This is a genomic window from Polaromonas sp., from assembly GCF_029945925.1.
Lineage (GTDB): Bacteria > Pseudomonadota > Gammaproteobacteria > Burkholderiales > Burkholderiaceae_C > Polaromonas.
On the sequence record NZ_JAQSDN010000054.1, the window covers coordinates 71,485 to 119,037 of the forward strand.

A 47,553-nucleotide genomic window follows, 5' to 3' on the forward strand; every position below is an offset into this window, starting at 1 on the left:
TCGGACTTGTATCGTCGCGGCGCGTGTTTTGCCTTCGAGGAAAGGTAAGGCGAGTTCTGGCAAATCTTCTTCAAGTGTTTCGCCGTTCTCGGCGGCAAGGCGTGCGTATTCGCAGGCCGATTCTGCTGCCATTGCATCCCAGTTGGAGTGAAATTCCGCCCAAACTGCTCGGTCAAGTGCCGAAGCGCCAGACAGACCGCGCAGGCCGCGAGCTGCGATAACTGGATCGAGGCTTGATAAATTGGTGAGCTTCATGGCCACAGAGCCAGGTGAGCGCCCAAGCCAGCGAGCCAACTGCCGCACACGGGCGTTACGCGCGTCGAGCTTTCCAAACGGCATTTGTGTGTATAGATGCAGCGTTGGCAAAAGGTGTTGGCGGGTCCAATCTACATTTGGAGCACGGGACATATGACTTCTCCGAGGTTGCGTACAGCAAGTATCGGAGATTTTGTACAGAGCTTTTTAGTTTTACCAAACTCATGCGCAATGCGCCAACCGTCCTAGCAGCCCTAACGACTTGTTGTCGTAGAGCAAGATGCCTTCAATGGCATCGAATTCTCCGATCGCAAAAGACGCGTCGGGGACGAATCTTCTTGCATCTTGTCGATTGACGATGGGGTCGCTTACCGAGCTAGCTTCGGTTGATCTATGTTGGGTGACGTGTGTTTGTCGGGCCCTCTGTTAAAAGTCGCCGAAGGGTCCCTATGCGGCGCGCAAGGCCTAAAGACGTTAATGAGCTTGGCCGATGTTTAATGCGGAATTCCACTGGAGCCCAATCGTGCGGGTTTTCGGTTAGTAGATAGCAGACACGATTCACAAAATGGATGCCGGGTGCAATCCATTGATCCGGTCCCTCGCAGCCATCTAAGACTGTCCAGACAAAATTTCGTGGGTGGTTTTGGACAATCTGAAAATCTTCGCCAAAGGTTTCGAGGCCATGGGCACCCCAATCTCGAAGTGAGCTGAAGGGTGCCGGAACGGACGGAAATACTCGTAAAAGACATCTTCGTGAAACACGATGGGCGTCTTCATTGGCGCTCCCAATGGGGCGATAGTGTTTCGTCCCAAGTTTTGACGGCCATTACTTTTGAAATAAAGTCCCGAACTGAGTCAAACACTGGAGCGCCTATTTCTTCGTCTGTTGCCGGTCGTAGCTCGTAAAACGTATGCCACACATGGTCATCAGCTGACGGGCCATTGCTGAACTTCCACAACTCGGCGTAAAGCGGAGGAATTCCCAGTTGTTCTGCGATAAAAAATTCGCCAGACTCAAGGCAAACCCGAAGACTTTCGATCTCCGCGCTTGAAGCAAGGCCTCGAAGCAAGAGACTTCCCCATGCTTTGTAATTGGAGGCATCGCGATAACAGTAATTGAATACGCTGAATTCGATCAACAGTCGCTCCTATACGGAACTAGAACCCAAAATATTTCCGCCTCGATGGCGCAGTGAGACTGTGTGATGAGCATAGTTACCCGAGACGACTTTGTGACCCAGGGCATTGCCTGGGGCGACACAACCGACATGCGACAGCAAAATGATGCGCCGGCGCGCACATTCGCCGCCTGATCTGGCGCTCGCTTGCATACGCTTTTCCGCATCGCTAAACTTTTCGCTTACCTTAAAAAAGGAGCCGCCATGCCCAGCCCTTCCGACCTTCCCACCAGCGTCCTCTCCCACATCTCCATAGGCACCAACGACTACCCGCGCGCCCGCGCGTTTTACGACGCGGTGCTGGGCACGCTGCAGATCAAGCAGGTCATGACGCATGGCGAGTCGGTGGCTTATGGCCGGGCTTTTCCGGAGTTCTGGGTCGGGCGGCCGCTCGATGGCGGGCGGGCTGCGCCGGGCAATGGCACACACATCAGCTTTCTGGCCAACTCGCCAGCGGAGGTGGATGCCTTTCATGCGCAGGCGCTGGCGCTGGGCGCGCTGTGCGACGGGCCGCCCGGCTTGCGGCCGCACTACACGCCGACGTATTACGCGGCCTTTGTGCGCGACCTGGACGGCCACAAGATCGAGGCCATGTGTTTTGCCGAGGGGGCGGGCTGAGGGCTTGCCGGCGCTGGCTTCGACCCTTCGACAAGCTCAGGGCAGGCTCAGCCCGAACGGGGGGCGGCGCCGGTGTGTGTGGCATGGATCCCGGGTCAAGCCCGGGATGACGGAGTTGCTGCCTGCGATGACGGAATTGCTGCCCGGGATGACAGCAGAATTGCTGCCCGGGATGACAGCGCATGGCAAGGCGCGGGGTGACGGTGTTGCTGGTTTGCAGCCCGGCGGTCGCCTTGCTGCTTGCAAGCCAAATTGGCCTCCGGCCCAATGAACACGGGCGCTGCCAGCTATTGTTTTGGTAGTGACTGAAGCGCCGCCACGGCTTCCACTTCAATCGCAAAGCCATGGTGCAGCAGGGGCACGGGCACCACGGCGCGCGCCGGGGGCGCTGCGCCTGCCCATGGCTGGTAGATGCGGTTGAATACCGGCCATTGGTCCATATCGGTCACATACACGCGCACTTGCACCAGCTGGGCCACGTTGCTGCCTGCTGCTTCCAGGGCCGCCTGCACGTTGGCCAGCACCTGCCGGGCCTGGTCTTCAAAGGGGGACTGGTTGAGTTTTTCACCCGACGGTGTGATGGGCAGCTGGCCTGAAATGAAGACCAGTCCGCCGGCCACCACGGCATGGCTGTGGTGGCCGCCGGGCGGGGCCAGGGAGCCGGGGTTGATGCGCTCTATGGTCATGGCGAATGCTACCAGCCGTAGAAGCGGGGCCAGGTGGGTCCCAGCGCCTGCCCGGTGACGGCGTGGTACTCGGGAAACTGCGCGCCGGTCGCGCAGGCATGGTTGGGCAGCACGCGCAGCTGGGTGCCGGTGGGAAAGCGTCTGGCGATGTCAGGGTCGGCCTCGCCGGTGCGGCTCACGATGCCGTGCTCCTGGTTGGCGCCGCTGAGGGTGTAGCAATCGATGCGCTGGCCGTTGACGTCGCACAGCTGGCCATAACCGTAGTCGTGCTGCTGCTTTTGCGTGCCGCGGTCGCGGCTCATGGCCATCCAGCCGGCGTCGACAATGGCCCAGCCCTTGTCGGGCTGGTGGCCGATCACGGTGGTGAGCACGCTCAGGGCCACGTCGTCGGGGGAGCACACGCCCACGTTGGCCATGACGAGGTCAAAAAAGACATACACACCGGCGCGCACCTCGGTCACCCCTGTGAGCTGCCGGGCCGACAGCGCCGTGGGCGTGGAGCCCACGCTCACGTTGGGGCAGGGCAGGCCGGCGGCGCGCAGGCGTTCCGCCGCCAGCACACACAGGCTGCGTTCCTGCTCGGCCATGGCTTGCAGGGCCTCGGGCGTGTTCAGCTCATAACTGGCCCCCGCGTGGGTCATCACCCCGCCCAGCGTGCTGCCGCCCTGGTGCAGCAGGGTGCCGATGGCAATCAGGTCGTCGCTGTGGGGCTGCACGCCCGAGCGGTGGCCGTCGGTGTCGACCTCGATCCAGACTTCAAACGGCACGCCATGTTGATGGGAAAAAGCAACGATGGCTGACGCAGACGCTGTGCTGTCGGCAATGATCTTGAGCGCGCAGCCCTGGCCAATGAGTGCGGCCGCCTGCCTGAGCTTGGGTGCCGCCATGCCCACGGCATACAGGATATCCCTCACCCCGGCGGCAAAAAACTGCTCGGCTTCCTTGAGCGTGGACACCGTGATGCCGCGTGCGCCGGCCTGGATCTGCGCCCGGGCAATGTCTATGCATTTGGTGGTTTTGACGTGCGGTCGAAATGCCACCTCCAGCGAGTTCATACGCTGCTGCATGCGTTCGATGTTGCGTTGCATGCGCGCGGTGTCAACCAGGGCGGCGGGGGTGTTGAGGTCTTGAAGCTGCATACGCCGATTGTGCGAGAAGCGAGCGGCAATGTCGCGGGTCAACCGGTATTTTCCGCGCACCAGGGGTGACCGGTCGGAGGCGGGATGAAAGAAGATCTGTCCTGCGCGCTGTGTTTTCCGCGCGTTCAATTCACCAGCGTGTTTCGCCGGTGACCCGCTCCACCTCGTTGATCGCGTAGGTGGTGAACTCTTCGATCTCGGTGGCTTTGTCGAACACGGCGTCGGCGCCCGCGGCCAGGCAGCGCTGGCGCATGGCCGGGGTGGCGTAGCCGGTCAGCACGACAATTTTTTGCCGCAGGTCGCGGTTGCCGCAGCTTTTGACCACATTCAGGCCGTTGCCCTGCAGCAAAAACAGGTCGACCACGGCCAGGTCCCAGTCGGTGGGGTTGTCGGCCAGCCATTGGCGGGCCTCGTCTTCGCTGCTGGCACCGCCCACCACGCGGGCGCCCACCAGTTCTTCCAGGGACTCGGCCAGGTTGGCGCGGATGACGGGGCTGTCTTCGACCAGATAAATTCGCAGGCGCATCGGGGATTGGTTGAAAAGAAGCCTGGGCAACAGGCGGGTGGGGCAGAAAATTCTTCAGGGGAGTCTACACAAGGATCGGGCCTGCCTTTAAACCCCCCGGCAGCGGCCGCCGGACGCCTGCGGTGTTGGCCCGCAGGGGGCGCGCCGCCGGGCTTTGCTGGCCGCGTTTGCATGCGGGTCTGCATGACATAAAACAAGAACAAGCCGCTGAAAAGGCGTAACTTGATGACATGGCCCAAGCCGGCAGCATGGCCGGCGTCTGGACCTTTTTCCCTTCATTCCAAGGAGTGCACCATGCCCAGCAGCAAGAACCAGAACCCGCGCGACAAGCAGCCCCCCCACACCGGCAAGGTGGAGAACGACACCAACAAGATGGGCGAGCAGGACGCCACCCAGCTGAACCAGGGCAAACGCACGCCCGACAGCCGCAGCGACCGCGAGGCGCATGTGGGCGGCAGCAACCAGACGCAGGCGCGGCGCGGGAAAACCACCGGGCACTGAGGCGATCGGTTTCAGGGGCGGGTGTGGGCCTCCAATCGGGGCCCGGCCCTTTGTAGGTGGGCGCCAGCAGCTATGTTTGTCATAGCGGGTTGATGATGGTTGCCTCGCTGGATCAATCACACCCTCGCTGGTACCATTGCGCCACGATGCATCCCCTCATCACGCAAAAGCGCGCGGACATTGCGCGCATCTGTCAGCGCCTGCACATCCAGCGGCTGGAAGTGTTTGGGTCGGCGGCGCGCGGCACCGACTTCGATCCGTTGCGCAGTGATACTGACTTTCTGGTGGAATTTGCCCCCGGCGCCAAGCGCGGGCTCGATGGCTACTTTGCGCTCAAGGCGGAACTGGAGCAGTTGCTCGGGCGCGGTGTTGACCTGGTGGAGCCGCGCAGCGTGCGCAACCCGTACGTGCTGGCAGGCATCAACAGCGCGCGTGAAGTGGTTTATGCAGCGTGACCCGCGGGCCTGGCTTTGGGACGTGCCTTAGTGCAGTGCTGCACGCTATCTGGAACATAAAAGCGCGTCTTTTGAGCCATGGCGGCGTTGCAAATCCGCGCGATACCCTGGGTATCGCTGTGGTTTGCGCCTAGCCCTGACCCAAAATCCATCGCTTTTATTTGTTCCATCAAGCATGCAACACTGCACTGGGCCGCCGCGGCCATCAAGCAGTTCACAGCCGGGCTGGACGCCGACAGTTACGCGCACACGCCGCTGGTTTATTCGGCGGTGGAGCGGAAGTTTGAAATCATCGGCGAAGCGCTGAACCAACTGGACAAGGCGCAAGCTGAACTGGCCGCCCGCATTCCCCACCTGCCGCAAATCGTGGCGTTCAGAAACCAGCTCATTCATGGTTATGCGCGGGTAGATCACGACACGGTTTGGGAGGTCATTGAACACTCACTGCCGGCGCTGGAAACGGTGGTCAATGAATTGCTGCAGGAGCTGGGTCAGGGCTGACGGGGCCAGGCCGGGATGACCGGCCCGGTGGTTCAGCGTGGCTTTTGCATGCCAAATCGGCCTCCAGCCCTTTATCCACCTGCGCCACCAGCTATGAATTCAATAGCGACGTGGCGTCAACCAGCGCAACCAGCCCAACCCGAACGGCATGGCGGCGAACGCCGCGGGCGCTCATAATCGCTTCCATACTTTGAGGAGATGGCGGTGGCAATACTGATTCTGGGTCTGGTGCTTTTTCTGGGCGTGCATTCCACACGCATCGTGGCCGACGGCTGGCGCACGGCGACGATAGGGCGCGTGGGTGAGCTGCCGTGGAAGGCGGTTTATGCGCTGCTGTCCATCGTGGGTTTTGTGCTGATCGTCTGGGGCTTTGGCCTGGCGCGGCAGCAGCCGGTGCAGCTGTGGCTGGCGCCGCGCGGCATGCGGCACCTGGCTTCTTTGCTGACGCTGATTTCCTTTGTGCTGGTGGCGGCGGCCTATGTGCCGCGCAACGCCATCAAGGCGCGGCTGCACCACCCCATGGTGCTGGGCGTGAAGGTGTGGGCGCTGGCCCACTTGCTGGCCAACGGCAACCTGGCGCATGTGGTGCTGTTCGGCACCTTCCTGCTGTGGGCGGCGCTGAGCTTTCGTGCGGCGCGGGCGCGTGACCGGGCGGCAGGCACGGTGTACCCGGCCGGGACGGTTTCGGGCACGGGCATCACCGTGGTGGTGGGTGTGGCGGTCTGGGCGCTGTTTGCCTTCTGGGCGCACGGCTACCTGATCGGCATACGGCCGATTGGCTGAACCCGGTGTCAGGGTCTGGCGTTCAGTACCCAGCTGCTGATCTTGCCGACCACCTCGGCCTCCAGGCCGTTGAAGCCGTGGTAGGCCATGGCCTCGCAGGGCGGGCCTCGCGTCTGGCCACCGCTGAAGCTCATCAGCTCGGCTTTGGGCGTCCTGGCCAGCCCGGCCATCAGCGGCGGCATGTCGGCAAACAGGCACACCCGGCAGGCATCCTGGGTGTGGTGCACCACCAGCACCGGCACGCGGATTTTTTCAAGCGGCATTTGGGGCACGGCGCGGGTCGCGCTGTCAGTCAGGATGCTTGCGGTCAGTACCACGCCGTCCGGACCACCCTGAGCCGGGCCGGCCTCGGTGGCGATGTAGCCAGCCGACTGGGTGCCGCGGCTGGTACCCACCAGCCAGACGGGTATGGGCGCCTGCTGCTTGAGCCATGCGATCACCGCCAGCACGTCGGCCGTGTGTTCAGGCGTTTGCCGAAAGTCGCTCAGAAAAGGCGGTGACTGGCGGTCGGACGGCGCGTCAATCACCGCAACGGCCAGGCCCGCGTCGGCAAACAGCTGGCGCGAGCGCACCAGAAAGTTGCCCTCACCCCAGAGCAGGCTGCCGTTGGAAAAAATCCGCAAGCCCCCGTGGCCGCCGGCCATCAGAATGACCGCCGCTTTGGGCTTGGGCGGGGTGATGTGGATAAAGCGCTGGGTGACGCCGGGGCGGGTGGGAATGTCCACCACCTTCTGCGTGGTTTGCGCCAGCGCGGCGGTGGCGGACAAGCCCAGTGCCAGCAGGACGGCTGCCAGGCCTTGCAGAAAGCCGCTTTCGCGGCTGTGGCGAGCGCAGCGGGTGGTTTTCATGATGTGCGCCTTCCTGTAGGCCAAATTGGCCGTTCGCCCTTGTTTCACGGGCGCCAGCAGCTATAAACATAGTAGCAAAAGCTGTACCCCTTTCAGTCGGCCAGCGCGGTCTTGATCCACTTGACGATTTCGTCGCTGGCCACGCGTGGTGTGTCCAGGTGCCCGCCGGAGACTTCGAGGTATTTGTTCTTGGGGTTGGCGGGCAGCTTGTCAACGAAGTAGGCCTTGATGCGGCTGAACAGCGGGTCTTTTTCGCCGACCACCGTCATCACTGAGGTTGTCGCCGGCACACGCGGCGCGGTGACGGACATCTCGGCGTCTGACGCGGGGTCAAAGTACGACAGGAAGTCTTTGGCGGTGGTGATCACGTTTTGCTGCTTGCCCTGGTTGATGTCGCTGAAGCGCTCGCGCGAATCCCCCTTGCCGGCGGCCACCAGGGCGCGGGCCTCGTCCACGCTGTCGCGCACCACCTTGAGCCCGGCATAGGTGTAGTAGCCCAAAGGAATATGCCCCGGCGCCAGCAGCACCAGCGCGTTGGCCTCTCCGCCGCGCGCGGCATGGCTCAGTGCGGCGGGCGAGCCCAGGCTGTGGCCGACGATGACAATTTTGGTGGCGCCCTGGTCGCGCAGTGTTTTGACGTGGGCGGCCATCTCGGTCATGGCCTTGTCCCAGTTGCCTTCCAGGTAGCGCCCGCGCGACCAGGGCATGTCGGGCAGGCTGACCAGCCAGCCTTCGCGCTCAAAGGTGGCCTTGAGCGGTCTGAAGTTCGGGTCCTGGTTGTTGCCGGGGTTTTTGCCGTGCAGCATGAGCACGCCGATGCGTTGCTGTGCGGCAGCGGTGAGCGGTGCCACGGACGCTGCAAGCGCAGCGCAGGTGATGGCCAGGGCAGAAAAGAAAGCGGGGAAGTGGCGACGCTGCATGAGGCTCCTTCTGGTGGTTTGGGACGGGGCCGTAAAGCCCGCCCGGGTTGGAACAGAGCCTGAAGTTTAGGTACAAAGTACAGCCGCCGGAAAGGGGAAATGCCCGCGCCCCCCATGAACTGGGGAGGTGGCCGGGGTTTGTTCGCCTGTTCGCCGACTGCTTGCTGGCTTACTCGTCCTCTTCCTGCCGGCTGCTGCGCCAGATGGCGCGCACCAGCCACAGGCCGCCCAGCACGGCGCCGGTGAAGCCGAGAAAGCCGAATACCGGCAGGCCCATCAGCGTGGGGCCGCCCTTGACCGTCATGACGATGGACGAGCCGATGATGAGCGCGGCAATCACCAGCGCCATGGCCAGGCGGTTGGCGGCGCGGTTGAGCTGGTCGCCCACGCGTTTGAGGTGGGCCAGCTCGATGCCGACGCTCAGGTGGCCGCGGCGCGCGTTGCGCAGCAGGCGCGAGACGTCGTGCGGCAGCTGTTCGGCCACGGCCAGGGTGCGGCGCAGGGTTTTCCAGGCGCGGCCGGCCAGCACCTCGGGCTGGTAGCGGGCGCGCAGCACCTGGCGCAGCATGGGCGTGGCCTCGGTGGCCATGTGAAAGCCCGGGTCCAGCCCGCGGCCCATGCCCTCGAGCGAGATGAAGGCCTTGATCAGCAGCGCCAGGTCGGGCGGCAGGCCCAGGTGGTGCTCGCGCAGCAGGGTGGTGACGTCGGCCAGCATCTGGCCCAGGCTGAGCTCGGCCAGCGGCGTGCCGTGGTACTGGTCGACAAAGGCTTCGATTTCGGTTTCCAGTTGCCCGAGGTTGGTGCCGTGGCTGTCGCCGGTCCAGTCCATCAGCACGTCGGCCACGGCTTGCGCCTGCCGCTCGACCAGGCCCAGCAGCAGCTGCAGCAGCTCTTCGCGCCGGCGCTCGGACAGGCGCCCAACCATGCCGAAGTCAATGAAGGCGATGCCGTTGCCGGGCAGGTAAAACACGTTGCCGGGGTGCGGGTCGGCGTGGAAGAAACCGTCTTCCACAATCATCTTGAGCACGGCGCGCGCGCCGCGCTGGGCCAGCAGGGTGCGGTCAAAGCCGGCCTCGGGCGTGAGCTGGTCGAGCTGGTCGCCGGCGATGCCGCTCACGAAGTCCTGCACGTTCACGCGTTCGCCGGTGTGCGCCCAGTGCACGCGCGGAATGACGATCCACGGCAACGGCGCCATGTTGGCGGCAATGCGTTCGGCGTGGCGGCACTCGCCGGCCAGGTCCAGCTCGCGGCGCAATGATTTGACCAGCTCGCGCACCAGCTGTTGCGGGCGATAGGGCTTGAGCGCGGGCATTTCCGCCTCGATCAGCGCGGCCAGGCGGCCGAGCAGGCGCAGGTCGGCCTCGATCACCTCGGTGATGCCGGGGCGGCGGATCTTGACGATGACTTCGGTGCCGTCCTTGAGTTGTGCGCGGTGCACCTGGGCAATCGACGCGGCGGCCAGCGGCTCGGTGTCGAAGCGGGCAAACACGTCTTCGGGCTCGCCGCCCAAGTCTTCGCGCAGCTGCGGCCGCAACAGCTCGAAGGGCACGGCGGGCACGTGGCTGTGGAGTTTTTCAAACTCGGCAATCCACTCGGGGCCGAACAGGTCGGCACGGCCGGCCAGGATTTGCCCGAGTTTAACAAAGGCCGGCCCCAGTTCTTCCAGGGCCAGGCGCACCTGCACGGGCGGCGTGATGCGGGCCAGGTCGGCGGCGGTGTCCCACTTGAGGGCATGGCCCGCGCGCTCGAGCTTGTCGGCCAGGCCCAGGCGGCGCACGCTGTCGCCGAAGCCGTGGCGGATCAGCACACCGGCGATTTCGTTGAGGCGCCCCATGTCGCGCGCCGCGCTCAGAGTCTCTATCAGCATGGGGGGATGATAGCCGCGCGCCAGGGCGGGGCGGCCGGTGCGCTCAGGGGGCCACGGCGGTCTTGATCCACTTGACGATTTCGTGGCTGGCCAGGCGTTGCCAGCAGCGCGCCAGCCATGCAGGGTGCGCAGGACCGTGACGGTAGCGTTGAGGTTTGCCGTGGCGTGTGGTCTGCGCAGGTTGCGGAACGGGTCGGTTGGCGCCTCAGGTCAACGCCAGCGCCATGAACGGGAAGATGGCGATCAGCAGCAGCACGAGCAGCATCACACCCACGTAGGGCAGAGAGCCGGCGAAGATGCTTTCCACAGAGACCTTGGGGTCGTTGAGGGTGGACTTGACCGTGAACACCGAGATGCCGAAAGGCGGGGTGAGCAGGCCGATTTCCACCGCGATGACGGTGATGATGCCGAAGTGGACCAGGTTGAAGCCAAGGCTGGCTGCGATCGGCACGGCCACCGGTGTCATGATCAGCAGGATGGAGCTGGAGTCCAGGATCATGCCGAGCAGCAGCAGGATCAGCACGTACAGCAGCAGGAAGCCGTAAGGGCCCAGGCCGGCGGCCTGCACGACGTCGCTGATGGCAACCGGCACGCCGGCCACCGACAGCATGCGGCTGTAGAAGCCCGCAGCCACCAGCAAGATCAGGATGCCGACCGACACCGCGCCGGTTTCGGTGAGCACGCGCCACAGGTTGCCGCCGCCGAGCTTGCGCCGCAGGATGGCGATGACGAAGGCACCGAATGCTCCCACGCCACCGGCTTCGGTGGGCGTGAAGAAACCGGAATACAGGCCACCCAGCACCAGGGCCACCAGCGCGGTAATGGGCACCAGCTTGGACAGCATCTCGGCGGTGGTGAGCAGGCGGGCGGTGCTGCGCTCGGCCGCCATCCCGGCCTGGCGCTTGAGGTCGAACACCCGGCCGGGCGTGAACCTTGCCATGAGCATGATCATGACGGCGAAGGCCACCGCCATCAAAAAGCCGGGGATGATGCCGGCAATGAACAAGGTACCGATGGATTGCTCGGCCAGCACGCCATAGATGATGAGCAGCAGGCTGGGCGGAATCATCATGCCCAGCACCGAGCTGCCCGCCACCGTGCCGGCGGCGAAGCTGGTGCTGTAGCCGTGGCGCACCATTTCGGGCACGGCCACGCGGGTGAAGACCGCCGCCGAGGCGATGGACACGCCGGTGACGGCGGCGAACACGGTGTTGGCCGCCACGGTGGCTACACCCAGGCCGCCGCGCAAGCGCCGCAGCAGGGTTTCAGCGACATCGAAAGTGTCCTTGCCGACGTTGGATATGGAGACCAGCAAGCCCATCAGCACGAAGAGCGGGATGGTGGCGAAGATGTAGTCGGCCACGCCGTTGTAGGCGGAGAGGTACAGCAGGCGCATGGCCATGTCGGCATCTTCGCGAATGAGCCAGATACCGGCGAAGCCGACGGCAGTCAGGGCGACTGCGATGTGCAGGCCGAACAGCACGAGAAAAACCAGGACTCCGATCAGGAGCCCGCCCATGGCCAGTTCGCTCATGCGCTTGCTCCGGTGGAGGGTTGCTGGCGCAGCAGCGAGGGAATGCAGGCCAGGTAGGCGACGGCAGCGGCGGTGGCGCCCAGCACGATGAGGGCCCGGAACGGCCAGGTGACCACGGTGAAGACCCCTTGCACGCCGAAGTATTCTTTGATGCGCATGGCTTCCGTGAACTCGGGCCAGGAGATGGCGGCCAGTGCGAAAAAGAGCAATGCGCCAACGACGACATTGAACACCTCAAGCACCTTGACGGCGTCCGGTGAACGCTTGCCGATGATGCGCAGCAGGAAGTCGCTGCGCGTCATGCGGCCGGAGCAGATGGCGGCAGCCAGCTGCAGGAAGACGATGGAGGCCACCGAGCGGGAAGCGAATTCAGCCACGCCGGTGATGGGCGCGTCGAAGAAATTTCGGCCCAGCACGTCGGCCACGATCAGCAGCATCATGAGAAAAATCCACACCGTGCCCACCGCGGCCAGCACGTTGGCCAGCCCCTGAAGGGGGTTGGTCAGACCGGTGACGGCAGGGGTTTCGCTGGCGAAATCAGGTTCGTTGTGCAAGGTTCACCTTTCACCTATCAAAGCTTGGGAAAACACCACCCGGCTGCGCTGCGCCGGGTGGCGAAGGTGGCGCGAGGCCGATCAGCGGTTTTGCTGGTCCCAGTCGCGCAGGGGCTTGACGCCACGGGCGCGCAGTTCGTCGAAGTAGGCCTTGAGCACCTGCTTGCCAGCCTCACCCGTGCCTTGCAGCCAGGGCGCCACTATGTTGGGCAGGCTGTTGACCCACTTGGTCTTCTCGGCCTGGGGCAGGTTGGTGATCTGCAGGCCGGCGGCCTTCATGGTGTCGAGCGCGGCGTTGGAGGTCTTTGTGACATGCTTGCCGTGGGCCACCGAGGTGGCCTTGCCGGCCTTGAGCATGGCGTCCTGTACTTCCTTGGGCAGGCCGTCGAAGAACTTCTTGTTCACGGCCACGCTGCCGAAGTACATGGCGCCGATGTCGATGCGGGTGAGGTGCTTGGCCACTTCGTACACGCGGGCCGGGCCGATACCGCTGGCAAACGACAGGGCGCCGTCCGTGACACCGGTCTGGATGTTCGTGTAGTAAGTGGTCAGCGCGCCGTCCACCGGGGTGGCGCCAGTGTCGCGCAGCCAGTTGGCCGAGGTGCCGGGCGCGTTGATGCGCTTGTTCTTCAGTGCGGCCAGGTCCTTGACGGGGAAGGTGGCGTAGATGTCGTAGCTGTCGGTGATCAGCGAAGACAGGGGCACCATGTTCTGGGCGGCCCAGCTGTCGCGCAGGGCGGGCACGGTGGCGTTGAGCTTGTCGAAGATCTCGATGAGCTGCTCGTGGTTGGTGGTGGCGAACGGGGTGAAGTAGGTCACGTTCTGCAGCGGCATGGCAGAGTTTTCCCACACGGTGCCGACCATGCCCACGTCCACGATGCCGTCGCGCACGGCGGCGCGGGTGTCGGTGAACTTGTAGAGCGTGCCGCCGTAGTTCTCGCGCCAGCGCACTTCGTACTTGGCGCCGCCTTCCTTCAGAATGCGGTTCACCTCGGGCTGGAACACTTCCTTCATGGCGAAGGCCCAGATGTTGGTGGTGGGGTGGCTGGAGCCGATGTTGACGGTGACGCGCTGCTGCGCGCTGGCGGTTCCGGCCATGACCGTGGCGCCCATTGCGATCAGGGTGGTGATCGCGAGTTTCGTAAGTTTCATGTTGTCTCCTCGGTGGGTGTTGTGGCTGGAAGTTCAGCCGGGTTGGCAAGGCGCCGGTGCCCCCGCAACGGCTTCATCAAAAAGGTCTGTCACCGCCTGGGCGCGCGCTTGCGCACGTTGCCGGTGGTTTCGCCAAACAGCTCGCGGCTGGCCACCAGGTAGGCACGCACACGGTCGCGCACCAGCGGTTCGTCGTAGCCCTCGTGGGCGCTCTCGCTGTACACGTCCTGCGCATAGATCCAGCGGCGCATGGAGATGTAGAAGAAACCGCCGTGCAAGCCCATGAGCAGTTCCATCTCGCGCTCGCTTGCCTTGGCGCGGCTGACCAGGCCGCGAAAGCGGCGCGTCTCGCGGATGAGGCGCGGGAACAGCCGCGCCCGCAGCATGGCAAAGAACCGGTCGGTGATGGTGTGGTCGGTCAGGCCCGAGAACACGAGGATTCGCACGAATTCCTGCGACAGGGTGATGGTCACGTACTCCGAATAGAAGGCCGTGAACTTGTCTTCGACAGAGCTGTCGGGATCGTCGAGCAGTGCATCCCACTCGGCGCGCCAGCGACCTTCGAACACTTCCAGGTAGACGCGGTCGATCAGCGCCTGCTTGGTAGGGAAGTAGTGGTAAAGCAGCGTGTGTGTGACACCGATGCTCTTGGCGAGGTCGCGCAACTGGCCGTCGAAGCCGTGCACCGCAAAGAACTGGATCGCGCCATCCAGGATCTGGCGCTCACGCTCGGCCACGCCCATGCGCCGGCGCGCCGGGGCAACAAGTGCATGCGGAAGGGGTTCGGGCACCGTGTCAGGGTTTGTCTGGATGCGCACGCTATTTACCTGCGGGTCAATGATTTGTACCATTGTTAACCGACTGGTAAATAAAAACACCCGTGAAAACCCGAGGATACAAGGCATGGAATTGACTGGAGACATTCTGATCGGCGCACCGCGCGAGAAGGTCTGGGCTGGGCTGAACGATCCCGAAATCCTGACGCGCTGCATTCCCGGCTGCGAAGGCATGGAGGCCACCAGCCCGACCGAGCGCACCGCCCGCGTGGCCGTGAAGATCGGCCCGGTGCGCGCCCGCTTCGTGGGCCATGTGCGCATGGAAGACATCCGCCCCAACGAAGGCTGCGTGCTGCGCTTTCAAGGCTCGGGCGGCGCGGCCGGCATGGCCAAGGGCCACTCGAATGTGGAGCTGTCAGATGAAGCCGGCGGTACCCGCCTGCGCTACACCGCCCAGGCGTCCATCGGCGGCAAGCTGGGCCAGGTGGGCGGCCGCATGATCGATGCTGCGGCCAAGCAAATGGCGGACCAGTTCTTCACCGCCTTCAACGAACAGATGGTGGGGGTGCCGTTGCTGGAGGCCGCTGAAGCAGCGCCTGCAACTCCTGCAGAGCCGGCGCCGGGCACCACCCCTGCGCCATCGCCCGCCTTCGTGCCGCGCACCGTTCACGCGCCCCAGCCCGCCGCCAGCGGCGAGGGCGTGCGCGTGCTGTGGTTCGTTCTGGGGTCCCTGTCCACAGGCTTTGGCGTGTGGATTGCCTCGCAACTGTTTTCCTGAGGAACGCCATGAAAGCCGCCGCCTTCGACTACGTCAAACCCGCCTCCATTGACCAGGTGCTCGCGTTGCTGCAGGAGCACGGCGACGACGCCCGCCTGCTGGCCGGTGGCCAGACGCTGATGGCCACCCTGAACATGCGCCTGTCCGAGCCGCAGCTGTTGATCGACATCACCGGCATCGAGTCGCTGCGCGGCATCAGCGTGCAGGACAACGTGCTGCGCATCGGCGCGCTGGCCACCCACACCGACATCGAACTCAGTGCGCTGGTGGCACGCCACGCACCGCTGCTCAAGACGGCCGCACCCCACATCGCGCACCGGGCCATTCGCAACAGCGGCACCTGGGGCGGCTCCATCGCCTATGCGGACCCGGCAGCCGAATGGCCGGCCTGCCTGCTGGCGCTGGGTGGCACCGTGATCGCGCGCGGCCCCAAAGGCGAGCGCCGTATCGCGGCCGATGATTTCTTCACAGGCCTCTACAGCACCGCGCTGCAGCCCGACGAGTTGCTGATCGCCAGCGAGATCCCGCTGGCTGGCGCCGATCACTGGTTCGGTTTCAGCGAACTGGCGCGTCGACACGGCGACTACGCCATCGTGGGTCTGGCCGCCACCGCCCGGCGCGAAGGTGCCGTGCTGCGCAACCTGCGCATCGTGCTGATGGGCGTGGACGCCACCCCGGTTCGGACCCGCCAGACCGAGACGCTGCTGGAAGGCAAGGCGCTGGATCTGGCCACAGTGACCCAGGCCGTGGCGAGCCTGCGCAGCGAGATTGACCCCCCGCCCGACCTGACCAACACCCCCCAGACCAAGCGCCACCTGGCTGGCGTTCTGCTGCAGCGCATGCTGCCCACCGCCGCCAGCGCCTGAGCACCCAAAGGAACACCCATGGCAGACCTGTACCCGATCAAAGTCACCGTCAACGGCAAGCCGCACCAGTGCAGCGTGCAACCGCGCACCCACCTGGTGGATTTTTTGCGTGAAGACCTCGGCCTCAAGGGCAGTCACCTGGGCTGCGAGCACGGCGTGTGCGGCGCCTGCACCGTCGAGCTCAACGGCCAGATCGTGCGCGGCTGCCTCACCCTGGCCGTGCAGGCCGACGGCGGACGCGTGCAGACCATCGAGGGCGTGAGCGAGTCCGGCGTTATCCGCGATCTGCAAGAGGCCTTCGTGCGGCGCAACGCGCTGCAGTGCGGCTTCTGCACCTCGGGCATGTTGATGGCGGCCAAGGAACTGGTCGAGCAGATGCCGGGCGCCAACCGCGCCGAGGTGCGTGACTGGATCTCGGGCAACTACTGCCGCTGCACCGGCTACCATGCCATCGTGGACGCGATCTGCGACGTGCTGCAACAACGCAAGGAGGCCACCACATGAAGCGCGACACCGTCAACCTCGAACCCGGCGTCGGCCAGCCCAAGCCGCTGACCCCGGTCACGGAAGACCAGCGCTACATCGGCGCCACCGTGCCGCGCGGCGGCATCGAGCGCCTGACCCAGGGCCTGGGCCAGTACGTGGACGACATCGAACTGCCGCGCATGGCCCATGTGGTCTTCTGGCGCAGCCCGATCGCGCACATGCGCATCAAATCAGTGGACGCCGCCTTCGCCCGCTCCATGCCCGGCGTGCTGCTGGTGGCGGACGGGCAGGACCTGGCCAAGGTGTGCAAGCCCTGGGTGGCCACGCTGGGCCACCTGGCCGGCATGAAATCGGCCCCGCAATACGCGCTGGCGCTGGACCGTGCCTGCTGGCAGGGCGAGCCGGTGGTGGCCGTGGTGGCCGAAACCCGCGCCGAGGCCGAGGACGCGCTGGCCTATGTGGAGGTGGACTGGGAAGAACTGCCCGCGGCCACCGACATGCTCACCGCGCTGGACCCGGCCACCCCGCTGATCCACCCCGAGCTCGGCGACAACCTGTGCTTCACCCGCAGCCTCGACGTGGGACAGGTGGACGAGACCTTTGCCAAGGCCGACGTGGTGGCCGCGATCGATTTCGAGTTCGGCCGTCACACCGGCGTGACGCTGGAGCCGCGCGCGCAGATCGCGCACTGGAGCCCGGCCGAGCAGCGCCTGACCGTGTACCACTCGTGCCAGGCGCCGCACATGATGCAGGACTTGTACGGCCGCCAGTTTGGCCTGCCGGCCAGCGCCATCCGCGTGCTTTGCAAGGACGTGGGCGGCTCGTTCGGCATCAAGGTGCACGCTTACCCTGATGACTTCGCCACCGTGGCGCTGTCGATCATGCTGGGTCGTCCGGTGAAGTTCGTGGCCGACCGGCTGGAGAGCTTCACCAGCGACATCCATGCGCGGCACCACAGCATCAAGGCGCGCATCGCCGTCAACCGGGACGGCGAGATCCTGGGCTTCGACATGGAGGACCTGACCGGCATCGGCCCGTACTCCATGTTCCCGCGCACCAGCGCCATCGAAGGCAACCAGGTGGTGAACCTGGTAGGTGGTCCCTACAAGCACAAGCACTACCGCGCCAGGCTCAACGTGGTGTTCCAGAACAAGACGCCCACCTGCCAGTACCGGGGCGTGGGCCACCCGATCGCCTGTGCCGTGACGGAGGCGCTGGTGGACCTGGCGGCGCAGAAGATCGGCATGGACCCGCTCAAGATCCGCGAGATCAACGTGATTCCGGATGACGCCTACCCGACCACCGGCGCTTCAGGGATCAAGCTCGAAATCCTGTCGCACGAGGCCAGCCTGAAGAAGCTGCGCGAGCTGATGAACTATGACGCGTTGCGTGCCGAGCAGGCTGCGCTGCGCAAGCAGGGCATCTTCCGCGGCATCGGCTTTGCCACCGTGATCGAGCTCACCAATCCCAGCGCCGCGTTCTACGGCGTGGGCGGTGCGCGCATTGCCTCGCAGGACGGCGCCACCGCGCGGCTGGACCCCGAGGGCAATATCACCGTGCTGGTGGGCGTGGGCGAGCAGGGCCAGGGCACCGAAGGCATCTACCAGCAGATCGCGGCCGACGCGGTCGGCGTGGACATTGCCAAGGTGCGCATTGTCACCGGCGACACCGACGCGACGCCGTACGGCGGCGGAACCTGGGCCTCGCGCGGCGCGGGCATCGGCGGCGAAGCCGTGCTGCTGGCCGGCCAGGCGCTGCGCGAGAACATCGTGAAAGTGGCGGCCATCATCCTCAAACGCGAGGGCGCCAGCCTGGCGGTGCGTCGCGACCGCATCGTCGACGCCACCACGGGCGAGGAACTGCTGCCGCTGGCCGAACTGGGTCGCATCGCCTATTTCCGCTCCGATACGTTTCCGGCCGATTTCACGCCGGAGCTCATGGTCACGCGCCACTACGCACAGCGCGATTTTCCGTTCATCTTCACCAACGGCGTGCAGGCGTCCTACGTCGAGGTCGACCCGGACACCGGCTTCGTGAAGCTGCTCAAGCACTGGGCGGTGGAGGACTGCGGCCGCGTGCTTAACCCCATGCTGGTGGACGAGCAGATGCGCGGAGCCATCGTGCAGGGCATCGGCGGTGCGCTACTGGAAGAGTGCCTGTACGACGACAGCGGCCTGATGCTCAACGCGAGCATGGCCGACTACCTGGTGCCGATGTCGGCCGAGATGCCCGACATTGAAGTGGCCCATGTCCAGACGCCTACCGCCACCTCCCGGCTGGGCGCCAAGGGCGCGGGTGAGGCCGGCACCGCGGGTGCGCCGGCAGCGGTGATGAACGCCATCAACGACGCCATCGCGCCCTTCGATGCCCATGTGTTCTCGCAACCGATCACGCCGCAGAAGGTGTTGCGCGCCTTGGGTAAGGTGCACTGAAGGGCCGGGGGGGCGCGGTTAGGCTGACCCTGCCGCATCACCCGATGCGGAATTGCGCCAAAGCGGGGGTCTGGCGCCTGGCCCGGTCCTGCAGGCTGTCATGGATGGCGGATCAGGTCCGCAATGACAAGTCAACGCGCTGCCGGGCAGGGCAGCCTACTTGCCGTCGGGCAGCTCGATCTTGACTTCGAGCACGTCGAGGTTGTCCTGGCGTTCCAGGTTGACCTTGATGTCGGCCGGATTGATGTTGATGTATTTGGAGATCACCGCGATCAAATCACGCTGCAGTGCCGGCAGGTAGTCGGGCTCGTGGCTGTGGCGGCCCGACCGTTCGTGCGCGAGGATGATCTGCAGCCGCTCTTTGGCGACGCTGGCGGTTTTTTTCTTTTCGCCGAGCAGGAAGGAGAGGAAGGAGGCCATGGCGGTTTACTTTCCTCCAAACACGCGTTTGAAGAAGCCGACCTTGGGTGCGTCGATAAAACGCAGCGGCTTGTCTTCGCCCAGGAAGCGGGCAATCATGTCCTTGTAGGCTTCGGACACATCGCTGCCTTCCATGTGCACGGCGGGCACGCCCTGGTTGGAGGCCTGCAGCACCGCTTCGGATTCGGGGATCACGCCGATCAGCTTGATGCGCAGGATGTCCTTGATGTCTTCCAGTGACAGCATCTGGCCCTGGTCCACGCGGCTGGGGTTGTAACGCGTGATCAGCAGGTGCTCCTTGATCGGATCGCCCCCTTCCATGCCGCGTTTGGTCTTGGAGGACAACATGCCGAGGATGCGGTCGGAGTCGCGCACCGAGGACACTTCGGGGTTGGTGACCACCAGCGCCTCGTCGGCAAAATGCATGGCCATCAGCGCACCGGTCTCGATGCCGGCCGGCGAGTCGCAGACGATGTATTCGAAGTCCATGTCGGCCAGGTCGTTCAGCACCTTCTCGACGCCTTCCTTGCTCAGTGCTTCCTTGTCGCGGGTCTGCGAGGCGGCCAGCACGAACAGGTTGTCGCACTGCTTGTCCTTGATCAGTGCCTGGTGCAGGTTGGCCTCGCCCTGGATCACGTTGATCAGGTCGTACACCACGCGGCGCTCGCAGCCCATGATGAGGTCGAGGTTGCGCAGGCCGACGTCGAAGTCGATGACGGCGGTTTTGTGCCCGCGCAGGGCCAGGCCGGTTGCAAAGCTGGCGCTGGTGGTGGTTTTGCCTACGCCGCCCTTGCCGGAGGTGACCACAATGATTTTTGCCATGCGTAAAAGTCCTTTTGGATAAACAAATTTTGGTTCAGGCGGGGCCGTGCGCTTCTTCTACCAGCCGGGGCCGCGGAACCGGCTTCGCCGGGCCGCAGGCGCAGCGCCCCCTCGGGGGGCAGTGCAGTACACGAAGTGACAAACGTGGGGGCTCACAGTGTTTCCATCACGAGCTTGTCGCCCTCGGGGCCGGGCACCAGGCGCACCTGGGTGGGCTTACCCCACACGCCTTCGGGCAGCGGGTTTTCGCTGGTGCGGTAGATGCCGGCAATCGACAGCAGCTCGGGCTCCAGGCTCAGCGCAAAAATGCGGGCCTCGGTGTTGCCGCGCGCGCCGGCCATGGCCTTGCCGCGCAGCGGTGCATACACATGAATGTGGCCGTCGGCAATGACTTCGGCGCCGGCGTTGACCATGGCCAGCACGACCAGGTCGCGCCCGCGGGCATACACCTGCTGGCCGGAGCGCAGCGGTTTGTCGATCACCAGTGCGCCGGGGGCCGGCGCGGCGTGCGCTTCGGCCACCGGTGCCGCCGCCTTGCTGCGCGTGGGGGGTGCCGGGGCGGCTGCGGGAGCGCTGACAACACGTGCGTCGGGCGCGGCGACCAGGCCGGCCGCCAGGGCGGCGGCCAGTTGCGCCGGGTTGCCGCCGCGGACCGCCAGGGGGGCGACGCGGTACGGACGCAGCAGCGCGATCAGCGCCGCAAAATCAACCGTGGCCGCATCAAGGGGCAGTTGCGCGAGGTCGATGACCAGCGGGTCGTTGTCGAAAAAATCCGGAATGTCACCGAAGCGCAGCGCCATCTCGCGCGACAGGGCGCTGAGGTCGGAGGACTTGAGGAGCAGCGCCACCAGGGGCAGGTTGGCGCTTTTGATTTCGAAGGTGGCGGGGGTGCTGGCCGGGATGGCAACGGTCATGGGGGATAGGCGTCGCGTCGTCGCGGAAAGGAGAGAAAAACGGGCGGTTCAGACGGGTCTGAAAGGGACGAATCTTAACAGCGGGGCATGACGCAGTTGTGAGCGAATGAAACGCCTGCGATGGTGCGGGGAGGCGTCTCACGACACTGCAAGTCCACGTTCTGCGCATGACCCTGGTGCACGGTGCGCACCACGGCCGAGGTGGTGCTGGCCTTGCTGCCGGGCTGGCAGTTCGGCCGAGAACCCGATGCGACCACCGGCTTCATGGAAATGGTGGCGGTGCGCCGGCGCGACTGAGCGAACAGCCCTTTTCTTCGTAACTACTCAGGTCGTCCGGGCTGGCTTTACTCCCTCTCCCCCTGGGAGAGGGCGGGGGTGAGGGCTGGCGGTTTGTGCGTAGCGCTATCGCATGTTGTGGCTTGCTGGCCCCTCACCCCAACCCTCCCAGAGGGCGAGGGGGCAAGAAAAGCGTGCTGCATGCGGCGACCTGGGGCGTGACATTTTTTCCAGCAAAACCGGCCTCCAGCCCTTGCTGGCCAGTCGCAGACAGCTATGTAAATAATAGCGTCACTGTGGCTGCCGAGCGGCGGCGTTGATATTGCGTGCCGTGCCGAGCAGGGTGGCGCACAGGACTTCTTCGCCCTGGCTGCTGACGGCGTACACGTCTGCCGCACAGATGGTCAGCAGCTTGCCCGCGCTGACCACTCGCCCCCGTGCGCGCAGCAGCGCGCCTTGCGCGGGCGCCAGCAGCTTGATCGTCGCGTCCACCGTGGCGTTGACCCAGCCCGGTGCCAGCAAGGTAGCGGCGGCCGCCACGGCGGCAAAGTCGGCCACGGCAAACACCGCGGTGGCCTGCAGCTGGCCGGGGCGAAAGCAGAAGGCTTCGAGCACCGGGATTTCGACCTCCACTGCGCCGGGCACGATGCGCCTGAAGGCCAGGCCCAAGGTGCGGGCCATGGGCATGGCGAGCACCAGTTGTTCAAGCGGCTGGAACTGCGGGGAGCTGTGCGTGGCTTCGGTTGTCATGGCGTGGGTTTCCTGCGTGGTGTGGAAAGGGCGGCGGGCCAGGGTGCCTTGCCGTTGAGAGTGGCCGCGAGGCGTTTCGCTTTTTTTGCCTGGTGCTCGCCCTGCTGTTTGTGCATCCACGCGATGTGCGCGACCACGGCGCGGCGCTGGGTTTTGAGCTCGCCGATTTGCGCGTCTATTTCGGCCACGCGGGCCTGCATGGCTTCGACCATCTGTTCAAAGCTCAGCCGCCCGGTGCGGTAAGCGGGAAGCTGCGCCGCGATGGCCTTGAGTGAAAAGCCGATGCGGCGCGACATGGCGATGAAGACCACCTCGCGGCGCATGGCTTCGGTGTATTCGCGGTAGCCGCTGGCGCGGCGCGCGGGCTGGAGCATGCCGAGCTTTTCATAGTGGCGCAGGGCGTGCACGGAAACGCCGGTGCGTTGGGCGAGTTCAGAGATCTGCATGGGCATCACATTAGCAAGCTTCGCCCTGCACGAAGCTTGGTGTAAGTTCCGCCGCCGTCACCTGCGCGGCAGCTGGCCTGCGGCGCACAACTGTTACAGCCATGCGGGCTGGCTGCCGGTAAGCCGCGGCGTGAGCGAGTCCCATGATGAAACTGGGGACCTGCCACTGTGCGTGCGCATCAGGAAAAAGGAGACGGGATAAGCATGCAACACCGCACTGGAAGCCCTTGCGCCAGGACAAGCCGCCGCGCTCCGGCGGGTGATAGGCTGGCGCCTTGCCCCTGAAAGAAGGAGAGTTTCATGACGACCCCTTTCTCAAATTACCCACGCTGTTCAGCTTCCTTGTTGCCTTTGTTTGCCGCCCTGTTGCTGGCGGGCGGTGCAGCACTGGCTCAGGACAACACGCCTGTGCCCGGCCCGCGCATCAACCGCAACCCGGAGTTTCGCCAGAACCTGCCGCCGGCACCGCCCGTGGAGCCGGACCCGCGCGACTCGACCACGCGGCCGGTGCAGCCGGCCGAGCAGCCACCGGCCGATGGCCGCAGTGTGGTGCTGCCGCTGCCCGGGCCGCAGGCGCCCGCGTCTGCACCAGCGCTACCGGCCTCCGGCACGCCGGGGCGTTGACCCCGGATTTTTTAGCTAAATAGGGCCCCAGCCCTTATGTAGCGTGCGCAAACAGCTATCAAATGAGGAGCGTCTGCAAGGTGTCTGGCGAAGTGTCCAGCGCGTCGAGTGACAGCTGAGTCGGTGCGCCCTGCGGTTGCGCGGGGACGGCCAGCGCGGCCCGGGGCTGCGGCACGCGTCTGGCCATGCGTGTCGCGGGTTGCGCGACCTGGCGGTGCTTGCGCTGGTGCGCGGCCGACACCTGCGGGGGGAGCTGTCCGGTCTCGGGGTGCTTGCGCGGGTACCTGTGCTGCATGTCCTTGGGCATCGCCCGCCGCTTCCGGCGCGCGGGCCTGAAGATGTGTTCATAACAGCGGAGCCAGCGTTTTTCGCCGGCGTCGGGTGAGGGCGCGTCTTCCTGGCTGGCGCCGGGGCCGAAGTGGAGTTGCGCGCCATCCCATTGCGCACTGATGTCCGGGGTCAGCAGAGCCCAGCGCATCTGCGCAAAGCGCCGCGCCAAAAACGGCGCGACGGCCTGGACAATGTGGTGCCCGGGCTCGAACCAAGCCACATGCAGGGGTCCGCCCTCGGGATGGTTGCGAAAGCTCTCGTCCTGCACGCTGTGAAAGTGCACAAAGGCCTTCATGCTGTGCATCTCGTCCCGCACCTCTTGCGCCATGCGACGGGCTTCGGCGCGGTCGGCGTCCAGCGGGTCGTGGCGCAAGCCGGGTTCATGCACCAGGCGCCACAGCAGGCGGTAAAGCAGCTCAAAGCGCCTCGGGTCGCGGTGCAGGATGGCGCTTTCGCACAGGGCCACAAATTCGGGCGGCACCTGTACCGCGGGGGCATCGCCGGCGGCGGCGTGGTTTTGCGGCGGCGCGGCCGGCCGGTGCTGCGGCGGCACATCACTGCAGTGCCAGCTGACCTGCGTGGGCGGGATTTGTTGTGCCAGCAGGCTGCGTGCGGCGCGCCGGAAGCCTTCCAGGTCGCCGGGGCCCTGCAGCGTGACGGTCAGCAGCGCCTGCGGGAAAAGGTCGTTCGTCAGGGGATCACTCATCATGCCCATGCAGCGCTCCTTGGGTGGCCGGGGTTGCCACCACACCCCGATGGTGCGCGTTGTGGAGGGACTGACGCTGTAGTCCGGCAGGCTGACTGGACTGCAGGCTGGGGCGCGTCCGGGGCGCCGGAAAAGGGAAGTGCGGCAGCTGCGGCCAGCCACGGGGTTGCGGCGCCTGCGGCTGGGTGGGCACGACGCGCTGAATGGGCAGCGGCGGCGGTTTGGCGGGGGTGTTGCGGTGTATCCACTGTAATAATATACAGTGGTTTGGCGATTTTGACCAGTCCCGGGCGGAGCGGGCCACCGACATGTCCTGTCTTTCAGGGCAAAAAACGGCGGCAACGGCGTCTAAACAGCGGCAATACCGGGCAAATGCCTGGGGACGGTGATCAGGCTCTAGCTGGAAGCTTCAGCCGTGGCAGCCTCAGCCGGGGTGGCCGCTGGCGCCGTTTTTTTTGCCCGCACTTCCATGACCAGGTAGATCGCCGTCGCGAGCGCCAGGGGCACCAGGTAATAGATGACCCGGTAGGCCACCAGGGCGGCCAGCAGCTGGTGCGTGGGCATGGCACGCGAGAGCAGGGCCACAAACACCGCTTCCAGCACGCCCAGGCCGGCCGGCACGTGGGCGATGACGCCCGCCACCGCGGCCACCAGCAACACGCCGGCCACCGCCGGAAAAGCGATTTTCTGCTGCAGCAGCACAAACACCAGGCTGCTCATGAGCAGCCAGTTCGTCGCCCCCATCGTTACCTGCAGCAGCGCCATCCTGCCGGAGGGAAGTTCCAGCCGGTGGCCACGCAGGGTGACGCTGCGCTGGCGCGACAGGGCGCACAGCAGCAGGTAGGCCACGGCAGTCGCCAGCAGCACAAAACCCAGGACCTGCAGGCCGGCGCTGCCCAACGTCCAGCCGCGCGGCAAGGCGGGCGTGGCAAAGGCGAAGATCAGGCCCCCCAGCAACAGGTAGCCGGTCCAGTTGGTCAGCATGCTGAGCGACAGGATCCGGGTGATGGTCCCGACGTCCAGCTTCAGCCGGGAATAAAGCCGGTAACGGAAGGCGACGCCGCCCACCAGCGAGCCGAGGTTGAGGTTGAACACATAACTGATGAAGGTGACCAGCAGCACCGTGGGCGCGCGCAGTGTGTGGCCGGTGTAGTGCCGCCCCAGCAGGTCAAAGCAGCTGTACAGGCCCAGGCTCAGGGCGGCGAGCGCCACCGCGCCCAGCAGCAGCGCCGGCGGGTAGGCGCGCAAGGTGGCGAACACTTCATGCCACTCGATGGCGCGGCCTTCCTTGACCAGCAACCAGGCCACCAGGGCGAAAAACACCAGCGCTGCGATCCGTTTGAGCCAGGGCCACCAGACCTTGCCGGTGATGCCGGCCTTTTTTGGGCGGCGCGGGTCCGGCAACGCGGGCGCCGTGTCGTTCATGAGACCCGGCCCTCGTTGACATGGCTGATTTTCACGTCCACGTCTTTCTGGCCCAGCAGTTTTTCGGCCAGTGTCAGCTGCGGCACGTGGGCCGGCAGCCAGCCAAACCAGGCCGGGTAGTGGCGCAGCAGGTGGAAGACAAAAAAGCTGCGCAGGCTGGCCCAGGGGCCGGTTTCAGCCACATCACAGGCCTGGATCTGCGTGCAGCTGCCCTGCATCAGCTGCTCGAGGTGCTCACCCAGATGCTGGTTGAAGGCGTGGTCCTTGATGATGACGTTGGCCTCCAGGTTCAGCGACAGGCTCAGCGGGTCGAGGTTGCTGGAGCCGACGGTGGACCATTCGTCGTCGGTCAGCGCGACCTTGCCGTGCAGCGGTCGGTCGTGGTATTCGTAGATCTTGACGCCGGCGGCCAGCAGGTGGTGATACAGCAGGCCGGCCGCGATCTTGACAATCGGCATGTCGGGCTCGCCCTGCAGGATGAGGCGCACGTCCACGCCGCGCCGCGCCGCCTGGCGCAGCTGCCTGAGCAGGCGGTAGCCCGGGAAAAAGTAGGCATTGGCAATGATGATGCGGCGGCGCGCGCCGCGGATGGCGATGCGGTAGTGGCGCTCGATGTCGCTTTTGTGTTCCACGTTGTCGCGTGTCACGAAGAGGGCATCGGCACGGCCTGCGGCCGGCAGCGGGGCGCAGGCGGGCGCGGCGCAGGGGGCCGGCCGACGCTTGAGAAGCTGGGCAAACCGGCTGCCTGGCGGCTGCTGGCCGAGCAGCAGCTGGGCCCGGGCAAACTGGTGAACCTCGGCGACCAGCGGCCCTTCCATTTCAACCGCATAGTCCTGCTTGGCCTCAGGCCCGAAGTCAGCGAGGTGGTCGGCCGAATAGTTGATGCCGCCAACAAAGGCCCGTTTGCCGTCAACCACCACGATCTTGCGGTGCATGCGGCGAAACAGGTTGGTGCGGTAGCCCCACAGCCGGGGGCTGGGGTCAAAGACATGCACCCGCACGCCGGCCTGCGTCAGCGCCAGGATGAAGGCGGGCGAGAGGTCCGGGGAGCCGTAGCCGTCGATGGTGATGTCGATCTGCACGCCGCGCCGCGCGGCGGTGAGCAGGGCCTCCTGCAGGGCCTGGCCGACCTTGTCTTCAAACAGGATGAAGGTTTCCAGCAGCACCTCGCGCTCGGCCGCGGCGATGCATTCGAACACCCGCGGGAAAAAGGCCTCGCCGTTTTCCAGCAAGGTGAAGCTGTTGCCGGCGACCCAGCGGCCGTTCATGGGGTGGTCTCCGGTGCAGGCCCCTGATGCATGTTCAGAACTCGATTTCGGCGGCCAGCGGTGCGTGATCCGACAGGTGCGACCAGGGTTTGAGCGGCAGCACGACGGGCGAATGGCCGATCGCGTTGCGCACATAGATGCGGTCCAGCGGCAACACCGGAAAGCGCGCCGGGAAAGTGCGCGCCGCCTTGCCGTTGGCATTGACGAACACCTCGCGCATGGCGGCGCCTTGTTCGAGCACGGCGTGGGCGCGGCGGCGCCAGTCGTTGAAGTCGCCGGCCGCGATCACCGGCGCGCTGGCCGGGATGTCCTTGTGCACCATGTCGCAGAGCATGTGCAGCTGCTTGAGCCGGTGCGATTCGGCCAGGCCCAGGTGGACGCAGATGGCGTGGACATGGGTGTCGCGGCCGGGCACTTCCAGCACGCAGTGCAGCAGGCCGCGACGCTCGGGGCCGCTGATGGACACGTCGCGGTTCTCGAAGTGGACGATGGGAAACTTCGACAGCACGGCATTGCCGTGGTGGCCGTTGGTGTACACGGCGTTGCGGCCGTAGGCAAACTGCGGCCAGATGGTGTCGGCCAGGAATTCGTAGTGCGGCGTGGCCGGGTAGTTGGCGACGCGGCTTTCGTGCCGGGCGTGGGTGCCGGTGACTTCCTGCAGGAAGACCACATCGGCGCCGACCGTGCGTACCGCTTCGCGCAGCTCATGCAGGATGAACTTGCGGTTGAAGAAGGTGAAACCCTTGTGGATGTTGACCGTCAGGACCTTGATGGAAAAACTCAGGGCGGCGGTGGCAATGGCCTGCTGGGTCTGCGCCAGTGCCTCGGCCTCGTCGGGCGGCGCTTCCACCACGGAAACGGAGGGAGCGACGGTTTCGTTGGGCTGAAGAGGTTTTTCGGAAGAGGGCATGGCGCGGCTAAGGGGCAAAACCCTATTGTCGCGCGGCCGTGCCCAAAGGCTGTAGGACAGCAAGCTCATTTGCCGTGTGGCGGGGCGTTCGCCCGCATGTCAAGCGTCTGTAAAGGTCGGTGTCCTACGCCCGTCGGCGGGGCTTTCCGGCAGGTCGGCGCCGTCCTGGGCCGTAAATTTGCGTTACCCAGTTCCGACAAGGCGCTGGCGCCTGCAGACGCCTTCCCGGTGCCTTGCAGGCTGGCAGCGGCTTCAGAAGGTCACCACCTGTCCTGCGCTGCCTGTTTCATCACAAGGAGTTTGAAATGAACAAGTTTTCCATGCGTTCCCTTTCTGCCGCTGCGGCCCTGACCGCCACGCTGGCTTTTGCAGCCCATGCCCAGGTCGGTGTCGGCGCTGACGTCGGTGTGCGCACCGGTGTCAACAACAACATCAGCAGCGACGTTCGCGCCAACGCAGGCGTGGGAGTGAACGCCACCGCTTCTTCGTACGGAACGGCCACACGCAGCGACAGCTCGATGGGCGCCAACACTGACACACGTGCCGGTGCGCAGGTGTCGGGCAGCGGCGTCAAGGGCACGGTCAGCCGCACGGCCGACCGCGCTGAAAACGCGGTGGAACGCGGCGCCAAGGCGACCGCCCGAGTCGGTGCGCGCGCCGGCAACGCGGTGGGCAATACGGCCCGTCGTGCCGGCAACAGCATCCAGAACGCTTTGCCCGCCGGCGCGCGCGGCAATGGCCAGGCCAATGTGCAAGGCACGGGCGCCGTCGGCGGCCAGGCCGAAGCCAAGTAAGCTGCGCTGAACTGACGGTCCAGCGGGGCCGGGCCGCCGGGGCATGTTCCCGGTGACCCGGCCCCTTTTTTTTGCCCGCGGAGCAGGTGAATGCGCGCTGTGCCGTATGCTGCGTCTGGTTGCGGTCGTGGCCTCAGGCAGGCCACACCCCTGCCGCCCACCCACTGAAAGGATTTCCCCATGCCCCGCGCCATACTTGAGGAGTCCCGCATCCATCCGGCCATCCAGGGCAAGATCGCCCGCCATGAGCAGGCCATCGTGCAGGAAGTGCAGGCCGCCGTGGCCACCCATGCGGTGGTGGTGGTCGGCATGGCCATGAACCCGTTTCCGCGCAAGGCGCGCCGCGCGCTGGACGCGGCCGGGGTGGCGTACCACTACCTCGAATACGGCAACTACCTCAACACCTGGCGCAAGCGCAACGCACTGAAAATGTGGACCGGCTGGCCCAGCTTTCCCATGATTTTTGTGCGCGGCACCCTGATAGGCGGGGCGAGCGACCTGGACAAGCTGATTGCCAGCGGGGAACTCAAGGCCTTGCTGGGCGGCTGAAGCCGGCTTCAGCTGCAACGACAGACGTGGGGCCTCTCCCTTCAAGCAGGGGCCGCGGGTCTGGCTTTGCCAGCCCGCAGGCGCAGCGCCCCCTCGGGGGGCAGAGAGCTACGCGTAGCGAGCGAACGTGGGGGCTCTACGTCGGGGCCCTATTTTTGCCGTGGCCGGGAAAGCCCCTTGCCGGGGTGCGACAGGGTGCCGTCCCGCAGGGCCTTGACGGCGTTCGCCACCGCGCTGGCGACATTGCGCACCTCGGCCTGCATGGGCGCGTCGGCGTCCAGGGCGTCGTGGCTGGTGGCGTAAGGCGCGTAGTAGCCGACATAACGGTCCAGCCGTGCCTGGCTGCCAGCGTCGATCAGGCCCATCCAGTCCAGCCAGTCGGACAGGCCGCGCCGCACGCCCTCGATGCCTGCGACATCACCGTGCACGACCAGGCCGTAGGCGCGGCCGGCCAGGTGTTGGGGGTAGTCCCAGCCCTGGAGCTCCAGCGCTTTGGCCTCCAGGGCCTTCTTGCCGTGGGTGCTGGTGGGGTCGGGGTTGCCGCCATCGGCACAGACCAGCCGGTCCATCATCAGCTTGAGCGGGCTCGGCGACTGGTACCAGTAGACCGGCGTCACGATGATGACCGCATGCGCCGCCGTCCAGCGCTCGTAGATCTCGTTCATCCAGTCGCTGGTTTGGCCCAGGGCGTGGTTGGGGTAACAGCTGCAGGGCCAGTGGCACAGCGGCATGGCGGTGGACACGCAGCCTTTGCAGGGGTGGATGTTCAGGTGGTAGCTCGATGTCAGCAGGCTGAGGTCGAGCACATCGGTCTGGATCTGCGCCTGCGCGAGTGTTTCTTCGGCCCACTGCACCATGCGGAAGGTTTTCGAGATTTCGCCGGGGCAGGTGCCGTCGTTGCGGGCCGAGCCGCAGACCAGCAACACGCGCGAGGGGGTGGCCGGGTCTTGCCACGCCGCCTGGGTTTGTTCGATACGCGCCTTCGTCGCCAGCCACTCGACAGAGAGGTCGTAGTCCGGGTCCGCATAACCGGGGCCGGCCTTGCGGGTGCGGGGCGCCTTGCGGCCTTCCTGGTAGGCGTCCCAGGCAATCGCCTCAACGCGGGAGATTGCCTCGGCTTCGGCCTTGAAAGCCGGGTCCATGAAAGATTCCATGAAACGTTCATGGAACACGCTGCGCGATAAAGCGGCCGGCGCCTGGCCTTTGCGGATGGGGGTCATGGCGCCAGTTTAGGCAGGCAGCCCGGTGAAAAAACCAAGCTTGCACCTCGTCCTACGCGCGATTGCGTCGGCGTCTGGCGAGGCCGGAATTATTGGTAAAAAGCGCTTCCAGCCCAATACTCGTCTGCGCAAGTAGCTCCTGAAAACATAGCGCCTCAAGCACAGGCCGACAACAAAAAGGCCTGCACCGCGCCCGGAAGGGATGCGGCGCAGGCCGGAGTCAGGTTGCGGCCAGGGCGGGGTGGGCCGCCCTGGGGGTGCTGGACCTTGAAGGCTCAGCCTTTGTGATGCTGGCCGTGGTGTCCGCCCTGGCCCTTGCCGCCGCGGCCCATGCGCTGGCTGTCAAAAACCTTTTGCTGCTCGGGGCTGAGCGCGGCATAAAAGGTTTTGGTCGCCTCGCCGCGTTTGTCCATGGCGGCGTTCATCTCGGTCATGCGCTGGGCGCGCAGGGCACGCATCTTGTCGATGCGCTCGGGCGTGGTCAGTTTGTCGAACTCGGCCTTCATGGCAGCGCGGTCGGGACGGGCGCCGTGAACCGGCGGCTGCATGGACGCGGTGAAGTTCGTCCACGCGCCTTCCTGGGCCGGCGTGAGCTTGAGTTGGGCCTTGAGGTCGGCCTGGTGCTTGGCGATACGCGCCTGCATCTGGGCCGGATCGTGACGGCCCATGCGGTCGCCATGGTGGCCGCCGGCTTTGGCCGGAGCGCCTGCTGTGGCGGGTGCCGCTGGCGCGACGGTTTGTGCCGTGGCGGCCAGGGCCGCGGTGGCCATGATGCCGGCAAGAACCAGGCTTTGGACAGATTTCAGGGGTTTGAACATGGAGGTCATGAGAGCTTCCTTTCGGTAGAAGACAAGCCCGTTGCCGGGAGTGGCGTCAGGTTGAAGGGAAGTTTGCGCCGCCTGTGTAAGGGCGCCATGAGGCGCATGTCAGGATTTCGTAAAGTTTTTTGTCGGGACCGGGCTCAGGGGTGCGCCCGCCAGGTCGTCGAGAATGGGGCAGTCGGGCCGCGCGTCGCCGTGGCAGCAGTGGATCAGGTGACCCAGCGTCTGCTGCATGGCCTGCATGGCGGCGATGCGCTGCGCCAGCTCGTCGGCGTGTTTTTGCGCAATGCGCCGCACGCTTTCGCTGGCGCGGCGGCGGTTTTGCCACAGGCTGACCAGCTCAGCGATTTCCGGCATGGAGAAACCAAGCTCGCGCGAGCGCTTGATGAAGCGCAGCGTGTGGACCTCGGCGTCGCTGTACTGGCGGTAGCCGCTGTCGCTGCGGTGCACGTGCGGCAGCAGGCCCAGCGACTCGTAGTGCCGCACCATCTTGGCCGACACGCCGGAATGGCGTGCGGCTTCGCCGATGTTCATGACACCTGTCATGTCACGCCGGTTCGGCGACGGTGTAGCCTTCCTCGGCGATGGCCGCGGCGATCGCCTCGCGGGACAGGCCGGATGACACGTCCACCTTGCCGGCGGGGCGGTCGATGGTGACCTGGGCCTGGGGGTCGAGGGCCTTCACGGCCTGGGTGACGGCGCGTTCGCAGTGACCGCAGGTCATGCCTTGTACGTTGAAGCTCTGGTTCATGGGGAAGTCCTTTCGGTTTCAAATGGAGGAAGCCTGAAGCTTGAACCTTGCCATGATGGTAAGGTCAACCGGCCCGGAATAAAACCCCTGAAGCGCGTGGGGTTGATCCGGATCAAGGCTTGACCTTGCCATCATGGCAAGGTTGATCATCCACCCTATGACTACTTCCACCACCTCCACCCTCACCCTGGACCTCGGCGTCGGCGGCATGACCTGCGCGTCATGTGTATCGCGTGTCGAAAAGGCCCTGAAAAAACTCCCCGGCGTGCAGGACGCGACCGTGAACCTGGCGACCGAATCGGCGCGGGTGGTCTACGCGCCCTCGGCGCAGATGGATGCCCAGATCCGCCGCGCGGTGCGCAACGCCGGTTACGAGCCGGTTTCTCCCGAAGAGACGATGCCCGAGGACCTCTCGCCCTGGGCCGGCTTTGCGCCGGTGGCCATCGGCCTGCTGCTCTCGGCGCCGCTGGTCGTGCCCATGCTGGGCGACCTGCTGGGCAAACACTGGATGCTGCCCGCCTGGCAGCAGTTCCTGCTGGCGACACCGGTGCAGTTCATTCTGGGCGCGCGTTTTTACAAGGCCGGCTGGCATGCGCTGAAGGCGCTGACCGGCAACATGGACCTGCTGGTGGCCATTGGCACCAGCGCGGGCTGGGGCCTGTCCATGTGGCTGTGGCTCAGCGCCGAGGCCGACACGATGCCGCATCTTTATTTCGAGGCGTCGGCCGTGGTGGTGACGCTGGTGTTGCTGGGCAAGTGGCTGGAGGCACGCGCCAAGCGCCAGACCACGTCGGCGATACGCGCGCTGCATGCCTTGCGGCCCGAGGTCGCGCACGTGCTGCAGGGCACGGGCGAGGAAGCCGACCTGCCGGTGGCCGAGGTGCTGCTGGGCGACCGCCTGGTGGTGCGGCCGGGCGAGCGCATCCCGATGGACGGCCTGTTGCAGGAAGGGCAGACCCAAGTGGACGAATCCATGCTCACCGGCGAGCCGCTGCCGGTGACCAAGCAGCCCGGCGACAAGCTCACCGGCGGCAGCATCAACGGCGACGGGCGTGTGGTGCTGCAGGTGAGCGCCGTGGGCAGCGAAAGTGTGCTGGCCCACATCATCCGCCTGGTGGAAGACGCGCAGGCCGCCAAGGCCCCCATCCAGCGGCTGGTGGACCAGGTCTCGGCGGTGTTTGTTCCGGTGGTGCTGGTGATTGCACTGGCCACGCTGCTGGGCTGGCTGGCCGTGGGGACAAGCGTGGAAGTTGCGCTGATTCACGCGGTGGCCGTGCTGGTGATTGCCTGCCCCTGTGCGCTGGGCCTGGCCACGCCGGCAGCCATCATGGCGGGCACCGGGGTGGCGGCGAAAAACGGCATTCTGATCAAGGACGCGCAGGCACTTGAACTCGCGCACAAGGTCGATACGGTGGCGTTCGACAAGACCGGCACGCTGACGGTCGGACGGCCGCGGCTGGTGGCTTTCATCGTGCCCCCACGCTCCCCCGCTGCGCGTGGGTCGCTGCCCCCCGAGGGGGCCCTCGCGCCTTGGGGCGGCCCGGCGGCGCTCGCATCCACGCCCGATGTTGACGAGTCCGCGCAACTGGCCGTCGCCGCCAGCCTGCAAAGCGGCAGTGAACACCCGCTGGCGCGTGCCGTGGTGGCCGCCGCGCAGGAGCGCGGCATGACGGTGGCGCAGCCCGACGGCCTGCGCGCCGTGCCGGGCCGCGGCAGCGAGGGCGAGGTCGGCGTGCGCAGCTACCTGATCGGCAGCCTGCGCTGGATGGACGAGCTCGGTGTGGACCTCGGTGCGCTGGCGCCCGAGGCGCAGCGGCTGCAGGGCGAAGGCGCGACGCTGGCGCTGCTGGTGGAACGCACGACCGCGGGCCTGAGCCCCCGGGCGCTGATGGCGTTTGCCGACGAGCCCAAGGCCGGGGCCAAAGAGGCGCTGGCGGCGCTGCGTGCGCGCGGCATCCGCGTCGTGATGATTTCCGGCGACAACCAGGGCGCGGCGCTGGCCATGGGTGCGCGGCTGGGTCTGGGCGCCGACGAGGTGATGGCCGAGGTGCTGCCCGGCGACAAGGCGGCCCGGGTGGCGGAACTGAAGGCCGGCGGTCACACTGTCGTGATGGTCGGCGACGGCGTCAACGATGCCCCGGCGCTGGCCGCGGCCGATGTCGGCATGGCCATGGGCACGGGCACCGATGTGGCCATGCATGCGGCCGGCATCACGCTGATGCGCGGCGACGTGGCGCTGGTGGCCGGCGCGCTCGACATCTCGCACCGCACGGTCATGAAGATCCGGCAGAACCTGTTCTGGGCCTTTGCCTACAACGTGGCCGGCATCCCGCTGGCGGCGCTGGGTTTCCTGAGCCCGGTGGTGGCCGGCGCGGCGATGGCGCTGTCCAGCGTCAGCGTGATCTCGAACGCCCTGCTGCTCAAGCGCTGGCGGCTGCGCCGGGATTGACCTGGATCAAGGTTTGACGCCAAGGCCTGTGACAAGCTGCCGCCATGACCCATTCCGCCCTGCAAATCATCCGCGACGAGCACGCGGCCGTGGCCGCCGTGTTGCGTTCCCTCGTCATGATGATGGAGCGTGGTCCGGGCGACGAGCCCGAGCGCTTTTTTGACGTGGTGCGTGCGATGCTGTTTTACATCGACGAGTTTCCCGAGCGGCTGCATCACCCGAAGGAGTCGGACCTGCTGTTTCCCCGGTTGGCGCGCGTGGCGCCCGAACTGATGCCGGTGATACGCCGGCTCGAATCCGACCACATGCAAGGCGAGGGCAAGGTGCGCGAATTGCAGCACCTGCTGCTGGCTTGGGAGCTGATTGGCGAGACGCGCCGCGCCGCCTTCGCCGAGGCGGCGCAGGCCTATGTGGGCTTTTACCTCGACCACATGCGCACCGAGGAAACGCAGATCCTGCCGGCGGCCCAGAAGGTCCTGACGGCCGACGACTGGGTGCAGCTGGACGCGGCGTTCCAGCATGAACGCGACCCGCTCGCCGGCGGCATGCGCGACCCCTGTTACGACAGGCTGTTCACACGCATCGTGCTGACCGCGCCTGCGCCCATCGGTGTCGGTGCCACATAAATTCCCTCGAAAAGTGCCTGCAGCCCGCGGCTGGCGGGCGTAACCAGCTATTTATTTTGTAGCAATGCAGGCCAGGCGGCAGGGTCAAGCTGCCGCCGGGTTGATGCCGGCTCAGGCCAGGGCAGGGTAGTCGGTGTAGCCCTTGGCACCGCCGCCATAGAAGGTGGCCTTGTCGGGGGTGTTGAGCGGCGCGTTCTCGCGCAGGCGGCGTACCAGGTCGGGGTTGGCGATGTAGGCCTTGCCGAAAGCGACCAGGTCGGCGCCGTCCTGCATGGCCTGGTCGGCCAGGGCCTGGTCGTAGCCGTTGTTGACCATCCACGCGCCCTTGCCGCCTGCGGCGCGGTAGGCCGCCTTGAGCGCGGCGTAGTCAAACGGCCGTTCGGGCAGGTCGCGCGGGCCGCCGGTGGCGCCTTCGATGATGTGGATGTAGGCCAGGTTCAGCGTGGCCAGTTCGCGGATCACGTAGTCGAACAGTAGCTGCGGGTCGGCATCGAACGCGTCGTTGGCCGGGGTCACTGGTGACAGGCGAATGCCGGTGCGGCCGCCGCCGATCGCGCCGGTGATGGCGCGGGTGACCTCCAGCAGCAGGCGGGCCCGGTTCTCAATGCTGCCGCCGTAATCGTCGGTGCGCTGGTTGGAGCCGCTCTTGAGGAACTGGTCCAGCAGGTAGCCGTTGGCGCCGTGGATCTCCACGCCGTCGAAGCCGGCGGTTTCGACCGCGTTGCGCGCCGCCGCCTGGTAGGTGTGCACGATGCCGGGCAGTTCCTGCGCCTGCAGGGCACGCGGCTCGGAGGTATCGACAAAGGTCGGCACGCCGTTCTTGATCAGCACGGTCTTGGTTTTGGCGGTGATGGCCGAGGGTGCCACCGGCTTGCCGCCATGGGGTTGCAGGTCGGTGTGCGAGACGCGGCCCACATGCCAGAGCTGGACCACGATCTTGCCGCCGGCCTTGTGCACGGCGGCGGTGACTTTTTTCCAGCCGTCGAGCTGCTCGGTGCCGTACAGGCCCGGCACGTCCGAGTAGCCCTGGCCCTCGTGGCTGATGGCTGTGGCTTCTGTGATCAAGAGGCCGGCGCTGGCGCGCTGGGTGTAGTACTCGGCCATCAGCGGCGTGGGAATGGCGTCAGGTGCGCGGTTGCGCGTGAGCGGCGCCATGACGATGCGGTTGGCAAGGTGCAGGTCACCGGCCTGGACGGGGTCGAACAAAGTAGGCATGAAAGGGTTCCGATGAAAAAGGGGCAACAGTCTGCAGTGTGGGCGGTTTTGAATTTGCCGGTGGCCCGCGGGGCTGCTGGTTTCGTGTTATCCGCGCAAGCCGGTTCAGGGTTCAGGCAAGTTAGCGCATTCCTGTCGCGCGCCGTTTGATCTGGCCCAAAGGGACGTTGATCGGTGGGAAACAGTCCCGGTGGGTGAGGAGGCCTGTTTTGCCAAAATTTGCCAAAAGTGCTAGGCTTTAGCCCATGAGCACCATGAATATTTCCCTGCCCGATGGCCTGAAGGCTTTTGTGGATGAGCTTGTCCAGACGGAGGGCTACGGCACCTCCAGCGAATATATGCGCGAGTTGATTCGGCGTGACCAGGAGCGGCGCCAGTTCAAGGAGCATTTGCTTGTTGGCATGCGCGCCGGTGTCGAGGGGCCTATGGACGCGGCTTTTTTTGCCGCCCTGCGCAAGCGCGCGAATCCTGCGCGCAAAGCCACTTGATGGCGGGCATCAAGCCTGCGCTGCACAGCCCGCAAGCGAGCGTGGATATTGAAAACACCATTGACTACTACCTGGTCGAAGCGCCCCACATGGTGGAGCATTTCGTCGATGCGCTGGAAAACGCCATTGCGCATATTCAACGTTCACCGGGTACGGGCTCGCCACGCTACGCGGTTGAGCTCAATATCCCTGGTTTGCAGTTCTGGACCTTGGCCAACTTTCCTTTCAGCCTGTTTTACATGGAGCACGATGACCATCTGTGGGTCGTCCGCCTGGTCCACATGAGCCGGGATATTCCGCCGTCTCTGCAGGCCGGCGTGGTTTAGGGGGCTTCGACCCAGACTCTTTCAGCTTCGCCGAGATCATTGAAGGCCGCTGCCTCAATCAGATCGACTGGCACCTCTTCGTCGCGCTCCCAGGCTGCCGCTGCCGCGGTGGGCTGGCCCATGATCCCGGGACGTTCGGGCAGGCTGCCGCGCCCCAGCAAATCGCCGACGATGGCTTCCCGGACAAACGGCGACAGGCCTACGCCCGCGTGTCTGGCCAGAATATCCAGATCGTTGCGCATCTGCTGACTGATCCAGACCTTGAACGCCACGGTGTTTTTGCCCAGTTGCGGCACCTTGTAAACCCAGCGGCCAGCACCGCGATCAACTGCGGATCGACTGAACATGATGGCTGGTTCGCTTTCTGCCCGCCCTGCGCGAATACGCTGCGCCAGCACGGCAACGCGCCCATAGACATAAGCCGTCAAGCGCGCGCGAACCCAGTTTGACTGGCTGACGCCTTCGTAGTCAGCGGCCCACTTCAGCGTGCGCGCGACCAGTTCGGGGAGCCAGATTTTGATGGCCACCTGTTGTCCATCCAGGCTGGACAGATCAGGTACTTGCGCCAGCATGCCTTCCTCCGCCTGCGAGCGCTCACTGACTGGTTTGACCGCGATGGGCTGCGATTTTTTCAGGAACCACCACATGGACAAACTCCGGTGCAATTTGAGGGGAAGTCTGGTTTGAGGGCCGCTGTTCTTCTAACCTTGATGCATGAAGACGCTCAACGACTCTCCCCTTCAGTTTGACACGAAAGGCGGCATTGGCTTTCGCGTGTCCAGTAGCGCAACCCGCAAACGACTTGGCCGGGCAGGAGTACATGTCAAGACCGAACCCCCAAGGCCGACACTGACTGGCCGAGTCTTCGACGACATTGTTGGCCTGGGCAGCGCAGCGTTGATCCCCCATGTCCGGCAACTCCTGGAGAAGGACAGCGTGCGGGTGATTCATCAGAGCGACACCGTGACCCGAATCAGGGTGTGCGGTGCACTGGACTATGTCATCGACCGCATCCAGCACCAGGTTTGGGTTGAACCCGCGCCGCTCACCCGGCAAGAGCGTGCCGCCAAAGAACAAGCGCCGTGGTACCACCCATTGAACGGCAAAAGGCATGACGCCGACCTGCTTGATCCCCTGTGTAAACCCATGTGGTTGAACTACATTGCCGCGCGTCCAGGCTGGTTTGGTTATGCGTTTGCGCGTCACAAAGGCACACAAAAGCAGCTTTTTACCGAGCAGGACGAGATGGCATTGGCGCTGCAGAGGGTCATCCGCACGACATGGCGTCACATCGCCTGTGACAAGGCCTTCATTTTGTTGCGGCACTGCTTGGTCACTGCCTTGACACTGCAACTGGGCCCAAGCACGGTCAGCCTGGCCATGCGCTCACGCCAGCGTACCAAAAACATGGCACTGGATGCCAGACACATGAGCCTGGTGCTGCGTCACCAGCAAGCATTTGCATCCATGGCGCGTGAGAACCCCAGGCTGTTGCCCGCGCTGACCGCCTGGCTGCTGCATGATGAAAACGACAGTGCGGCCACCTCTCTGAAGTTGCACGATGCCCTGCCCCTCATGCGGCGTGACCTGCTGGCTGCTGGCCTGCAACCGAAGGCCTGGCGCTACCTGGCGCAACACGGCTTCAAGCAACTGCAACCCCACAATTTGTCTTACGCGCATTGGGCCTCCATGCTGCAAACCTTGCACGCGCTCGACGCGGCGCGCTGGCCGGCACTGCCACCGCGCGGTTTCTTGCGCCTGCTGCACGACACAGCAGGCCACCCCCTGCACTACGAGGACACATGTGACCGCATTGCCGCTGGCTGGTTTTGGCAAGTGGCGTGTGATGCGGCCCATGCCTGCAAGGGCGACACTGCCGAATACAGCTATCTGTTTGACTGCATACCCGCATGGGCCTGGATGGTGCGTCACTACCAGCTGAGGCCCGATAAAAACCAGCGCCGCAAAGGACGGGCGTGGCTGGAGTTCATGAGCGACGTGTTGCAGAGCATGGCGTTGGAACAGGATGTACCCGCGTGGGCGCTGTGGCTGCCGCCTGACGGCTGGGACGACAGCCACAGGCACAAAATTGTGCCGCTACAGTCCCCCCAGGCGCTGCTGCGTGAAGCCATTGAACTGCACAACTGCGCCGATGCCTACCAGGACCGCTGCCGCGCCGAAAGCCACATTTTGATCAGCCTGCGTTTGCGGGCGACCGACAAGCCCGTGGCCCTGGCCTGCATCGAGCGGCGCGGCTGCAACTGGGTGCTGGGCCAGCTGGCAGGCCCGTGCAACCAGCCGGTGCGCCGCTGGGTGCAGCAAATTGCGCAAGAGGCCGTTGCATGGGTGCGCTACCATCACAGCCAACGCCCGCCTGTAGCTGTGCAGCCGCAGGGCAGTGACGACATCAACGACGATATCAACGAAGAGCACCTCCTGTTCGAAGATCCATGACACCCAGCGCTTTGAAACCCACCTCATGAACCTGCCAGACCAGGGCCTGCAACTCGGCTGGACCGGCAAAACCGCCGCCCAGCGCGTGGCCCGCCAAACGCCTTTTCATGCGCTCGAGCCCGTCAGCACCCACGGCACACCGGGCAGCGGCAACCTGCTGGTACAGGGCGACAACCTGCAGGCCCTCAAGGCGCTGCTGCCGTTTTACAAGGGCCGCGTGAAATGCGTCTTCATTGACCCGCCCTACAACACCGGCAGCGCATTCGAGCATTACGACGACAAGCTGCAGCACTCACAGTGGCTGAGCATGATGCTGCCCCGGCTGGAGCTGCTCAAGGACTTGTTAAGCGCCGACGGCAGCATCTGGGTAACGATTGATGACAACGAAGGCCATTACCTCAAGGTGTTGATGGATGAGGTTTTTGGGCGGGGGAATTTCGTAACGTCGATTTGCTGGGAGAAAATTTACACATTAAAAAACACGGCGCGTCTGTTTTCAGAGCAGCACGATCTGATGTTTGTATATGCGAAATCATTGTCAACTTTTGCAATGAACCATCTCCCGCGGGACGAAAAGCACAATTCTCTTTTTAAAAATCCTGATCAAGATTCGCGAGGAATCTGGCAAGACAGTGCGCTTCATGCTAGAAATTTTTACAGCAAGGGCAGCTACCAAGTTAGTAGCCCGAATGGAAAAATATTCACGCCGCCTCCAGGGCGTTATTGGACGGTGTCGGAAGATAATTTTCGTGCTCTTGACGATGAGGGCCGTATTTGGTGGGGAAAGGAAGGCGGTAATGCGCCACGTAAGAAGGCGTTCTTGACTGAGGTAAAAGCCACCATAGTGCCAGGCACAATTTGGACTTATCAGGAGGCAGGTCAAAACGCTGAAGCCAAGGCCGAAATCAAATTGCTTTTTGCCGAGACTGCTGAAATATTCATCACGCCGAAACCCGAAAAACTGATTCGACGCGTGTTGACGATTGCAACCAACCCCGGCGACCTCGTCCTCGACAGCTTCCTCGGTTCAGGTACCACCGCCGCCGTGGCCCACAAAATGGGCCGCCGTTGGATAGGTATCGAGATGGGCGAGCATGCCGAAACGCACTGCTTGCCGCGCCTGCAAAAAGTCATTGAGGGCGAGCAGGGCGGCATCAGCACCGCCGTCAACTGGCAGGGTGGCGGCGGCTTTCAGTTCATGCGGCTGGGGCCGGCCATTTTCACCGCGCAGCGGCGCATTGCACCCGACGTAAGTTTTGCCGCGCTGGCTGCGCTGGTCTGGCATGTGGAAACCGGGCAACCTGCCGCGCACGCACTTTCAGCCGCGTTGCTCGGTGTACACGAGGGCACGGCCTGCTACCTGCTGTACAACGGCGTGCTCGGTGACAAGCGGCCCGCGGCCGGCAATGTGCTGACCGACGCGGTGTATCGCCACCTGATGGCCACGCACCCGCACGCCGGGCCTCTGGTGGTGTATGGCGAGGCGACGCAAATGGGGCCGGCCCGGCGCGCGGCCTTGCGGCTGACCTTCAAACAGCTGCCCTATGACCTGAAGCAACTGCAAAGCGGGGGTACGTGATGAGCGCGATGAACACCCAAGCCCTGACCCTCAAGAAATACCAGGCAGAGGCGCTGAACACGCTCGAAGCGTTTTTGCAGGCCAGCACGGCCGGTGACGGCAGTGAGCCCAGCGCAAACCTGGCACTGGCTTATGCCGACGCACTGGCGGCACAACAACGCCGCGTGAGCGGAAATCCGGGTGATGGCGGCGAGGCGCCTTACCGCGATTCATTTGCCAAAGCCGAGGGCGCGCGTGCGGCTGTGCCGCATGTGTGCCTGCGCATACCTACAGGCGGCGGCAAGACCATTTTGGGCGCCCATGCCATTGGCCGCATCGCGCGCACGCTGGGGCCGCAGCAGTTGTGGGGACAACGACCCGTGGTGCTCTGGCTGACGCCGACGGACATGATCCGCGAGCAAACGCTGGATGCCCTGCAACAGCCGGGCCACCCTTATGCGCTGGCGCTTGGCGAACACTTTGGCACCGATGTGACGGTGCTGGAACTGGAGCAGTTTGCCGGCCTGTCACCCGAGGACTGGGGACACAAAACCGTGGTGCTGGTGGCAACCATACAGGCCTTTCGCGTCAAGAGCACGCAACTGAGGCAGGTGTACAGCTATGACGATGCCTTGCCCCGGCACTTCAAGCGTCTGGCGCAGGCCGCACCGCAGGCGATGACCGGGCTGGAGCTGCTGACGGCTGCCGATGTGAACCGTTATGAAGGTGACCCGCTGACCGATGTCGATATTGGCCAGCCCAAGGCCTCGCTGGCCAACCTGCTGTTTGTGCTGAGGCCGGCCATCATTGTTGATGAAGCGCACAACGCCCAAACAGACACCAGCTTCAAGACACTGGCGCGCTTCAACCCGGCCTGCATCATCGAGCTGACGGCCACGCCGCTGCCAGAGACCAATGTGCTGCACCGCGTGAGCGCGTGGGAGCTGAAGCAGGCCGACATGATCAAGCTGCCGGTGGTATTGGTGCACCACCAGGGTGACTGGCAGGCGGTGGTGCGTGATGCGCGCTTGCAGCGCGACAAGCTGGAGGCGTTGGCACGGATGGAGCCACAGCACATTCGGCCCATCATGCTGCTGCAGGCGCAGGACATTTCAGGCACCGTGACACCGGAGGCATTGAAAAAGCACCTGGTTGAAGTCGAAAGGATTCCCGCTGATCAGATTGCGATTGCCACCGGCAAGATCAAGGAACTGGCCAATGTGAACCTGATGGCTGCTGATTGCCTGATTCGCTACGTCATCACCGTTGAGGCGCTTAAGGAGGGCTGGGACTGCCCGTTTGCCTACATCTTGTGTTCGCTGCAGAGCGTGCGCAGTGGCAAGGATGTGGAGCAGTTGCTGGGCCGCGTGTTGCGCATGCCGTATGCGAAAAGGCGCGTGAGCGAGGAGCTGAACCGGGCCTGGGCCTTTGTGGTGTCGCCAGACTTTCAGGCCGAGGCTCTGGCGCTGCGCGACAAGATGGTGGCCAGCATGGGCTTTGACGCACTGGAAGCGGCGCAGGCGGTGCTGCCAGCGACAGAACCGCTGTTTAATGACCCGGGGCTGCCGCTGTTTAACCAGACGCAAACGCGGCCAACAGACCTGGTCATCACGCTGCCTGCTTCGCTGGACATCAGCAAGGTGCCCTTGCCCGAAGCCGCCCGGCTGGTGCAGCACGGCGAACATGTTCAGGTGATTTGCCGAGACGACGTGAAGCCCGATGAGGCGGCGGCAATGGTGGCGGCACTGCCGAAGGCGCACCAGGAGCGGGTCAAGCGCGAGATTGATGACCACAACGCGATGGTGACCATGTTACAGGCGCCAAGCACGCGGCGCCTGCCGTTTGCACCGCTGCCGCAACTGGTGATTGATCTTGACGGCAGCTGGCAGCTGGTGGAAAGCGAGACGCTGGCCAACCTTGCAGGTTTTTCCTTGCTGGGCGAGCCGGTGACTGGCCTGGCCGCCTACAACCCGCAGGATTACGCGCGCATGGCGACGCTGGATACGTCTGCCCGGCAGAAGATCGAGATTGAGCTGGCGTCAACCCAGCTTGCGCTTGATGGGGTGAGCACCAGCATCACCGAAACCGATTTGATCGGCAGACTGGCCGAAGAGGTACGCACCGAGTACACGGTGCCCGGCGAGCTGGATGGCTACCTGGCGCGCGTGCTGCTGCATCTGCGGCGCGATGCCGGGCACACGTTGACGGGCCTGGTACGGCACCAGCATGAGTTGGCACGGGCGATCTCAACGGACATCGCCATCCGCATCGCCAACGCACGCAAGAAGGGTTTTGGCGTGGCGATGTCGCTGGACATGTTCAGCGAGCCGGCCATGAAGGAAGGGATGACTGACGGTTTCAGGCATGAGTTCCGCTTCAACCCTGACTACTATCCGGCGCGCCCGCCTTACTACGACGGCAGTGTGAAATTCAAGAAGCATTACTACCCTTTGATAAATGATCTGCGCGACGGCGGTGAAGAATGGGAGTGCGCCGTGGCGATTGAAGGCCTTGCACCTGTGAAGCAATGGGTGCGCAATGTCGAGAGAGACCGGCTCAACTCGTTCTGGTTGCCGACATCCAGCGACTACTTCTACCCCGACTTCGTGTGCGAACTGACCGACGGCCGAAAGCTGGTGGTGGAGTACAAGGGCGGTCACCTCATCGACGGCCCCGATGCGACCGAGAAGGCGCGCATCGGCGAGCGCTGGGCAGCCACCAGCCAGAACGGTAGTTGCATTTTTGTGCAGGTCAGCAAAGCCGACCCCCTGAAAAGAAGCCTGGAAAAGCAGTTGCTGGATGCGCTTGGCTGAACCCAGAGGGCCCAGGCTTGACTCCGTGTCCCGCCTGATCTTGTGACGCTTTACTTCAGCGGCCTGCGTGTTGCATCGCCGTCTGCACGGCAGGGTGCGCCGCCAGGGCCTGAACGCGCTCTTCGGCAAGCAGGGCTGGCGCCACGCCCGGTCGCCGGGCTTGTGGTTAAAACCGGCATCAGCCCTTTTCCTGCCTGCGCCGGCAGCTATGAAAAGAGGAGTGCGCCGGGTTGTCCGGTTTGTCCTACACCGGCGTGCGCCGGCTGCTGATTCGGCGCGCGCGGCCCGCCGCCTACCATCTTCCTTGCTGTTGCGAGTCTTGCCTGGCGCCCACTTGCCTGGCGCCTTTTCATCCTTTCAGGGAGAAACACCATGTTGAAGTACGCCATTGTTTTCGCCATCATTTCGCTGATTGCCGGGGCCCTGGGCTTTGGCGGTATTGCGGCTGGCTCGGCCGGCATTGCCAAAATCCTGTTCGGCCTGTTCCTGATCCTGGCCGTGGTGTTTATCGTGCTGGCAGCGCTCGGTGTGGGTGCGGCCAGGAAGGCACTCAAGTAAATGCCGCTGTCACTGACTGCCGGCGTCATGTCCCAGGTGCCTTCGCCCCCGCCTTCCGGCCAGAGCCGCCACGTCGTAGTCCGGCGGGTGGATCGCCTGCGGGCCAGCCTGGCGCAACTGCTGCTGGTGACGCGACTGCGCGCCCTGACCCGGCGCAGCCTGACGGTGGATTTGCTGGAACGCGCCGCCCATGTGATTTTCGTGACCTGCAAAAGCTGGTTTCTGCCGTCGCCGGACCGCGGCGGGCAGGTGCCGCCGGCGGCCACCGGCGCGCCGGTTTCGCCGCCCTCCGACTACAACAAGAAAAAGGACCTTGATGCACACCGCCACGATTGACTGCCTGCTGGACTACGACGTTGTCAGCCCCACCCATTTCTGTTTCAGCATCGAGGCGGCCTTTCACGAGGCGCACCGCGTGGTGGAGGAGCGCCTGACCGTGACGCCCAGCGTCAAGGTGCGCCATTTCTGTGACGAGCGCAGCGGCAACCGTTTTTTCCGGCTCGACGCCTCGCGCGGCCAGTTGTCGGTGAACTACCACGCGCAGGTGGAGCTTCACCATGCGCCAGTGCCCTTGCACCTGGAGGAAGCGGCGGTGACGGCGGTGCCCGACGATGTTTTGCGTTACCTGATGCCCAGCCGCTACTGCGAGTCCGACATCATGAGCCGCGCCGCGCAGCAGCTGTTCGGCCACCTCTCGCCGGGCCTGTCGCGGGTGCGGGCCATTGAAAGCTGGATCCACGATTCCATCCATTACCTGCCGGGCTTCAGCAATTCCACCACCACGGCGCAGGAGGTGTTTGTGCAGCGCGCCGGCGTCTGCCGCGACTTTGCGCACCTGGGCATCACCTTTTGCCGCGCGCTGAACATTCCGGCGCGGCTGGTGGTCGGTTATGTCTATTTTGACGAGCCGCCCCAGGACTTCCATGCGGTGTTCGAGGCATGGCTCGATGGCCGCTGGGTGCTGTTCGATGCGACACGCATGGCGCCCAACGATCGCCTGGTGCGTGTCGGCACCGGGCGTGATGCCAAGGACGTGGCCTTTGCCACGATTTTCGGCAACGTGCAGATGCTGCGCAAGGAACTGGTGGTGGACCAGGGCGATAGGTCGGCAGGCCAGGCGACCGATCCCTTGCCATCGGCCCTGTCCATGGCCGCCTGAACGGCCTGCTGGTCAGCGCTTCAGCCCTTCAGGATTTCAGGACTTGTAGCCTTCGTCGATCCGGTCCAGCTTGCGGATCAGCGAGGGCCAGGCAAAGGCGCCGCCCAGGCCGCCGGTCTGCACCCGCATGGCTTCGGCCACGCCCTTGACGATTTGCGGGTTCACCGCGATCAGTTCGCCGCCCGCTTGGGCGTCGAGCTGGATGCGGCAGGTGTTCTCGAAGGTGTACATGGAGAGAAAAGCGTCGGCAATTGTCTTGCCGACCACCAGCAGCCCGTGGTTGCGCAGCATCAGGAAGTTGGCCGTGCCCAGGTCTGCCTGAAGGCGCGGTTTTTCATCGTCGCGAAAGGCCACGCCTTCGTACGCGTGGTAGGCCAGCGAGCCCAGCACAAAGGTGGACTGCTGGCTGATCGGCAACACCCCGCATTTCTGCGCGCTGACGGCGACACCGGCGCGGGTGTGGGTGTGCAGCACGCAGCCGGCGTCGGGCCGGGCTTCATGCACCGCGCTGTGGATCACGAAGCCGGCCGGGTTCACCGGGAAGGCCGAATCAATCACCTTGTTGCACTGTTCGTCCACCTTGACCAGGCTGGACGCGGTGATCTCGTCGAACATCAGGCCGTAGGGGTTGATCAGGAAGTGGTGCGCGCCGGCGCCGCTGACCGATTCGGGCAGCTTGGCGCTGATGTGGGTGAAGACCAGGTCGCTCCAGCCGTACAGCGCCACCAGCCGGTAGCAGGCGGCCAGGTCGCAGCGCAATTGCCATTCTTCGGCGCTGACAACTTCCTTGAGGGAGGGAATATGCATGGGGGGGTCTCCTGAATGGGTGTGATGCTGCACGATACGCCAGCGCGGTGGCGGTGACGGTCACCGGTTTGACAAGCGCCGGACTGGCCTGTGCTGATCCCGGGACGCTATAAAAATAAGAGCTGTCGGCGCCCGTTCCATAAGGGCTACAGGCTAATTTGATCCTGAATCGAGGCCGACTCAGTGTCTCAGCAGCCCGGCGGCCACGTTGAGCAGCCAGGCCTGCCGGAATTCACTGGGGCTCAGGCCGGTGTGCCCGCGGAACACGCGGCTGAAATGCGAGAGGTTGCTGAAACCCCAGGACAGCGCAATGTCGGTGATGGGGCGCGCCTGCGGCCCGCTTTGCTGCAGCTCGCGGATGCAGGCCTCGAGGCGCAGGTGCAGGATGTAGCTGGCCAGCGTGTCGGTTTCACCGGCGAAGGCGTTGTGCAGGTGGCGCTTGCTGCAGTTGAGCGCATGCGCGATCTGTTCGATGGACAGGGCCGGGTCGCGCAACCGGGTGCTGACGTAGGCGCGGATGCGGTCCTTCAGGGCCTCGCGCTGCGTCACGGCCGTGGCCTGCCCGGCGAGTTCGATCAGCGACAGGCGCACCAGCTGGGCGATCAGTTCGCCGGCACCGCGGGCGGCGGCCGCGCTCATGTTGGGCAGCTCCTGGTAGGTGCTGCGCATGGTGGTGAGCGCCACGCGGGCGATGCCGCTGGCGCCGCCCACGTGGCGTGCCATCAGGTTCTCCAGCGGCAGGCCGCGCTCGATGATCTGGGCCTTGGGCAGCATCACGATCAGGTGTTCCACACGTTCGGGGTTGTCCACCGCGTAGGAGCCGGTGGTGTCGTAAATGGTCCAGGCACCGGGGCTGACCCAGGCGCGCCGGCCCATCTGCTCGACACCGGCGCGACCCTGCAGCGGCGCCACGATCTTGAGGTAACCGGCATCGCTGGTGCGCACCATGTCCGGGGTGCGCACGACCCGGTGACGGTTTGCTTCCAGCCGGGTCAGCACCACGTCACCCGCCTGGGCAGACACCATTTCGCCGTCGAAGTCGGTGTCGCCGTAGAGGTCGGATTCCAGACCGCCGAAATGTTTCCATACCCACTCGCGCCAGACGGGCGCGCGTTCGCGCGGCGCGAAATTGTCGGTGGATACCAGTGTGGCCGCGGTCATGATGCCTCCTGCCGAGCCGCCTCAAAGGAGGCATGCGCCCCCTCGGGGGGCAGCGAAC

At 64.9% G+C, this 47,553-nt stretch carries 51 protein-coding genes and 1 pseudogene (1 of these 52 only partly in view); 23 read left to right on the top strand and 29 right to left on the bottom strand.

The features are described 5' to 3' along the window. Both PSV40_RS18740 and PSV40_RS18745 read right to left on the bottom strand, forming a co-directional pair. On the bottom strand, positions 1-255 hold the 5' end (the start) of the coding sequence (locus PSV40_RS18740; protein ID WP_300540647.1) for an HNH endonuclease. It extends 378 nt beyond the left edge of the window; only the first 255 of its 633 coding nucleotides appear in the window; the start codon lies at positions 253-255; its stop codon lies beyond the left edge, outside the window. 773 nt (positions 256-1,028) lie between these two features. Continuing rightward, positions 1,029-1,394 carry a hypothetical protein gene (locus tag PSV40_RS18745; protein WP_300515298.1) on the bottom strand — a complete coding sequence of 122 codons (366 nt, stop codon included), beginning with the start codon at positions 1,392-1,394 and terminating at the stop codon, positions 1,029-1,031. A 243-nt stretch (positions 1,395-1,637) separates the two neighbouring features. Here PSV40_RS18745 and PSV40_RS18750 point away from each other — a divergent pair, with 243 nt between their 5' ends. Further along, complete coding sequence (locus tag PSV40_RS18750) at positions 1,638-2,051, top strand: VOC family protein (RefSeq protein WP_300540650.1); 414 nt, start codon at positions 1,638-1,640, stop codon at positions 2,049-2,051. 287 nt (positions 2,052-2,338) lie between these two features. On the opposite strand, the gene PSV40_RS18755 is transcribed toward PSV40_RS18750, so the two are convergent. From PSV40_RS18755 to PSV40_RS18765, 3 genes are all read right to left on the bottom strand, one after another. Continuing rightward, entirely contained in the window at positions 2,339-2,737 is a 399-nt protein-coding gene (locus PSV40_RS18755) for a RidA family protein (RefSeq protein WP_300540653.1), read from the bottom strand. A gap of 8 nt (positions 2,738-2,745) precedes the next feature. After that, entirely contained in the window at positions 2,746-3,876 is a 1,131-nt protein-coding gene (locus PSV40_RS18760) for a DSD1 family PLP-dependent enzyme (RefSeq protein WP_300540656.1), read from the bottom strand. A gap of 130 nt (positions 3,877-4,006) precedes the next feature. After that, positions 4,007-4,402: a response regulator transcription factor gene (locus PSV40_RS18765; RefSeq protein WP_300540658.1), complete on the bottom strand. Its 396-nt coding sequence runs from the start codon at positions 4,400-4,402 to the stop codon at positions 4,007-4,009. Positions 4,403-4,696: 294 nt separating this feature from the next. On the opposite strand from PSV40_RS18765, the gene PSV40_RS18770 reads away from it, so the two are divergent. From PSV40_RS18770 to PSV40_RS18785, 4 genes are all read left to right on the top strand, one after another. Further along, positions 4,697-4,903 (top strand): hypothetical protein, encoded by a 207-nt coding sequence (locus tag PSV40_RS18770; RefSeq protein ID WP_300540660.1) that lies wholly within the window; start codon positions 4,697-4,699, stop codon positions 4,901-4,903. 146 nt (positions 4,904-5,049) lie between these two features. Beyond that, positions 5,050-5,358, top strand: coding sequence for a nucleotidyltransferase domain-containing protein (locus PSV40_RS18775; protein WP_300540662.1), 309 nt, complete (start codon positions 5,050-5,052; stop codon positions 5,356-5,358). Positions 5,359-5,436: 78 nt separating this feature from the next. Continuing rightward, positions 5,437-5,859, top strand: a complete 423-nt coding sequence (locus tag PSV40_RS18780) for a HepT-like ribonuclease domain-containing protein (protein ID WP_300540665.1) — start codon at positions 5,437-5,439, stop codon at positions 5,857-5,859. 204 nt (positions 5,860-6,063) lie between these two features. After that, a complete protein-coding gene (locus tag PSV40_RS18785; protein WP_300540668.1) occupies positions 6,064-6,642 on the top strand; it encodes an NnrU family protein in 579 nt (192 codons plus the stop codon). Between the two features lie 8 nt (positions 6,643-6,650). Here PSV40_RS18785 and PSV40_RS18790 read toward each other — a convergent pair whose 3' ends face one another. The 7 genes from PSV40_RS18790 to PSV40_RS18820 all read right to left on the bottom strand — a co-directional run bounded on the left by PSV40_RS18790 (position 6,651) and on the right by PSV40_RS18820 (position 14,335). Further along, positions 6,651-7,490, bottom strand: coding sequence for an alpha/beta hydrolase (locus PSV40_RS18790; protein WP_300540671.1), 840 nt, complete (start codon positions 7,488-7,490; stop codon positions 6,651-6,653). A 92-nt stretch (positions 7,491-7,582) separates the two neighbouring features. Next, the gene (locus tag PSV40_RS18795; RefSeq protein WP_300540674.1) at positions 7,583-8,410 is read right to left on the bottom strand and encodes an alpha/beta fold hydrolase; all 828 of its coding nucleotides are present in this window, start codon (positions 8,408-8,410) and stop codon (positions 7,583-7,585) included. Between the two features lie 169 nt (positions 8,411-8,579). Continuing rightward, a complete protein-coding gene (locus PSV40_RS18800) occupies positions 8,580-10,277 on the bottom strand; it encodes an AarF/UbiB family protein (RefSeq protein ID WP_300540677.1) in 1,698 nt (565 codons plus the stop codon). A 205-nt stretch (positions 10,278-10,482) separates the two neighbouring features. Further along, positions 10,483-11,811 carry a TRAP transporter large permease subunit gene (locus PSV40_RS18805; protein WP_300540680.1) on the bottom strand — a complete coding sequence of 443 codons (1,329 nt, stop codon included), beginning with the start codon at positions 11,809-11,811 and terminating at the stop codon, positions 10,483-10,485. Beyond that, a complete protein-coding gene (locus PSV40_RS18810) occupies positions 11,808-12,365 on the bottom strand; it encodes a TRAP transporter small permease (RefSeq protein ID WP_300540683.1) in 558 nt (185 codons plus the stop codon). Before PSV40_RS18810 ends, PSV40_RS18805 begins: the two co-directional genes overlap by 4 nt. An 81-nt stretch (positions 12,366-12,446) precedes the next feature. After that, positions 12,447-13,517 carry a C4-dicarboxylate TRAP transporter substrate-binding protein gene (locus tag PSV40_RS18815; protein ID WP_300540686.1) on the bottom strand — a complete coding sequence of 357 codons (1,071 nt, stop codon included), beginning with the start codon at positions 13,515-13,517 and terminating at the stop codon, positions 12,447-12,449. An 89-nt stretch (positions 13,518-13,606) separates the two neighbouring features. After that, positions 13,607-14,335 carry a TetR/AcrR family transcriptional regulator gene (locus tag PSV40_RS18820; RefSeq protein WP_300540689.1) on the bottom strand — a complete coding sequence of 243 codons (729 nt, stop codon included), beginning with the start codon at positions 14,333-14,335 and terminating at the stop codon, positions 13,607-13,609. Positions 14,336-14,420: 85 nt separating this feature from the next. On the opposite strand from PSV40_RS18820, the gene PSV40_RS18825 reads away from it, so the two are divergent. Genes PSV40_RS18825 through PSV40_RS18840 form a run of 4 tightly spaced genes read left to right on the top strand, consistent with a single transcriptional unit; the run spans position 14,421 to position 18,855 of the window. Then, positions 14,421-15,071 carry a CoxG family protein gene (locus tag PSV40_RS18825; protein ID WP_300540692.1) on the top strand — a complete coding sequence of 217 codons (651 nt, stop codon included), beginning with the start codon at positions 14,421-14,423 and terminating at the stop codon, positions 15,069-15,071. Between the two features lie 8 nt (positions 15,072-15,079). Further along, on the top strand, positions 15,080-15,937 hold the full coding sequence (locus PSV40_RS18830) for a xanthine dehydrogenase family protein subunit M (protein WP_300540694.1): 858 nt from the start codon (positions 15,080-15,082) through the stop codon (positions 15,935-15,937). A gap of 18 nt (positions 15,938-15,955) precedes the next feature. Further along, positions 15,956-16,441, top strand: coding sequence for a (2Fe-2S)-binding protein (locus tag PSV40_RS18835; RefSeq protein ID WP_300540697.1), 486 nt, complete (start codon positions 15,956-15,958; stop codon positions 16,439-16,441). After that, complete coding sequence (locus tag PSV40_RS18840) at positions 16,438-18,855, top strand: xanthine dehydrogenase family protein molybdopterin-binding subunit (RefSeq protein WP_300540700.1); 2,418 nt, start codon at positions 16,438-16,440, stop codon at positions 18,853-18,855. The genes PSV40_RS18835 and PSV40_RS18840 overlap by 4 nt, the downstream gene beginning before the upstream one ends. Before the next feature lie 156 nt (positions 18,856-19,011). Here PSV40_RS18840 and minE read toward each other — a convergent pair whose 3' ends face one another. The 3 genes from minE to minC all read right to left on the bottom strand — a co-directional run bounded on the left by minE (position 19,012) and on the right by minC (position 21,011). Beyond that, entirely contained in the window at positions 19,012-19,275 is a 264-nt protein-coding gene (gene minE, locus PSV40_RS18845; RefSeq protein ID WP_096699079.1) for a cell division topological specificity factor MinE, read from the bottom strand. Between the two features lie 6 nt (positions 19,276-19,281). After that, the gene (minD, locus tag PSV40_RS18850; protein ID WP_300540705.1) at positions 19,282-20,097 is read right to left on the bottom strand and encodes a septum site-determining protein MinD; all 816 of its coding nucleotides are present in this window, start codon (positions 20,095-20,097) and stop codon (positions 19,282-19,284) included. A gap of 152 nt (positions 20,098-20,249) precedes the next feature. Continuing rightward, on the bottom strand, positions 20,250-21,011 hold the full coding sequence (gene minC / locus PSV40_RS18855) for a septum site-determining protein MinC (RefSeq protein ID WP_300540708.1): 762 nt from the start codon (positions 21,009-21,011) through the stop codon (positions 20,250-20,252). Positions 21,012-21,188: 177 nt separating this feature from the next. Here minC and PSV40_RS18860 point away from each other — a divergent pair. Then, positions 21,189-21,308, top strand: a pseudogene (locus PSV40_RS18860) (DUF296 domain-containing protein); the annotation flags it as partial. A 270-nt stretch (positions 21,309-21,578) separates the two neighbouring features. Here PSV40_RS18860 and PSV40_RS18865 read toward each other — a convergent pair. Next, on the bottom strand, positions 21,579-22,037 hold the full coding sequence (locus tag PSV40_RS18865) for a PaaI family thioesterase (RefSeq protein ID WP_300540711.1): 459 nt from the start codon (positions 22,035-22,037) through the stop codon (positions 21,579-21,581). Next, the gene (locus PSV40_RS18870; RefSeq protein ID WP_300540714.1) at positions 22,034-22,483 is read right to left on the bottom strand and encodes a MerR family transcriptional regulator; all 450 of its coding nucleotides are present in this window, start codon (positions 22,481-22,483) and stop codon (positions 22,034-22,036) included. The genes PSV40_RS18865 and PSV40_RS18870 overlap by 4 nt, the downstream gene beginning before the upstream one ends. A gap of 300 nt (positions 22,484-22,783) precedes the next feature. On the opposite strand from PSV40_RS18870, the gene PSV40_RS18875 reads away from it, so the two are divergent. After that, complete coding sequence (locus PSV40_RS18875; protein WP_300540717.1) at positions 22,784-23,107, top strand: hypothetical protein; 324 nt, start codon at positions 22,784-22,786, stop codon at positions 23,105-23,107. Between the two features lie 58 nt (positions 23,108-23,165). Here the strand turns inward: PSV40_RS18875 and PSV40_RS18880 are convergent, their stop codons facing one another. The 4 genes from PSV40_RS18880 to PSV40_RS18895 all read right to left on the bottom strand — a co-directional run bounded on the left by PSV40_RS18880 (position 23,166) and on the right by PSV40_RS18895 (position 27,746). Beyond that, a complete protein-coding gene (locus tag PSV40_RS18880; protein WP_300540719.1) occupies positions 23,166-24,152 on the bottom strand; it encodes a TIGR03915 family putative DNA repair protein in 987 nt (328 codons plus the stop codon). Positions 24,153-24,539: 387 nt separating this feature from the next. Beyond that, positions 24,540-25,568, bottom strand: a complete 1,029-nt coding sequence (locus tag PSV40_RS18885) for a lysylphosphatidylglycerol synthase domain-containing protein (RefSeq protein WP_300540722.1) — start codon at positions 25,566-25,568, stop codon at positions 24,540-24,542. Further along, positions 25,565-26,836 (bottom strand): cardiolipin synthase ClsB, encoded by a 1,272-nt coding sequence (gene clsB / locus PSV40_RS18890; RefSeq protein ID WP_300540725.1) that lies wholly within the window; start codon positions 26,834-26,836, stop codon positions 25,565-25,567. The genes PSV40_RS18885 and clsB overlap by 4 nt, the downstream gene beginning before the upstream one ends. A 34-nt stretch (positions 26,837-26,870) precedes the next feature. Continuing rightward, the gene (locus PSV40_RS18895) at positions 26,871-27,746 is read right to left on the bottom strand and encodes an endonuclease/exonuclease/phosphatase family protein (RefSeq protein WP_300540728.1); all 876 of its coding nucleotides are present in this window, start codon (positions 27,744-27,746) and stop codon (positions 26,871-26,873) included. A gap of 305 nt (positions 27,747-28,051) precedes the next feature. Between PSV40_RS18895 and PSV40_RS18900 the strand changes: the two genes are divergently transcribed. Continuing rightward, entirely contained in the window at positions 28,052-28,540 is a 489-nt protein-coding gene (locus tag PSV40_RS18900) for a hypothetical protein (RefSeq protein ID WP_300540730.1), read from the top strand. Between the two features lie 180 nt (positions 28,541-28,720). Then, complete coding sequence (locus PSV40_RS18905; RefSeq protein ID WP_300540733.1) at positions 28,721-29,089, top strand: glutaredoxin; 369 nt, start codon at positions 28,721-28,723, stop codon at positions 29,087-29,089. A gap of 149 nt (positions 29,090-29,238) precedes the next feature. Here the strand turns inward: PSV40_RS18905 and PSV40_RS18910 are convergent, their stop codons facing one another. The 4 genes from PSV40_RS18910 to PSV40_RS18925 all read right to left on the bottom strand — a co-directional run bounded on the left by PSV40_RS18910 (position 29,239) and on the right by PSV40_RS18925 (position 31,881). Continuing rightward, positions 29,239-30,309, bottom strand: coding sequence for an NAD(P)H-dependent oxidoreductase (locus tag PSV40_RS18910; protein ID WP_300540736.1), 1,071 nt, complete (start codon positions 30,307-30,309; stop codon positions 29,239-29,241). Between the two features lie 275 nt (positions 30,310-30,584). After that, positions 30,585-31,136 carry a Spy/CpxP family protein refolding chaperone gene (locus tag PSV40_RS18915; protein ID WP_300540739.1) on the bottom strand — a complete coding sequence of 184 codons (552 nt, stop codon included), beginning with the start codon at positions 31,134-31,136 and terminating at the stop codon, positions 30,585-30,587. Between the two features lie 99 nt (positions 31,137-31,235). Continuing rightward, positions 31,236-31,664: a Cu(I)-responsive transcriptional regulator gene (cueR, locus tag PSV40_RS18920; protein WP_366915049.1), complete on the bottom strand. Its 429-nt coding sequence runs from the start codon at positions 31,662-31,664 to the stop codon at positions 31,236-31,238. 13 nt (positions 31,665-31,677) lie between these two features. Further along, positions 31,678-31,881, bottom strand: a complete 204-nt coding sequence (locus tag PSV40_RS18925; protein WP_300540745.1) for a cation transporter — start codon at positions 31,879-31,881, stop codon at positions 31,678-31,680. A gap of 157 nt (positions 31,882-32,038) precedes the next feature. On the opposite strand from PSV40_RS18925, the gene PSV40_RS18930 reads away from it, so the two are divergent. Both PSV40_RS18930 and PSV40_RS18935 read left to right on the top strand, forming a co-directional pair. Next, complete coding sequence (locus tag PSV40_RS18930) at positions 32,039-34,330, top strand: heavy metal translocating P-type ATPase (RefSeq protein ID WP_300540748.1); 2,292 nt, start codon at positions 32,039-32,041, stop codon at positions 34,328-34,330. Between the two features lie 44 nt (positions 34,331-34,374). Further along, positions 34,375-34,956, top strand: coding sequence for a hemerythrin domain-containing protein (locus PSV40_RS18935; protein WP_300540751.1), 582 nt, complete (start codon positions 34,375-34,377; stop codon positions 34,954-34,956). Between the two features lie 111 nt (positions 34,957-35,067). Here PSV40_RS18935 and PSV40_RS18940 read toward each other — a convergent pair whose 3' ends face one another. Further along, the gene (locus PSV40_RS18940; protein ID WP_300540754.1) at positions 35,068-36,171 is read right to left on the bottom strand and encodes an alkene reductase; all 1,104 of its coding nucleotides are present in this window, start codon (positions 36,169-36,171) and stop codon (positions 35,068-35,070) included. Between the two features lie 245 nt (positions 36,172-36,416). Here PSV40_RS18940 and PSV40_RS18945 point away from each other — a divergent pair, with 245 nt between their 5' ends. Next, positions 36,417-36,659: a type II toxin-antitoxin system ParD family antitoxin gene (locus PSV40_RS18945; RefSeq protein ID WP_300540757.1), complete on the top strand. Its 243-nt coding sequence runs from the start codon at positions 36,417-36,419 to the stop codon at positions 36,657-36,659. Further along, positions 36,659-36,985, top strand: coding sequence for a type II toxin-antitoxin system RelE/ParE family toxin (locus PSV40_RS18950; RefSeq protein WP_300540760.1), 327 nt, complete (start codon positions 36,659-36,661; stop codon positions 36,983-36,985). Before PSV40_RS18945 ends, PSV40_RS18950 begins: the two co-directional genes overlap by 1 nt. Here the strand turns inward: PSV40_RS18950 and PSV40_RS18955 are convergent. After that, positions 36,982-37,632: a hypothetical protein gene (locus PSV40_RS18955; RefSeq protein WP_300540763.1), complete on the bottom strand. Its 651-nt coding sequence runs from the start codon at positions 37,630-37,632 to the stop codon at positions 36,982-36,984. The genes PSV40_RS18950 and PSV40_RS18955 overlap by 4 nt on opposite strands. A gap of 67 nt (positions 37,633-37,699) precedes the next feature. Between PSV40_RS18955 and PSV40_RS18960 the strand changes: the two genes are divergently transcribed. From PSV40_RS18960 to PSV40_RS18985, 6 genes are all read left to right on the top strand, one after another. Continuing rightward, positions 37,700-39,439, top strand: coding sequence for a hypothetical protein (locus PSV40_RS18960; protein ID WP_300540766.1), 1,740 nt, complete (start codon positions 37,700-37,702; stop codon positions 39,437-39,439). A 25-nt stretch (positions 39,440-39,464) separates the two neighbouring features. Beyond that, entirely contained in the window at positions 39,465-41,018 is a 1,554-nt protein-coding gene (locus PSV40_RS18965) for a site-specific DNA-methyltransferase (protein WP_300540768.1), read from the top strand. Positions 41,019-41,026: 8 nt separating this feature from the next. Beyond that, positions 41,027-43,810: a DEAD/DEAH box helicase family protein gene (locus PSV40_RS18970; RefSeq protein WP_300540771.1), complete on the top strand. Its 2,784-nt coding sequence runs from the start codon at positions 41,027-41,029 to the stop codon at positions 43,808-43,810. Between the two features lie 372 nt (positions 43,811-44,182). Then, positions 44,183-44,368 carry a DUF1328 domain-containing protein gene (locus tag PSV40_RS18975; protein ID WP_096698340.1) on the top strand — a complete coding sequence of 62 codons (186 nt, stop codon included), beginning with the start codon at positions 44,183-44,185 and terminating at the stop codon, positions 44,366-44,368. Next, positions 44,369-44,704: a hypothetical protein gene (locus PSV40_RS18980; protein ID WP_300540774.1), complete on the top strand. Its 336-nt coding sequence runs from the start codon at positions 44,369-44,371 to the stop codon at positions 44,702-44,704. It begins immediately after the preceding gene. Further along, positions 44,685-45,527: a transglutaminase family protein gene (locus PSV40_RS18985; RefSeq protein ID WP_300540777.1), complete on the top strand. Its 843-nt coding sequence runs from the start codon at positions 44,685-44,687 to the stop codon at positions 45,525-45,527. The genes PSV40_RS18980 and PSV40_RS18985 overlap by 20 nt, the downstream gene beginning before the upstream one ends. 36 nt (positions 45,528-45,563) lie before the next feature. Here PSV40_RS18985 and PSV40_RS18990 read toward each other — a convergent pair whose 3' ends face one another. Together PSV40_RS18990 and PSV40_RS18995 are read right to left on the bottom strand one after the other, a co-directional pair. Then, a complete protein-coding gene (locus tag PSV40_RS18990) occupies positions 45,564-46,334 on the bottom strand; it encodes a class II aldolase/adducin family protein (protein ID WP_300540780.1) in 771 nt (256 codons plus the stop codon). Positions 46,335-46,514: 180 nt separating this feature from the next. Beyond that, positions 46,515-47,495 (bottom strand): helix-turn-helix domain-containing protein, encoded by a 981-nt coding sequence (locus PSV40_RS18995; RefSeq protein WP_300540783.1) that lies wholly within the window; start codon positions 47,493-47,495, stop codon positions 46,515-46,517. Between the last annotated feature and the right edge of the window lie 58 nt (positions 47,496-47,553).

Excerpts from the sequence above, each read along its gene's own strand:
- PSV40_RS18760 (WP_300540656.1), bottom strand. The coding sequence starts at position 3,876 with ATGCAGCTTCAAGACCTCAACACCCCCGCCGCCCTGGTTGACACCGCG.
- PSV40_RS18780 (WP_300540665.1), top strand. The coding sequence starts at position 5,437 with ATGGCGGCGTTGCAAATCCGCGCGATACCCTGGGTATCGCTGTGGTTT.
- PSV40_RS18930 (WP_300540748.1), top strand. The coding sequence starts at position 32,039 with ATGACTACTTCCACCACCTCCACCCTCACCCTGGACCTCGGCGTCGGC.
- PSV40_RS18945 (WP_300540757.1), top strand. The coding sequence starts at position 36,417 with ATGAGCACCATGAATATTTCCCTGCCCGATGGCCTGAAGGCTTTTGTG.
- cueR (WP_366915049.1), bottom strand. The coding sequence starts at position 31,664 with ATGAACATCGGCGAAGCCGCACGCCATTCCGGCGTGTCGGCCAAGATG.
- PSV40_RS18910 (WP_300540736.1), bottom strand. The coding sequence starts at position 30,309 with ATGACCCCCATCCGCAAAGGCCAGGCGCCGGCCGCTTTATCGCGCAGC.
- PSV40_RS18765 (WP_300540658.1), bottom strand. The coding sequence starts at position 4,402 with ATGCGCCTGCGAATTTATCTGGTCGAAGACAGCCCCGTCATCCGCGCC.
- PSV40_RS18875 (WP_300540717.1), top strand. The coding sequence starts at position 22,784 with ATGACGACCCCTTTCTCAAATTACCCACGCTGTTCAGCTTCCTTGTTG.
- PSV40_RS18805 (WP_300540680.1), bottom strand. The coding sequence starts at position 11,811 with ATGAGCGAACTGGCCATGGGCGGGCTCCTGATCGGAGTCCTGGTTTTT.
- PSV40_RS18925 (WP_300540745.1), bottom strand. The coding sequence starts at position 31,881 with ATGAACCAGAGCTTCAACGTACAAGGCATGACCTGCGGTCACTGCGAA.
- PSV40_RS18815 (WP_300540686.1), bottom strand. The coding sequence starts at position 13,517 with ATGAAACTTACGAAACTCGCGATCACCACCCTGATCGCAATGGGCGCC.
- PSV40_RS18800 (WP_300540677.1), bottom strand. The coding sequence starts at position 10,277 with ATGCTGATAGAGACTCTGAGCGCGGCGCGCGACATGGGGCGCCTCAAC.
- PSV40_RS18755 (WP_300540653.1), bottom strand. The coding sequence starts at position 2,737 with ATGACCATAGAGCGCATCAACCCCGGCTCCCTGGCCCCGCCCGGCGGC.
- PSV40_RS18975 (WP_096698340.1), top strand. The coding sequence starts at position 44,183 with ATGTTGAAGTACGCCATTGTTTTCGCCATCATTTCGCTGATTGCCGGG.
- PSV40_RS18790 (WP_300540671.1), bottom strand. The coding sequence starts at position 7,490 with ATGAAAACCACCCGCTGCGCTCGCCACAGCCGCGAAAGCGGCTTTCTG.
- PSV40_RS18935 (WP_300540751.1), top strand. The coding sequence starts at position 34,375 with ATGACCCATTCCGCCCTGCAAATCATCCGCGACGAGCACGCGGCCGTG.
- PSV40_RS18900 (WP_300540730.1), top strand. The coding sequence starts at position 28,052 with ATGAACAAGTTTTCCATGCGTTCCCTTTCTGCCGCTGCGGCCCTGACC.
- PSV40_RS18865 (WP_300540711.1), bottom strand. The coding sequence starts at position 22,037 with ATGACAACCGAAGCCACGCACAGCTCCCCGCAGTTCCAGCCGCTTGAA.
- PSV40_RS18870 (WP_300540714.1), bottom strand. The coding sequence starts at position 22,483 with ATGCAGATCTCTGAACTCGCCCAACGCACCGGCGTTTCCGTGCACGCC.
- PSV40_RS18750 (WP_300540650.1), top strand. The coding sequence starts at position 1,638 with ATGCCCAGCCCTTCCGACCTTCCCACCAGCGTCCTCTCCCACATCTCC.
- PSV40_RS18985 (WP_300540777.1), top strand. The coding sequence starts at position 44,685 with ATGCACACCGCCACGATTGACTGCCTGCTGGACTACGACGTTGTCAGC.
- PSV40_RS18775 (WP_300540662.1), top strand. The coding sequence starts at position 5,050 with ATGCATCCCCTCATCACGCAAAAGCGCGCGGACATTGCGCGCATCTGT.
- PSV40_RS18955 (WP_300540763.1), bottom strand. The coding sequence starts at position 37,632 with ATGTGGTGGTTCCTGAAAAAATCGCAGCCCATCGCGGTCAAACCAGTC.
- PSV40_RS18995 (WP_300540783.1), bottom strand. The coding sequence starts at position 47,495 with ATGACCGCGGCCACACTGGTATCCACCGACAATTTCGCGCCGCGCGAA.
- PSV40_RS18970 (WP_300540771.1), top strand. The coding sequence starts at position 41,027 with ATGAACACCCAAGCCCTGACCCTCAAGAAATACCAGGCAGAGGCGCTG.
- PSV40_RS18960 (WP_300540766.1), top strand. The coding sequence starts at position 37,700 with ATGAAGACGCTCAACGACTCTCCCCTTCAGTTTGACACGAAAGGCGGC.
- PSV40_RS18915 (WP_300540739.1), bottom strand. The coding sequence starts at position 31,136 with ATGACCTCCATGTTCAAACCCCTGAAATCTGTCCAAAGCCTGGTTCTT.
- PSV40_RS18885 (WP_300540722.1), bottom strand. The coding sequence starts at position 25,568 with ATGAACGACACGGCGCCCGCGTTGCCGGACCCGCGCCGCCCAAAAAAG.
- PSV40_RS18880 (WP_300540719.1), bottom strand. The coding sequence starts at position 24,152 with ATGGGCATGATGAGTGATCCCCTGACGAACGACCTTTTCCCGCAGGCG.
- PSV40_RS18795 (WP_300540674.1), bottom strand. The coding sequence starts at position 8,410 with ATGCAGCGTCGCCACTTCCCCGCTTTCTTTTCTGCCCTGGCCATCACC.
- PSV40_RS18965 (WP_300540768.1), top strand. The coding sequence starts at position 39,465 with ATGAACCTGCCAGACCAGGGCCTGCAACTCGGCTGGACCGGCAAAACC.
- PSV40_RS18990 (WP_300540780.1), bottom strand. The coding sequence starts at position 46,334 with ATGCATATTCCCTCCCTCAAGGAAGTTGTCAGCGCCGAAGAATGGCAA.
- PSV40_RS18950 (WP_300540760.1), top strand. The coding sequence starts at position 36,659 with ATGGCGGGCATCAAGCCTGCGCTGCACAGCCCGCAAGCGAGCGTGGAT.
- PSV40_RS18895 (WP_300540728.1), bottom strand. The coding sequence starts at position 27,746 with ATGCCCTCTTCCGAAAAACCTCTTCAGCCCAACGAAACCGTCGCTCCC.
- PSV40_RS18840 (WP_300540700.1), top strand. The coding sequence starts at position 16,438 with ATGAAGCGCGACACCGTCAACCTCGAACCCGGCGTCGGCCAGCCCAAG.
- PSV40_RS18770 (WP_300540660.1), top strand. The coding sequence starts at position 4,697 with ATGCCCAGCAGCAAGAACCAGAACCCGCGCGACAAGCAGCCCCCCCAC.
- PSV40_RS18835 (WP_300540697.1), top strand. The coding sequence starts at position 15,956 with ATGGCAGACCTGTACCCGATCAAAGTCACCGTCAACGGCAAGCCGCAC.
- PSV40_RS18830 (WP_300540694.1), top strand. The coding sequence starts at position 15,080 with ATGAAAGCCGCCGCCTTCGACTACGTCAAACCCGCCTCCATTGACCAG.
- PSV40_RS18825 (WP_300540692.1), top strand. The coding sequence starts at position 14,421 with ATGGAATTGACTGGAGACATTCTGATCGGCGCACCGCGCGAGAAGGTC.
- PSV40_RS18905 (WP_300540733.1), top strand. The coding sequence starts at position 28,721 with ATGCCCCGCGCCATACTTGAGGAGTCCCGCATCCATCCGGCCATCCAG.
- PSV40_RS18980 (WP_300540774.1), top strand. The coding sequence starts at position 44,369 with ATGCCGCTGTCACTGACTGCCGGCGTCATGTCCCAGGTGCCTTCGCCC.
- minC (WP_300540708.1), bottom strand. The coding sequence starts at position 21,011 with ATGACCGTTGCCATCCCGGCCAGCACCCCCGCCACCTTCGAAATCAAA.
- minE (WP_096699079.1), bottom strand. The coding sequence starts at position 19,275 with ATGGCCTCCTTCCTCTCCTTCCTGCTCGGCGAAAAGAAAAAAACCGCC.
- minD (WP_300540705.1), bottom strand. The coding sequence starts at position 20,097 with ATGGCAAAAATCATTGTGGTCACCTCCGGCAAGGGCGGCGTAGGCAAA.
- clsB (WP_300540725.1), bottom strand. The coding sequence starts at position 26,836 with ATGAACGGCCGCTGGGTCGCCGGCAACAGCTTCACCTTGCTGGAAAAC.
- PSV40_RS18940 (WP_300540754.1), bottom strand. The coding sequence starts at position 36,171 with ATGCCTACTTTGTTCGACCCCGTCCAGGCCGGTGACCTGCACCTTGCC.